Source organism: Flavobacterium sufflavum, assembly GCF_004016525.1.
Lineage (GTDB): Bacteria > Bacteroidota > Bacteroidia > Flavobacteriales > Flavobacteriaceae > Flavobacterium > Flavobacterium sufflavum.
In genome coordinates this window covers 230,686-288,356 of record NZ_SACJ01000004.1, presented here as the reverse complement: position 1 = coordinate 288,356, position 57,671 = coordinate 230,686, and the positions used below count along the sequence as shown (strand labels likewise).

General features: G+C 34.9%; 40 protein-coding genes (2 of these 40 only partly in view). 26 read left to right on the top strand and 14 right to left on the bottom strand.

Annotation, left to right across the window (positions count from 1 at the left end):
- From EOD40_RS09235 to rsfS, 12 genes are all read right to left on the bottom strand, one after another.
- On the bottom strand, positions 1-320 hold the start of the coding sequence (locus tag EOD40_RS09235; RefSeq protein WP_196781427.1) for a sialate O-acetylesterase. It extends 1,138 nt beyond the left edge of the window; the window shows 320 of its 1,458 coding nt (coding positions 1-320); the start codon lies at positions 318-320; its stop codon lies off the left edge, out of view.
- A gap of 145 nt (positions 321-465) precedes the next feature.
- The gene (locus tag EOD40_RS09230) at positions 466-1,215 is read right to left on the bottom strand and encodes a shikimate dehydrogenase family protein (RefSeq protein ID WP_128194838.1); all 750 of its coding nucleotides are present in this window, start codon (positions 1,213-1,215) and stop codon (positions 466-468) included.
- On the bottom strand, positions 1,215-2,612 hold the full coding sequence (locus EOD40_RS09225; protein ID WP_128195019.1) for a tetratricopeptide repeat protein: 1,398 nt from the start codon (positions 2,610-2,612) through the stop codon (positions 1,215-1,217). The genes EOD40_RS09230 and EOD40_RS09225 overlap by 1 nt, the downstream gene beginning before the upstream one ends.
- A gap of 120 nt (positions 2,613-2,732) precedes the next feature.
- On the bottom strand, positions 2,733-3,932 hold the full coding sequence (locus EOD40_RS09220) for an aspartate aminotransferase family protein (protein ID WP_128194836.1): 1,200 nt from the start codon (positions 3,930-3,932) through the stop codon (positions 2,733-2,735).
- A 127-nt stretch (positions 3,933-4,059) separates the two neighbouring features.
- Complete coding sequence (locus EOD40_RS09215) at positions 4,060-5,688, bottom strand: OstA-like protein (RefSeq protein ID WP_128194835.1); 1,629 nt, start codon at positions 5,686-5,688, stop codon at positions 4,060-4,062.
- Between the two features lie 176 nt (positions 5,689-5,864).
- Positions 5,865-6,641, bottom strand: coding sequence for a superoxide dismutase (locus EOD40_RS09210; RefSeq protein WP_128194833.1), 777 nt, complete (start codon positions 6,639-6,641; stop codon positions 5,865-5,867).
- Positions 6,642-6,657: 16 nt separating this feature from the next.
- Positions 6,658-6,918 carry an acyl-CoA-binding protein gene (locus EOD40_RS09205; protein ID WP_128194831.1) on the bottom strand — a complete coding sequence of 87 codons (261 nt, stop codon included), beginning with the start codon at positions 6,916-6,918 and terminating at the stop codon, positions 6,658-6,660.
- A 3-nt stretch (positions 6,919-6,921) separates the two neighbouring features.
- Positions 6,922-7,575 carry a phosphatidylserine decarboxylase family protein gene (locus EOD40_RS09200; protein ID WP_128194829.1) on the bottom strand — a complete coding sequence of 218 codons (654 nt, stop codon included), beginning with the start codon at positions 7,573-7,575 and terminating at the stop codon, positions 6,922-6,924.
- Positions 7,565-8,455: a phosphatidate cytidylyltransferase gene (locus tag EOD40_RS09195; protein ID WP_128194826.1), complete on the bottom strand. Its 891-nt coding sequence runs from the start codon at positions 8,453-8,455 to the stop codon at positions 7,565-7,567. The genes EOD40_RS09200 and EOD40_RS09195 overlap by 11 nt, the downstream gene beginning before the upstream one ends.
- 1 nt (position 8,456) lies before the next feature.
- Positions 8,457-9,059, bottom strand: a complete 603-nt coding sequence (locus EOD40_RS09190) for an LUD domain-containing protein (protein ID WP_128194825.1) — start codon at positions 9,057-9,059, stop codon at positions 8,457-8,459.
- Between the two features lie 111 nt (positions 9,060-9,170).
- On the bottom strand, positions 9,171-11,096 hold the full coding sequence (ftsH, locus tag EOD40_RS09185) for an ATP-dependent zinc metalloprotease FtsH (RefSeq protein ID WP_128194823.1): 1,926 nt from the start codon (positions 11,094-11,096) through the stop codon (positions 9,171-9,173).
- 16 nt (positions 11,097-11,112) lie between these two features.
- Entirely contained in the window at positions 11,113-11,484 is a 372-nt protein-coding gene (gene rsfS, locus EOD40_RS09180; protein WP_071185350.1) for a ribosome silencing factor, read from the bottom strand.
- 96 nt (positions 11,485-11,580) lie between these two features.
- Here rsfS and EOD40_RS09175 point away from each other — a divergent pair, with 96 nt between their 5' ends.
- The 26 genes from EOD40_RS09175 to EOD40_RS09050 all read left to right on the top strand — a co-directional run bounded on the left by EOD40_RS09175 (position 11,581) and on the right by EOD40_RS09050 (position 56,692).
- Positions 11,581-12,309 (top strand): biotin--[acetyl-CoA-carboxylase] ligase, encoded by a 729-nt coding sequence (locus EOD40_RS09175; RefSeq protein ID WP_128194821.1) that lies wholly within the window; start codon positions 11,581-11,583, stop codon positions 12,307-12,309.
- 393 nt (positions 12,310-12,702) lie between these two features.
- Positions 12,703-14,388 carry a sodium/sugar symporter gene (locus tag EOD40_RS09170; protein WP_128194819.1) on the top strand — a complete coding sequence of 562 codons (1,686 nt, stop codon included), beginning with the start codon at positions 12,703-12,705 and terminating at the stop codon, positions 14,386-14,388.
- A 161-nt stretch (positions 14,389-14,549) separates the two neighbouring features.
- Positions 14,550-18,611 carry a hybrid sensor histidine kinase/response regulator transcription factor gene (locus EOD40_RS09165; protein ID WP_128194817.1) on the top strand — a complete coding sequence of 1,354 codons (4,062 nt, stop codon included), beginning with the start codon at positions 14,550-14,552 and terminating at the stop codon, positions 18,609-18,611.
- Positions 18,612-19,096: 485 nt separating this feature from the next.
- Entirely contained in the window at positions 19,097-20,494 is a 1,398-nt protein-coding gene (locus EOD40_RS09160; RefSeq protein ID WP_128194815.1) for a hypothetical protein, read from the top strand.
- Positions 20,495-20,534: 40 nt separating this feature from the next.
- On the top strand, positions 20,535-23,546 hold the full coding sequence (locus tag EOD40_RS09155) for a SusC/RagA family TonB-linked outer membrane protein (RefSeq protein ID WP_128194813.1): 3,012 nt from the start codon (positions 20,535-20,537) through the stop codon (positions 23,544-23,546).
- Between the two features lie 12 nt (positions 23,547-23,558).
- Entirely contained in the window at positions 23,559-25,166 is a 1,608-nt protein-coding gene (locus EOD40_RS09150) for a RagB/SusD family nutrient uptake outer membrane protein (RefSeq protein WP_128194811.1), read from the top strand.
- A 1-nt stretch (position 25,167) separates the two neighbouring features.
- Entirely contained in the window at positions 25,168-26,811 is a 1,644-nt protein-coding gene (locus tag EOD40_RS09145) for a glycoside hydrolase (protein WP_128194809.1), read from the top strand.
- Between the two features lie 171 nt (positions 26,812-26,982).
- Positions 26,983-29,418, top strand: a complete 2,436-nt coding sequence (locus EOD40_RS09140) for a sugar-binding domain-containing protein (protein ID WP_128194807.1) — start codon at positions 26,983-26,985, stop codon at positions 29,416-29,418.
- A 148-nt stretch (positions 29,419-29,566) separates the two neighbouring features.
- Positions 29,567-30,934, top strand: coding sequence for a glycoside hydrolase family 27 protein (locus EOD40_RS09135; protein ID WP_128194805.1), 1,368 nt, complete (start codon positions 29,567-29,569; stop codon positions 30,932-30,934).
- Positions 30,934-32,871, top strand: a complete 1,938-nt coding sequence (locus EOD40_RS09130) for a family 43 glycosylhydrolase (protein WP_128194803.1) — start codon at positions 30,934-30,936, stop codon at positions 32,869-32,871. The genes EOD40_RS09135 and EOD40_RS09130 overlap by 1 nt, the downstream gene beginning before the upstream one ends.
- A 152-nt stretch (positions 32,872-33,023) precedes the next feature.
- Positions 33,024-35,060: a DUF2264 domain-containing protein gene (locus tag EOD40_RS09125; protein ID WP_128194801.1), complete on the top strand. Its 2,037-nt coding sequence runs from the start codon at positions 33,024-33,026 to the stop codon at positions 35,058-35,060.
- A 142-nt stretch (positions 35,061-35,202) separates the two neighbouring features.
- A complete protein-coding gene (locus tag EOD40_RS09120) occupies positions 35,203-36,768 on the top strand; it encodes a rhamnogalacturonidase (RefSeq protein ID WP_128194799.1) in 1,566 nt (521 codons plus the stop codon).
- Between the two features lie 11 nt (positions 36,769-36,779).
- The gene (locus EOD40_RS09115; RefSeq protein ID WP_128194798.1) at positions 36,780-38,150 is read left to right on the top strand and encodes a TolB-like translocation protein; all 1,371 of its coding nucleotides are present in this window, start codon (positions 36,780-36,782) and stop codon (positions 38,148-38,150) included.
- 184 nt (positions 38,151-38,334) lie between these two features.
- Positions 38,335-39,366 carry a GntR family transcriptional regulator gene (locus EOD40_RS09110; RefSeq protein WP_128194795.1) on the top strand — a complete coding sequence of 344 codons (1,032 nt, stop codon included), beginning with the start codon at positions 38,335-38,337 and terminating at the stop codon, positions 39,364-39,366.
- 15 nt (positions 39,367-39,381) lie between these two features.
- Entirely contained in the window at positions 39,382-40,272 is an 891-nt protein-coding gene (locus EOD40_RS09105) for a LysR family transcriptional regulator (RefSeq protein ID WP_128194793.1), read from the top strand.
- 353 nt (positions 40,273-40,625) lie between these two features.
- Positions 40,626-43,484, top strand: a complete 2,859-nt coding sequence (locus EOD40_RS09100; RefSeq protein ID WP_128194791.1) for a TonB-dependent receptor — start codon at positions 40,626-40,628, stop codon at positions 43,482-43,484.
- Positions 43,485-43,596: 112 nt separating this feature from the next.
- Complete coding sequence (locus EOD40_RS09095; protein ID WP_128194789.1) at positions 43,597-44,592, top strand: alpha/beta hydrolase; 996 nt, start codon at positions 43,597-43,599, stop codon at positions 44,590-44,592.
- 17 nt (positions 44,593-44,609) lie between these two features.
- Entirely contained in the window at positions 44,610-47,297 is a 2,688-nt protein-coding gene (locus EOD40_RS09090) for an alpha-L-rhamnosidase (protein WP_128194787.1), read from the top strand.
- Positions 47,298-47,510: 213 nt separating this feature from the next.
- Positions 47,511-48,584 (top strand): L-rhamnose/proton symporter RhaT, encoded by a 1,074-nt coding sequence (gene rhaT, locus EOD40_RS09085; RefSeq protein ID WP_128194785.1) that lies wholly within the window; start codon positions 47,511-47,513, stop codon positions 48,582-48,584.
- 31 nt (positions 48,585-48,615) lie between these two features.
- Positions 48,616-50,751, top strand: coding sequence for a bifunctional aldolase/short-chain dehydrogenase (locus EOD40_RS09080; RefSeq protein WP_128194783.1), 2,136 nt, complete (start codon positions 48,616-48,618; stop codon positions 50,749-50,751).
- Between the two features lie 176 nt (positions 50,752-50,927).
- Complete coding sequence (rhaM, locus tag EOD40_RS09075) at positions 50,928-51,242, top strand: L-rhamnose mutarotase (protein ID WP_071185369.1); 315 nt, start codon at positions 50,928-50,930, stop codon at positions 51,240-51,242.
- Positions 51,243-51,257: 15 nt separating this feature from the next.
- The gene (locus EOD40_RS09070) at positions 51,258-52,532 is read left to right on the top strand and encodes a TIM barrel protein (RefSeq protein WP_128194781.1); all 1,275 of its coding nucleotides are present in this window, start codon (positions 51,258-51,260) and stop codon (positions 52,530-52,532) included.
- A 13-nt stretch (positions 52,533-52,545) separates the two neighbouring features.
- On the top strand, positions 52,546-53,898 hold the full coding sequence (locus tag EOD40_RS09065; RefSeq protein ID WP_128194779.1) for an FGGY-family carbohydrate kinase: 1,353 nt from the start codon (positions 52,546-52,548) through the stop codon (positions 53,896-53,898).
- 84 nt (positions 53,899-53,982) lie between these two features.
- Complete coding sequence (locus EOD40_RS09060) at positions 53,983-54,717, top strand: (Fe-S)-binding protein (protein WP_128194777.1); 735 nt, start codon at positions 53,983-53,985, stop codon at positions 54,715-54,717.
- Complete coding sequence (locus EOD40_RS09055) at positions 54,714-56,105, top strand: lactate utilization protein B (protein WP_128194775.1); 1,392 nt, start codon at positions 54,714-54,716, stop codon at positions 56,103-56,105. Before EOD40_RS09060 ends, EOD40_RS09055 begins: the two co-directional genes overlap by 4 nt.
- On the top strand, positions 56,105-56,692 hold the full coding sequence (locus tag EOD40_RS09050) for a LutC/YkgG family protein (RefSeq protein WP_128194774.1): 588 nt from the start codon (positions 56,105-56,107) through the stop codon (positions 56,690-56,692). The genes EOD40_RS09055 and EOD40_RS09050 overlap by 1 nt, the downstream gene beginning before the upstream one ends.
- Before the next feature lie 195 nt (positions 56,693-56,887).
- On the opposite strand, the gene msrB is transcribed toward EOD40_RS09050, so the two are convergent.
- Together msrB and EOD40_RS09040 are read right to left on the bottom strand one after the other, a co-directional pair.
- Positions 56,888-57,334, bottom strand: coding sequence for a peptide-methionine (R)-S-oxide reductase MsrB (msrB, locus tag EOD40_RS09045; RefSeq protein WP_128194772.1), 447 nt, complete (start codon positions 57,332-57,334; stop codon positions 56,888-56,890).
- Between the two features lie 6 nt (positions 57,335-57,340).
- A protein-coding gene (locus tag EOD40_RS09040) for an META domain-containing protein (RefSeq protein ID WP_128194770.1) crosses the window boundary here: on the bottom strand, positions 57,341-57,671 show its 3' portion. 137 nt of this gene lie beyond the right edge of the window; only the last 331 of its 468 coding nucleotides appear in the window; its start codon lies off the right edge, out of view; the stop codon is at positions 57,341-57,343.

The window sequence follows — 57,671 nt, the reverse complement described above, 5'->3', positions numbered from 1 at the left end:
ACTTCACCAACTAAGATGTTTTTCAACACAATGGTATTGGTTCCTTTAATGGTCATTTCGCGTGGAGTAAATGAGGGCTGCATTGGATTGAGTTTCACAGACCAATTTCCGGATTTGTCAGCAACAGTGTTTTTATTTTGCCCTGCAAAAGTAACTGATATTTTTTCGGCAGGAGTTGCGGTTCCCCATATTGCGACTTTTTTATGGCGTTGTAAAACCATATTATGCCCAAGAATTTTAGGAAGTGTCACTTCGGCAAAAATGTTGGAAGTAAATAAGGCGAAAGCACTTAATAGGAATAGGCGTTTTTTGAAATTCATGAGTTATGTATTGTAAAAATGAGTTTTTTTACTGCTTTAACTCATAAATAGTGCCACAACGGGCACAGTCTGGATTTTTTTTAAAAATATTTAATTCCAGACTGCGCCCGAATTGACAGTTGTAAATAACTTATGATACGGTTTGTTATTTATTCCAAATCTCCCAGGCTTTTTCAGCCTGAAAAATCAACATATCCAAACCGTTTTTTGTTTGTGCGCCTTGTGCTGCAGCGTTTTTCAAGAATTGGGTTTCGGCAGGATTGTAAATTAAATCGTAAGCAATGTGATTTTCGGTAAATAATTCATACGGAATATCAGGGCAGGCCTCTATATTCGGACTCGTCCCAATAGGAGTTGAATTGATAATGATCTGGTATTGCTTGAAAGTATCGGTATTAATCTGGCTATAATCAATAGCTTTTTCAGAAGCATTTCGGGAAACAAAAGTATAGTCGATACCTAGTTCTTCCAATGCAAAAGCAACTCCTTTTGAAGCGCCTCCTGTTCCCAGGATTAATGCTTTTTTATGGTGCGGTTTTAGCAAAGGTTTTAAGGATTTTAAAAAGCCGAAATAATCGGTGTTGTAGCCTTTTAGTTTGCCTTTTTTGGTGATTTTAATGGTGTTTACTGCACCAATTTTTGTGGCTTTTTTAGATAATTTGTCCAAAAAAGGAATTACTTCTTCTTTGTATGGAATAGTAACATTTAGACCACTTAAATGCTCTGTGTTTTTAATGATTTCAGGAAATGCCGAGATTTCCTGAATATCAAAATTCTCGTAGGTGTAGCCTTGGTATTTTTCTTTTTCGAATTTAGTTGTAAAATGTCCTTTTGAAAAGGAATAACTGATATTGCGCCCCAGTAGCCCGAAGCGCTTTCTTGAATTTTGGGTCATTATTGTTTTTTATGTTTTTCGATATAATTTTGCACCATTTTTTTTGTCCAAACTACAGGGAATAAATCTTCAATCAAGATGTAGTTGTCAAAATTCAATCGAAGGGCATTGCTTAAATGAAATTTTGCTTTTCTATTGTCCTGAATCATAAAATAAAGACCAGCTAAACGGTATTCTATTTCGTTTTCTTCAGGGAAATAATCCGCTGCTTGTAATAAGGTGTGAATGGCACTTTCAAATTCGCCTAAAAATTGTAAAATGTCAACCCAGAACAACCAGGTGTCTAATTCTGTATCGCCAAATTCGACAGCTTTTCTATAACCAAATTCAGCTTCTTCAAAAAAGTTCATTTGTTTATTGATAGTTGCATATCTTTTCCAGTATAAACGATTTTGATTGTCTATCTCTAGGGCTTTTTTTACATAAAACAAGGCTTTTTGAAAGTTTTGTTCACGCAAATAGAAATCGGTAATGGCAATCCATCCTTTGTCTAAAAGAGGATCTTCGTGTACGGTTTCATTGTAAAATTTGAGTGCTAAAATTTTATTACCTAATTTTTCATGACATTTACCTATTCGAAGTAAGGCATAAGAAGTGGCATCGTCTAATTCGATGGTTCTGTTATAGCTTTCAATGGCTTCGTCATATTTGCCTAAACGTTCTAGGGCTTTGGCTTTTTCCATAAAGGCACCTAAGAATTCCTCGTCTATAAGTGTGGCGTATTCAAAAGCATGAATGGCTTTTTCATAATCTTTTAGTCCGTAATGCAATCTTCCTTTTTGATGCCAGGCAATTTCGCTGTATGGATTTTTTTCGATATAGTTATCCAGGTAAGTTATGGCTTCTTCGTTTTGGTCTAAAAACTCAAAGCAATACACTACATTGTACAAGGCCGATTGGTCTTCGATATCTTCTTCCAGGCATTTGATAAAACTTTCCTTGGCAGCTTCCAGATTATCCATGAATAAATATTCCATTCCTATTAAATTATACACATCGGCATAATCATCGGTATATTGTAAAGCAATTTTTAGTAATTCAACGGCTTTCCCATGTTGGTCTCTTTTAGAGTAGATATTTGCCTTTTGAATATAAATTTCTTCATTATTGGGTTCGATGGCATACAGCTCGTTGAGTAATTTCTCAGCTATATCCAATTTGTCATCATAAACGAGCATTTCAACTTGAACGAGTTTTAAGCCTGTAGACTTAGGGTGTTGGTCTAATGCTAGTTTAAGCGCTTTTTTTGCTAAAGCGGCCTTACCTGTATCGAGATAATGAAGTATAATTTCTTCAAATTCTTCAGAGTCAAAAAAGAGCACTTTGTTGGTTTTCAACATAGACTCAAATTTGGATAGAGATAAGTTATAATCTTCTTCTTCGTTGCTTAGTTGCATACTTTCTGTTTTTAGAATTTGGCCTACATTAAAGTTAGGCATCCTTTGTGTGTTTTAGAAGAAAAAAATGAATTATTGTGAACAATTTAATTAACAAAGGAAACTAAGCTAATTTCAGTTTTAATCTTGTTTTTTTAGTGAAGCCATTACTTCATCCATTACTGTTAGCATTATAGAACATCCTTCACGTATTTCTTCGTTAGAAATGGTTAAAGGAGGTGTGATTCTGATGGCGCATCCTTCAAAGAGTAGCCAGAATAATATGAGTCCTCTGTCTTGACATTTTAATATAACTTCATTCGTGATTGAGGCATCTGCCGTCATTGCGGCAAGCATCAATCCTTTTCCTCTAACTTCCTGTATCAAAGGGTGTACCAAAAGTGATCTGAATAGCTTTTCTTTTTCTAAAGCCTGCTGCATCAGGTTGGTTTCAGTTATTTCTTTCAAAGTAGCCAGGCAGGCTGCCGCAATGACAGGATGTCCGCCAAAGGTAGTGATATGGCCTAATTTAGGGTTTTCGGTTAATAAATCCATCATAGCTGATGAAGCTGTGAAAGCACCTACAGGCATTCCGCCTCCCATGCCTTTCCCCATAGCAACAATATCGGGAACAATATCATAATTTTGGAAACCAAATAAAGTTCCAGTTCTTCCGAATCCTGGTTGGATTTCGTCCAGAATCATCATGGCTCCAACTTCGGTACAACGAGCGCGTACTTTTTTTAAGAAATCGTTTTGTGGTTCGATAAATCCTGCGCCACCTTGTATGGTTTCGAGTAGAATTCCAGCAGTTTTGGAAGTTATTTTTTCTAAATCGGCTTCGTTATTAAAAGTGATGAATTCCACATCAGGAATAAGTGGGCGAAAAGCTTGTTTGCGTTCTTCAAAACCCATTACACTCATAGAGCCCATGGTATTTCCGTGGTAGGCATTATGGCAAGAAATCAATTGGCTTCTGCCGGTAACTCTACGAGCCAGTTTTAGAGAACCTTCAATAGCTTCGGTTCCTGAATTGACTAAATAAGTTTTATCCAAAGGAGCAGGTAGGAGCGAAGCCATTAGTTTGCAATATTCTACCGCAGGACTTTGCGAATATTCGCCATACACCATCACATGCGAATATTTGTCTAATTGGTCTTTTATGGCCTGATTTACTCGTGGGTGTTGATGTCCTAAGGTACAGGCCGAAACTCCTGCAACAAAATCCAGATATTTTTTATTATTAGTGTCGTAGATATAAGAACCTATGGCATGTGAAACTTCCATTCCTAGAGGATAAGGAGAAGTTTGTGCTTGGTATTTTATAAAATCGTTATTCATTTTTTGTTTTTTAGTCCCTAGTCCCTAGTTCTTAAGTCCTAATAGTTATAAAAATTATTAAATTCAAAAACTAAAAAGACTAAGGACTAGGGACTAAAAATAAACTAAGGACTCTAAGTCTTAATAGCTACTTCTTTTTCTTTTTATCGTAATCCAAAGTTTCTTTCCTTATTTTCATAGGAACATTTTCCTTGGCATCTTCTTTTTTGCCTTCGTCAACCATTTTATCATTGTACTCATTATCTTCTTTGGTGAAGATGTCGTCTTTTGATTTTATTCTTTCGTCTGCACGCCATTTGAATCCTCTAAACTTCCTGTCGTGTTCGTCCAGTTCTTCTTCGGGGAAAATGTCTCCATCCACTTGTTGGAAAAAGGTAATGGTTTCAATAGCATTTTTATCGAAAAGGATGCTAATTTTACTGCTTACATTTTTATTGATACCAATGAGTTCTTTGTCGTCATTGCGCATGTAATAAATCACTTCGGCATTTTTAATGACGTCAACATCATGGAGTTTTCCGTCCTGAAATTTGCCAAAAAGATTCAATCCCTTTATTTGGTTGTAGCCTGTTCCCAGAGTGTCTTTGGAAATAATAAAGGTGTTGTTGAGGACTTTGAGGGAGTCGAGTTTTTGGGTTTTACTGTTGCCGATGAGGTGCATGATATCACCTGTAATCTGGCTTTCTCCATTCCAAAGGATAGGATTTCCAATGAGTTTGGTTAAGGCTGTTTTGGTGCTGGAATGTATCGAATCGCATTTGCCGCTCATATCGGTTTTGTAAAAACGAACATTGTTAAAGGCTCTGATAATTCGATCGCCTTCTTTTCCGGTTACCATTAGTTTTTTTCCATGAATGTAAACGGAATCATTTTCGACAAAATTGATGGCAACCGCTCTTTTGGTTACAAACATCGAATCTTTCTTTTGGAAAATTTCGGCATAATGCCCTTTTACGATTCCTTTGTTGATTGAATCGGTGATTTTTACATTTCGGGTGGCCGAAGCAAATTCTTTATTTCGATCATAATACAAACTGTCTCCTTCTATGAGTCGGTTGTCGTATTTAATGTATGATTTTCGAAGGAAATGCGATAGGTTTTTCTTGGTATCATAGAAGCCTTTTTCGGTATAGATATAGTTGTTTTTACTGGTAATGGTAGATGGACCAAATAGATAAGAATGCCCTGAATTACTGTAATAATCCAAATGATTGGATTTGATAACGTATTTTGGGTTAGTAATAGTTACTTCGGTAAGGAACTGGAATTTTTTCTCGGCCACATAATATTTACCAGATTTACTCACTAAGGTGTTTTCGTTGTTAGTAATTGTTCCTTTGTTATTGTAAAATACTTCCTGGGTGTTTCGGTCAAAACTGATGGTGTCTGTTGCTAAAGTAGCAGTTGGCGAACTCATAACGGCATCTCCGGTGGCGAATGCTTTTTTTACATTCCCGTTGTATTCAGCATATTTACTGTTCAAATAAAGGGTGTCTCCTTGAACCAACTGGACATTTCCAAAAGCTTTGATGTAATTTTCTTTTTGGAAATAATAAGCTTTATTGCAGCTTAAAACCACTCCGTCATGATTTACAACCACATTTCCGGTTAGTAAAAAAGCATCGGGCATTTCGGCCTGGTTTACATCGGCGAAATCAGAATGTTCGACAATTATTTTTTTAGGTGTTTGTGCGTTTACTTTTATCGAAATAAGTAAAAACAGACTGAAACAGATGAAAAATAGCGATTTATTCAAGGGTGTATATTTTTGTCAAATTTATGAAAAAGGAAACAATCCCAATAAATATTACTATTTATTTATGATTTTGAAAAGGGATATTTTTTTGTTATCAGTTTTGGATTTTAAACAAAAAAAGCTGATGAATACTATGAAGTAGTGCATCAGCTTTTTGTTTGTTCGAAAAAAATGTGTTAGTATTTTTTTATGAATGTATTTTGATAGTTTTCGTTTACTTTTTCCCAGTTTATGATGTTAAAGAACGAATCGATGTAGGTTGCACGGCGGTATTGGTGTCCTAAATAATAAGCGTGTTCCCATAAATCTAAAGCTAAAATAGGTGTCCCTGGTACAGCGGCATTTCGCATCAAAGGATTATCCTGGTTTTGGGAACTGGTAATTTTTAAATTTCCTGCTTTGTCAACAATTAACCAAACCCAGGCTGAACCAAATTGTTTGTTTGCTTCTTCTTTAAATGCATTTTTAAAATCGGTAAAAGAACCAAAATCTTTGTCGATGGCTCCTGCAATGCTGTCTTTAGGAGTTCCGCCAGCATTAGGTCCCATAGATTTCCAATAAAGAGAATGGTTGTAATAACCTCCTGCATTGTTTCTAAGTTCAGTATCGTTAATGTCCAGCTTGGCTAAGATATCTTCGATTGACATATTCTCGTATTCAGTTCCGGCTATGGCTTTGTTTAAGTTATTTGTGTAAGTCAGGTAGTGTTTAGAATAGTGTGCTTCTAAGTTTAGAGCTGAAATAGCAGGTGCCAGAGCATCATAAGAATAAGGCAGTTTTTCTAATAAAAAAGAACCCGGCTCAGCCTTTACATCATCAGGGAATCCAAGGGTTACTTTTTCTTCAGCCGTAGGAAGAGGAACTTCGACTACTTCAGTTAGTTTTTTATTGTTGCATGAAGTTAAAAAACTCAATAAAAACAAACTTGTGATTGTATAAATAATCTTTTTCATTGGAATGCTATTTATTTCAAAGAGAATTGATGATTTCGATATAATTTTCTTTGGCTTCATCAGCTGAGATATGACTTATTTGCATCCAGGCATTTATTTTAAAGGCATCTCTTAAGTGGAAATTAGAAGTTTGTCTTATTTCCATAGTGCCAATAGTAGCCTGTTTATAATAGGCATAAAGCCGCAACTGGACATCTTGAGGTAAAGATGCCTGAGTCATTTTAGAAGCTTTTTTAACTGCTTCTTTGAACCTAGTATCTAAATCTTTTTGGGTCATTTATTATCCTTTTGTTGCAATAATAGTTTTTCCTCCAATAGCTTTTTGATTTAAAACCACATTTATTGGAGTTCCTAAAGGTAAAAATAAATCTACTCTGGAACCAAATTTAATAAATCCGGCATCGGTCCCTTGAACCACTTGCATTCCTTCTTGTGCGTAATTTACAATTCGGCGTGCTAATGCTCCGGCAATTTGACGGTATAAGATAGCACCAAAAGTATTATTTTCAAGCACAACAGTTGTTCTTTCGTTTTCTTCGCTTGCTTTTGGGTGCCAGGCAACTAAAAACTTTCCAGGGTGGTATTTGCTGAATTTTACAATTCCACTCATTGCATATCGCGTAACGTGTACATTTATAGGCGACATAAAGATAGAAACCTGTAAACGTTTGTCTTTAAAATATTCCCCTTCGTAAACTTCTTCGATAACTACGACTTTTCCGTCAACAGGAGCCAAAATATGATTTTCATTGATGATTGCTGTTCTTTTAGGATTTCTAAAGAATTGCAAAATGGTAACCAAAATCAAAAAGGCAAAGATTTGAACCAACATTCTTAACCAATTGATATCAATAAATTTGTCAGCAAGTAAAAGTACAGCAACAGTAAAAACTGTACCTAAAAAAATTGATGGGATTCCTTCTTTATGAAACATAATTTAAAATTTGATAAAATAAAAATATAATTGGTGCTACAAATATAACACTATCTAGTCTATCCAGTACACCTCCGTGTCCCGGCATGATATTTCCGCTGTCTTTTACACCGGCAATACGTTTGAATTTGGATTCAATTAAGTCGCCTATAGTTCCAAATATACCAACAATAGTTGCAATAGAGGTCCATATTAGTATTGATTGTTGGCTAAATTCAGGTTTGGCTTTGATGTAATATTTTGATATTAAATAACCCGCTAAAACTGCAAAAAGAATTCCACCTACAAAACCTTCAATGGTTTTTTTAGGAGATATGCGTTCGAATAGTTTGTTTTTTCCAATTGATTTTCCAACGATATAAGCAAAAGTATCGTTAGTCCAAATTAAGAGGAATAGTCCAATTATAATTTTAGGATTGTAGTCTTTTATTCCAAAGGAAATTTTGGTGATAAATACGAAAGGTAATATGATGTAGCCGAATAAGTAAAGGTATTTTGACGATGTACTTATCTTTTGAATATTGTCATAAAATAAAAACAGAATACATTTTATGGATACAACTAAGGTAGTTGCCAATAAAACGATGTTCATTTGCTGAATATTGACGGTAATTTCAATATTAGTATCAAAGATTTGATTGATAGTCTCAGTAGTAATTTTATTGTAATGACTAATTAATGTTATGGTGCAATACAATAGAGAGCCTGCAATTAAAGGCAGTGCTTTACTTACTTGGGTTAAATTGCAGAATTCATATATAGCAATGACTAAGAATACGCCAAAGAGTATAAAAAAACTTTCGGTTGAAAATAATATAGAAGCTAATAATAAAATAATATAAACAGCTCCAGATATTGATCTTTTTAGAGTTTCATTCATTTTAAAGATCTTCTAAAAGCAATAAATAAAGATTTTTAGCAGAGCTGCCGTATTGGGTAAAGTCTTCTTCTTTTGCTTTTTCAAAATATTTTATAGCTGTAATATTGGTAGGGTAATCTCTTTCGTATTTCTTTTTTATGGCACTAAGACCGTCGCTTTTCATAGCCAGAATTTGACTTGTGGTTGCTAAAATTACGATGTTAGTAGGTAATTCGTTAGGTTTGTGTTGTTTGATTTGTTTAGATGAAAATAGGATAGAGCCTTCTTCAGCAATCAAATTTTCACAACTGGATAATAAGAATTTAGGATTTGTAGGCTTGTTATAATTAAGTTTGTTTTCGTCTAATAATCCAAATAAATTAGAGTCATAGCACAATACTTCAGTCTCAAACCAGTCATTTTCTTCTAAGATATTTTCAAATTGATCTTTTACTTCCTGAGCATTTTCACAGTACAAAAATTTACCTCCATTTTTTTTGAAATTGTAGATAAATCGTTCGTCAACAGATATGTTGTTCTCAGGAAAGAAATTGTTGTTTTGACTTTCTTTTTCCTCATCTGATGCCGAAACACTGGATCCGAATATTTTTCTAAAGAGGCTCATACTTTGTAAGGGTACTTGATATATTATTTGTAACCGTCCAAAGATAAAAAAATCTTAATTCAAAACGCTGTTTTGAATTAAGATTTTAAATAATTTATGTCAACTGTCTAATTATGAGACTACCTCTTCGAGATTTTTGTCAAAACTTCTTTTTCCGAAAATAGCTTCCAAATCGTCTTTGAAAATCACCTCTTTTTCGATCAGAATATCAGCAAGCTGATTTAATTTGTCTTTGTTTTCTTCCAGGATTTTGATAGCTCTTTCGTATTGGCTTTCTATAAGTGCCGATATTTCAGTGTCTATCACTTTTGCTGTTTCGTCAGAATAAGGTTTTGAGAAACTGTATTCGCTTTGTCCTGATGAATCATAATAAGTAACATTTCCTATTTTGTCATTCAAACCATAGATAGTAACCATGGCGCGAGCTTGTTTAGTAACTTTTTCTAAATCACTTAAAGCACCTGTTGAAATTTTGTTGAAAGTCACTTTTTCAGCAGCTCTTCCTCCCATAGTGGCACACATTTCGTCCAGCATTTGGTCAGGGCGTACAATTTGACGTTCTTCAGGTAAGTACCATGCGGCACCTAAACTTTGTCCACGAGGAACAATTGTTACCTTGATTAGCGGGGCAGCGTGTTCAAGCATCCAGCTAACTGTGGCATGACCTGCTTCGTGAATTGCGATTGCTTTTTTCTCCTCAGGAGTGATGATTTTGTTTTTCTTTTCTAAACCACCTACAATTCTGTCAACTGCATCAAGGAAATCTTGTTTGTCAACAGCTGTTTTGTTGTTACGGGCAGCAATTAATGCAGCTTCGTTACATACATTGGCAATATCAGCACCAGAGAAACCAGGAGTTTGTTTGGCTAAAAAGTCTAAATCTAAACCTTCTACTTTTTTCAAAGGAGCAAGGTGTACTTTGAAAATTTCGGCTCGTTCGCGAATATCCGGTAAGTCTACAAATATTTGTCTGTCAAAACGCCCGGCACGCATTAAAGCTTTGTCTAAAACATCGGCTCTGTTTGTTGCTGCCAAAACGATTACGTTAGAGTTTGATCCAAAACCATCCATTTCAGTAAGTAGTTGGTTCAGAGTGTTTTCTCTTTCGTCATTTCCACCTGACATATTGTTTTTTCCTCTGGCTCTACCTACGGCATCAATCTCGTCAATGAAAATAATTGCCGGCGATTTTTCTTTGGCTTGTTTGAACAAATCACGTACTCTCGAAGCACCTACACCTACAAACATTTCGACAAAATCAGAACCTGATAAAGAGAAAAACGGAACTTGAGCTTCACCGGCTACTGCTTTTGCTAATAAGGTTTTTCCTGTTCCTGGAGGGCCGACAAGCAAAGCTCCTTTGGGGATTTTACCTCCCAAATTGGTGAATTTTTCAGGGTTTTTCAGGAATTCAACAATTTCCTGTATTTCTTCTTTAGCACCTTCAAGTCCTGCTACATCTTTAAAAGTTGTTTTAACATCTGTTTTTTCATCAAAAAGTCTTGCTTTTGATTTTCCGATGTTAAAGATTTGTCCGCCACCACCAGCGCCACCACCTGACATTTTGCGCATGATGAAAATCCACACTCCAATGATGATGATAACAGGAAGTAAGCTAATTAGAATGTCAGTCCAGTTGCTTGCTTCTTTAAAATCATAATCAACTAATTTTTTTTCAGCTTTAGCTTTGTCAAGTTTTTCCTGAAAAGATTTTAAGTCACCAAATTTTGTTGTGTAATGAGGACCTTTGTTAGGTCTGTCAAAGATGTCTTTAGCAACTGCTTTGTTTTTAGGGTCTTTCAGTCCTGCGTCAGAAAGATATATTTCAGCATCTTTATTGTTGAAAATAATAACATTTTTGATTTCCCCTTTGGTCAACATATTGTCTATGTTGGACGATTTTAATTGAGCAGGTTCTTGTAAGCTGGAGCTGCCGGTTACAAAGCTAATAAACAAGAAAATAAGTAATATGGTAGTGTACACTAACCATGGACTTATCCTAAATTTGTTAGGATTTTGATTGTTATCTTTTGCCATCGTTTTCTATCTTTCTTTAGTATTTGTTTGCAATTGTAGTAATTTTTGCATCTCCCCACAAACTTTCGATATTATAATATTCTCTAATTTGTTTTTGAAAAACGTGAACCACAATGTTAACATAGTCCATAAGAACCCATTCAGCATTGTCAGTTCCCTCAACATGCCAAGGTTTATCTTTGATTTCTTTAGAAACAATTTTTTGAATGGAGTTAACAATTGCGTTAACCTGGGTGTTTGAATTTCCGTTGCAGATAACAAAATAGTCGCAAACTGCGGTGTCAATTTCTCTAAGATCGAGAATATCTATGTCATTTCCTTTTACTTCTTCTATTCCTTTGATAATGTTTGCCAATAGGTCATCATTATTTACAGTCTTTTTTGCCATGAATTATTTTTATAATAAGTGTGTAAAGTTACCATTTTTTGTGATTATTTTTGAACCTTAACATAATATTAAATTATGTTACAAAAATAATTGCTAATGAAAGTAATCAAACTCGATGCCATAGATTCTACAAATGATTTTCTGAAAGGCTTGTCGGCAACAGAGGAACTTGAAAATTACACTGTGGTTACTGCTGAAAATCAAACTAAAGGGCGAGGTCAGATGGGGGCTGTTTGGAATTCTGAAAAGTCTAAGAATCTAATAATGAGTGTTTTTGTTAAAGGTTTATTAGTGGGTGTTGAGGAGATTTACAAGTTGAATATTGCAACGGCTTTGGCGTTGATTGAGGTGTTAAAAACTTTTAATATTCAGAATTTAAGTATTAAATGGCCTAACGACATTATGTCAGCTAATTATAAAATTGCTGGCATTCTTATTGAAAATAGTTTTAAAAGTGATGGCAGCATTTCTTCTGTCATCGGTATTGGTTTGAACGTGAATCAAACTAATTTTGAAAACTTACCTAAGGCTTCTTCTATGGCTGTTATCACTAATTCCAGTTTTGATAAAGATGAATTGGTTCCCCTGATTGTAGAACAATTTGAGGTTAATTTAGAACTTATTAATTTGAATCCTCAATATTTATGGGAGAAATACACTGAAGTCTTGTTTAAAAAAGGAGTTCCTATGCCTTTTAAACTAGAAAACCAAAAAGCTTTTATGGGAATTATCCAAGGGGTTTCTGCAACGGGAAAATTAATTGTTCTTTTGGAAAATGATAGCATCGTTGAGTATGGTCTTAAAGAAATTCAAATGTTATATTGATAGCTAAATTTTAGTTTTTTAAAGCCAATTTTAGCCTTTATTTTTATTGTTTTCAGCTTAATTGAAAAAAATAAGTAATAAATAAAAATGATTACTTTATTGTTTTTTAGGTAGTTATGTTGTTTTGTGGTTATAAATGTTTAATTTACATTTAAAAAAATGATGTAAATAAGTATTTTTATTTTACTTTTGGATTTCGTTTTTCGTAAAAAAAGTATTGAAATATAATTGATGTACTATTTTATAATAAGATTTTTAACGAAATTCTGAAGTGATAAATCCTAGATGTGTATTATTCTCAATTAATCAAAGAAGAATCGATTACATTGGTTTAGAAACAAAAAGTTGTATTTAAAAACAAAAATCTATAATTAACTAAAAAACAATTTTCTTATGAGCTCAAGTCTCGAATTTGCAGATTATGCAGTATTCATTATCTACTTTTTAATCGTATCTATCTACGGATATATTATTTATCGCAAGCGCGAAAAAAACGAACACGACGCCAAAGCGTATTTCTTGGCAGAAGGAACATTAACATGGTGGGCTATTGGAGCTTCGTTAATTGCTTCTAACATTTCAGCTGAGCAGTTTATTGGAATGAGTGGAGAAGGATTCTTTTTAGGAATTGCTGTTGCCGCTTACGAGTGGGTTGCTGCTATTGCCTTAATCATTATTGCGATTTGGTTTATTCCTGTTTATTTGAAAAACAAGATTTACACCATGCCTCAATTCTTAAAAACCAGATATAACGAAACTACGGCTTTGATTATGGCTGTTTTTTGGTTGTTTTTGTATGTTTTTGTAAACTTAACTTCTATTTTATATTTAGGAGCTGTTGCTATTAACGGATTAGCAGGAGGTGATTTTCTTCATGTTATCATGTTAGGATTGGCAGTTTTTGCTTTGATTATCTCATTAGGAGGTATGAAAGTTGTTGCTTATACTGATGTTATTCAGGTTGCGGTATTAATCATTGGAGGTTTAGTAACTTCTTATATTGCTTTAACAACAGTAGGGCAGTACTTTGGAGTGGGGCAGGATGCTATTGCAGGATTCAAGGTATTGATGAGAGAAGCACCGGAGCATTTCAAAATGATTATTCCTAGACCAACAGCTACTTCTACTCAGTTAGAAATTGATAAATACCTTACTTTCCCGGGGATATTGTCTTATTTAGCTGGTATTTGGATTATTAACCTGAACTATTGGGGATGTAACCAATATATCACACAAAGAGCTTTGGGTGCCGATTTACAAACAGCACGTACAGGTATTTTGTTTGCAGGTTTGTTGAAATTATTAATGCCTGTAATTGTTATGTTGCCTGGTATTGCTGCTTACGTTTTATACCAAGGAGGACATTTACCACAATTAGTTGGAGGAAAAGACGGAGCTTATTCAGCGATGTTGACTTTCTTGCCAACAGGATTAAAAGGATTGTCAGTTGCTGCTTTGACTGCAGCTATCGTAGCTTCGTTAGCAGGTAAGGTAAACAGTATTTCAACTATCTATACTTTAGACGTTCATAAAAAATACATTCAAAAAGGTGCTTCAGACAGAGCCCAGGTGAATATTGGTAGATATGCCGTTTTTGCTTCAATGGTTCTTGCGGTATTGTTTACCTGGAATGACTTACTTGGAATTGGAGGAGTAGGAGGTTTTACTTACATCCAAAAGTATACAGGATTTATTAGCCCAGGGGTATTTGCTATGTTCTTCCTAGGGATGTTCTGGAAAAGAACTACAGGAACAGCTGCTATTGTGGGTGTAATTACAGGTTTCTTATTATCGGTTTTATTCAACGAATACGCACCGGCAATGTTTGGAAACGAAACTTTATTGTACACAGCTTGGCCAAATGGTAAAGGTGGTTTTGAAATTCCATTCCATATCTGTATGGGATTATCATTCGCATTTACAATGTTGCTTATGATTGGAATCAGTTTTGCAGGACCAAAAGTTAATCCTAAAGCGTTTGAATTAGATACTGAAATGTTTAAGGTAAAACCACAAACTACAGTGTTAATCATCATTACTTTATTAATTATCGCTGCTTTATACGTGAAGTTCTGGTAATATATTTAAAAAATATACTTATAAAAAAGTGCGAATTAATTCTATTATTTCGCACTTTTTTTATGCTTGAAAAAAACGAAGAATTTATGAGATTAACTAATATTGTTATATCTTGTGCTGTTCAATAAAAATCAATCAACTTAATGTTTAAATAGTTAGTTTTGAAATATTTATATCTGTTTTTAACGCTGTTTTTCTCTTCTTTTATTAGCTTTTCTCAGGATTATTCGGTGAAGTTTCTGGATATTTCTGATGGATTGTCAAATAATTCGATTACTACGATTTATCAGGATAAGGATGGGTATATGTGGTTTGGAACTTATGATGGTTTAAACCGATACGATGGCTATTCATTTAAGGTTTTTCGAAACGAAATCAATAACGAAAATTCATTATCAAATAATACGGTTTATTCTTTAGAAGGAGATTCGAAAAGACAAATTTGGATAGGAGGAAACAAAGGAGCAAGTGTTTATGATAAGTCAAAAGCTTTGTTTCATACTGTTCAATATAAAGAAAAAGAGAATAGTGCTGCTGTAGTTTTGAAAAATGTTGTACATCAGATAAAAGCAGTTTCAAATGAATTGGTTTTATTAGCTACGCAAAATTCAGGATTGGTTGTATTTGAAGATGGTTCATTTACAGGGAAAACAGTTCCGATAACTAAATTGAAGAAAGCATTTAGTTATGATGCAGTAGCTATTCAAAAAGATAAAAAGGGAAGTTCTTGCTGGGTATATGTTAGGAATTTGGGGATTTGTAATTACAATTATTCTTCGAAGAAAATGAAATTGATAGCTCCTTTGCTTATGGAGCTAAAGTGTATGGAAAGTGATAGTGATGGAAATCTCTGGATGGGTACAGATGAAGGGCTTTTTATTTTTAATACTTCCACTTTCTCAATTTCAAAAAATTATTTTTCCACTAAATGTATTGTTTCAAATATTCTTAGAGATAAGAAAAACCAATTTTGGGTTGGTACTGATGGCTGGGGGATTTATAAATTAGATAGAATTAATAAAAAAGTAATTCCATACAGCAAAGGTAATGGGCAACAAATTATAAAAAGTAGCTCAGTTTGGAGTGTTTATGAAGATTATTTTGGAAATATTTGGTTTGGTACACTTCGCGGTGGGATTAGTATGATTAGTTCGACTCCCAAGTATTTTAAAAATATTAAATACAATATTAAAGATAATAATCTGGCTCAAAACTTTATTCTATCCGGTTGTGAGGATGAAAAACAAAATCTATGGATTGGAACTGATGGAGCCGGATTGCGTTATTGGAATAGAAAACAGGATACTTATACTGTTTATGACAATAATCCGAACTCGGCAAACTATATTACGAGTAATTTTATAACTAATGTCATTCGTGACAGCAATAACGAAATATGGTTGTCAACATGGGCTGGAGGAGTAAACAGAATTAATCCTAAGACCAATTTGATAAGTCATTATTCTTGTTATAATCCCTTTGCAAAACAAGTTGAAAAAAATATTTGGCTGGTTTTTGAGGATGCTCAAAAAAACCTTTGGGCAAGTGCCACTAATGAAGGTTGTTTGTACATTTTTGATCGTAGTAAAAATTCGTTTCGACTTTATGACAGAGCAATAAATAATTTGCAATGTTTAACTCAAACCAGTGATGGAAAGCTTTGGGGCGGAAATTATACTTCGATTGTATGGATAGATAAAGCGAATAGGAAACAAGGAAAAATCAATATTGGTTATCCGGTTCGATGCATACATGAAGATAAAAACAAGCAGCTTTGGGTAGCTACCCAAGAAGGAGGTTTATTATTGTTTAATAGAAAAACCAATACTTTTAAAAGGTTTACAACTGCCGATGGTTTGTCTTCCAATACCATTTTGAGGATATTAGAAGATAAAAAAGGTAATTTGTGGATGAGTACTTACAATGGTTTAAGCAGGCTGAATATCAAGACTAAAACCTTCAGGATTTTTTCTAAAAATGACGGCTTACAAAGTAATCAGTTTAGTTTTAATGCGGGTTTGAAATTATCAACGGGTGAGTTTTTATTTGGAGGTATTAATGGTTTCAATTTGTTTTATCCTGAATCAGTAAAAGAGGGGGCTTCTAATACTAAAATTTTGCTGTCTGATTTGAGTGTGAATAATGAGCCAATTGAAACTAAACCTGAATTAATTTCGGAATGGAATGAGGAAAATCAAATTAAAGAAATTCGATTGCCTTATGATCAAACTACTTTGTCTATTGAGTTTGTTGCTTTAGATTATTCGGGTGCCGATAAAATTAATTATGCTTATTTTTTAGAAGGTTGGGACGATCAATGGAGTAATGTTGGTCAAAACAGAAAAGTAAATTATCCCCATCTTTCCGAGGGAACTTATCTTTTTAAAGTAAAAACGTCCAATTTTCAAGATGAATCAGGTAAGGCGGAGAATTTAATTCGAATAGTAGTTTTACCGCCTTGGTATCGAAGCTGGTGGGCGTATCTTTTGTATCTGGTTATTGGAGGAGCCATTATTTACAATTATGTAAGATACAGTAAATACAAAGAGCGGTTAAAGTACAAAGTCAAAATAGCGGAGTTAGAAAGAGAAAAAGAGAAAGAAATTGCCGAAAAGCAATCTTCGATGTTTACTTATATTTCTCATGAATTCCGTACACCACTTTCGTTGATTATAAATCCTTTGAAAAAAGTAATTAAAAAAGAGGATGTTCAAAATGATGCTTCTAAGGGCGATTTACAGATTGCATATAGAAATGCAAGACGACTTTTAAGTCTTGTTGATCAATTGTTACTTTTCCGTAAGGCCGAAAATGATGCTGATGTACTGAGACTGTCAGAAATAAATATGAACGATTTGTGTCAGGAAGTGTATCAATGTTTTGTAAATCAGGCTAAAGACAGAAAGATAGACTATACTATTAAAATTCCTCAGCAAACAGTTTCTATAATTGGAGATTATGAAAAGATTGAAATTTCATTGTTTAATTTGGTTTCAAATGCTTTTAAGTACACCGCTATTGGAGGAAGTATTTCTGTAGAGCTAATCGAAGCTGAAAAAGAAGTGTCAGTTGTTATTTCTGATACCGGAACTGGAATTGCGCAGCAAAATATTGAAGCTATTTTTGAAAAATTCAAGCAATTAGATTCGAAGGTTTCGGTAAGTACCGGTTTTGGTATCGGACTTTATATTGTGAAGTATTTTGTGGATAAGCATAAAGGAGCTGTTTCTTGTGAAAGCGAAATTGGTAAAGGAAGTCGTTTTACGTTGACTTTTTTAAAAGGACAACAGCATTTTGATGATTTGCCAATTAGTCCAAATGTTCCTAAAATGACTGAATTAGTTGAAGAGCTTTTGGCTGATGATATGAATGAAGATGCGACAGTAAAAGTTGATATGATTGATCAGGAACTTAATAAAGAATTACTGACCGAAAAAAAATCAGTTTTGATAATTGATGATAATACTGAAATTCGAAATTATTTAATTCAGTTATTTTCCAAATCACATTTGGTGTACAGTGCTGTAAATGGTGATGAAGGATTAAAATTAACTAAGAAACACCTGCCTGATATTGTGATTTCGGATATTGCAATGGAAGTTATGGATGGTTTGGAGTTGTGTAAAAAAATAAAAGAAAGTGATGAATTGTCACATATACCGGTTGTATTATTAACAGCTACAAATAATCCGGAAACCCATTTGCAAGGGATTACAGATGGAGCGGATGATTATATTACTAAGCCCTTTGATGATGATTTACTTGTAGCAAGGGTTAATACTTTATTGAAAAACAGGGGGAACTTAAGAAAGTATTTCTTGGATAGTATTACCTTAAGAGAAAATGACCAAAAAGTACCGGCAGAATATCAGGATTTTCTAAAAAGATGTATTGATATTATCGAAGCCAATATCGGAAATCGAGATTTTACAATTAAAAATTTCGCTGCCGAAATGGGAATGAGTCATCGCACTTTGTATACCAAAATAAAGATCATTTCAGGAGAGACTTTGAATGCATTTATTAGGTCTATTCGCTTAAGAAGAGCTGCGATGTTATTGCTTACTGAAAATATGAATATTAATCAGGCTAGTGTAGAAGTTGGATTTGAGGATCAAAAATATTTCAGACAACAATTTGTGAAATTATTCGGTATGACTCCTTCCATGTACGTTAAGAAGTATAAAGATTCATTTAACAAAGATTTAAATATAATTAAATAGTTATTTTTTAATCAAAATCGGGTATTAGTATTGTAATCCTAATCGCATTAATAATGTGGTTAGGATTTTTTGTTGATTTAAAGAAATATCGCTTATAATTTTAGTGTAAAATAAATAAAGTAGTATTTTTTTGTTAATTACTATTTTTTGACGAATCTGTCCTTATTGTTTTCCAATTTACCCTGTTTTTTTTTCCATTTCACCCCCTAAGAACATTTGTATTTAGTTATTTCTTTGCTTTTCTGATAGCTTTCTTTTTAGGATTTAAAGTTTCTATTAAGTTAAATTATCATAAAAAAATCAAACTAATACATCCTGATTTATTAACCAAACAAACTCAAATCAAGCTTATGAAAAGTATAGGAACGCAATGAAAATTTGCCTTATTAATTCAAGAACAATGAAAACAAATTACCATTAAAACTAAAAACAAGTTGTTTGAAAAAAAATTACAACAGAAAAACAACTTTAAAAACTAAAGCTATATGAATAAACTCTCGTTTTTATTTTTGCTTACATTTTTCTCTATCCTTTTTACAGGATGTCAGAATGATGAAGCTGATTTTCCTTCTTCGGATAATCCTACGGTTGTCGTTTCAACAAATGAAATATATGGAGCTCCAAACAGAAAGTTTGAGATTAAAGCCACTTTGGCAGATGATTTAGGTTTAAAGAATGTAAGAATTCAAATTCCTGAATTAAATTTAGATAAAGTAATCAATTTTGCTACAGACCCTTTATTAACATCCTACAACTTAAGTTACTTTTTTGAAGTTCCTGCTAATAGAGGAACATCTGAGGCTTTTGTAATCAAATTAACTATTACAGATGTTTCAGGAAATGCTATTGATCAGAATATTAATTTACGTTTAGATGGGGAGTTTTCTGCTCCGGCTATTAGCATGATTACACCTAAAGAAGGAGCGGTAATCTTATTGTCTTCCAGTAATAAATTACCGGTAAATTTTATAGTTAACGACGATTCAGGAATTGATTATGTTCAGGTGAAATGTGCTGCCTTAGGAATTGATGAGATGGTTCAGTTAACAGGAGCACCTCAATCGTATACATTCAATAAAACATATACTTTACCTGTAACTGCAGCTGAATATGTTTTAACCATTACTGCAAAAGATAAATTTGCTATCCCAAATCTGGGAACTTTAAATATTAATTTGGTAGCAACCAATGAGTATCCGGCAATTTATTTATGTGACCAGCCAAAAGGAACTAATCTTACTACTGACGCAGTAGGAGTACCAATGTATTTCCACGAAAAAGTAGGACAGGATTTTGAGTTCAAATATTATGCTGATACAGATAATAAACAAATTTATTTCTTAGGTCAGGAAGCTGATTTCGCTCCGCATTGTTTTGGATTGAATGCTTCTGGAAATTTAGTTGACGATGTTACATCATCAGCGATTGTTTTGCCTACAAAAGGGTATTATAAAATTAAAGTAAATCCAAGTACATTAGTTTATACAGTGACAAAATATACACCAACATCTAAAGTTTGGGCAGATGTGGCAAACGGTTTATGGCATGATAATGAAGCTTTAAGAAGACCTTTTGTAAGTATTGCTGGTGGAGGAATTCAAGGAGCCAACTGGGATACCTGGAATGCCTGGGTTCAAACAAGTTTACATTTAGCTAATAATCCTAATAATCCATACCAATTAGTGGGAGAATATACTTTGACAGGTACTATGGAAGGAACTTTTACAGGTCAGTGGTGGAGCCCATCATGGAGATTAATTAAAAACGGAATTGCCACGATGTCACCAGGGGAAAATGGAAATGCAAAATATCCGGCAGCACCAGGGGTTTATAAAGTAATTCTGGATACCGAGTTAGAAAGAGCCTTTATAACAAAAAAATAGTTTGTTATAGTTTATAACATTAATTAAAAATTATCTACATATGAAATATAAATTTATAGGGTTGTTAATTGCTGTTTTATGTAGCGCGGCAACCTTTGCACAAATAACAGTTAAAGGAACTGTTAAAGACAAAGCAGCTGTGCCTATTCCTGGAGTAAATGTTTTTGTAAAAGGAACACAAACTTCGGTTTCAACTGATTTTGATGGAAAATATGCTATTGTAGTTCCAAGTAAAGAAGCTCAACTTGAATTTTCTTTTATGGGGTTTGTAACCCAAACAATCAAAGTAGATCAAAAAACAGTGGTTGATATAGTTTTATCTGATAACAATCAAACTCTGGATGAAGTAGTGGTGGTAGGTTATGCTACTGTGAAAAAGAAAGATGTTACCAGTTCGATTGCCTCTGTAAAAGGAAAAGAACTTCAAACGATGACCGTAGGTAATGTTACCGAATCATTGCAAGGAAAAGTGGCAGGGGTTCAAATTACCGGAGCAGGTGGGCCTGGAGCTCAACCAAGAGTACTTATCCGTGGAATTTCTACAGTTAACCTTAGTACTGATCCTCTTTATGTGGTAGATGGTATTCCAATGGGAACAAGCATCAATTTTTTGAGTAACAACGAAATTGAGTCTATGGATGTACTTAAAGATGCTTCCGCAAGTGCTATTTATGGTTCTCGTGCCTCTAATGGGGTTATCTTAATTACTACCAAAAAAGGTAAAGCCGGTAAAACAAAGTTTACTGTTGATATGAGTACAGGTTATCAAATTATGAATAAACCTTACGATATGGCCAATGCTGAGAATTATGCAAATATTTTAAACACTGCTTATACTAATTCAGGTTATTCAGAGTATTTGCCAAATGCTGCACAATACAGAGGAAAAACTACTGATTGGTGGGGAGCAGGAATTAATAGAAATTCTTCAGTAACTAATGCTTCTATTGGTGTTTCCGGTGGTTCTGAGAAAAACACTTATGCTATAAGTTTAAATTATTATGATTCAGATTCATTTTATGATATTGGAGGATGGAAAAGAGTCACAGCCAGAATAGCTAACGATTTTAAATTTACCGATAAATTTTCAGCAGGTATAACCTTAAATCCTCGTTATGAAACTTGGGGTTCACCTAGTAACTGGGCCGATTTTGTTAAGATTGATCCAATTACGCCAATTTATAAACCGGCTGACCAATTAAACGGAACAGAAAATGAATACAGTATTTATGCCCGTTCTCCTTCGTATGTATGGAATCCGGTAGCCGCTGTAAAAAGATATGATGATTATACTAATTTGTATAATTTGAATTCGAATGCTTATTTGCAATATGAGCCAATTAAAGGTTTGATTGTTAGAACACAAGGTTCTGTTGAATTTGGAAACAAAATTTGGAATAAATTCAGTCCGGATTTCGTAATTGATGCAGCACACGAAAAAGCGGAGATTAATAGTGTTGAAAGAAAAGCTACTACAAATGTGGATTGGACATGGCAATCTACGGCAACTTATTCTAAAACGTTTGCCGAAAAGCACAATGCAAGTTTCATGGCTGGTGTGACTATGGAGAATTATGATTCATCTGATGTTTGGGGTTATGGAGAAGGTGTACCTAATAACTCTGAATCAATGAGAGAAGTTAGTGCTGCCACTAAAAACCGTAACAGTAGCGGTACAAGTTGGTCTAGTTCTATATTGTCTTATATTTCACGTCTTTCGTATAATTTCGATAGTAAATATTATTTGACAGCTTCGTTTAGACGTGATGGTTCTTCTAAATTTATGGCTAATAATAAATGGGCAAATTTCCCTGCTGCATCAGCTTCCTGGAGAATTTCGAATGAAGATTTCATGGCAAATACCACTTCAACAATTAACAACTTAACTTTTAGAGCAGGTTGGGGTAGAGTAGGTAATCAAAATTTACCGGCTTCAGTTTATCAATCTAATATTGGACAAGGCTATTATGTTATTGATGGAAATGTTGTCGATACGTCTTATCCATCAACTATGGCTAACAAAGATATTCGTTGGGAGATTGTGGAAGATGTCAACTTTGGTCTTGATTTTGGACTTTGGAAAAACAAAATTTCAGGAACTTTAGAATACTATCAAAAAACAACAAAAGACATGTTGTTCGTAAAACAGTTCCCTACTTATAGTGGTTTCCCTTCTTATGCGACTATTTGGACTAACGTTGGTTCGATGCGTTCTAACGGAATCGATTTGCTTTTGTCTTATAAAGACAAGAAAGGTGATTTCTCTTATGGTGCCGATTTGACTTTTACAACTGTGAATGTTAAAATGGTTTCCTTATCTACTGATGGAGAAAAATTATACGGATCAAGTAACCGAACTTTAACTGTTCAGGGTGAAGAGCCGGGCTATTTCTACGGATATGTAGCTGATGGTTTGTTCCAAAATCAAACGGAATTAAATTCTCATACTGATGAGCACGGAACTAAAATGCAACCTTATGCACAAGTAGGTGATGTTCGTTTTAAAGATGTAAACGGTGATGGAAAATTAGATGACAAAGACCGAACTAAAATTGGTTCACCTTGGGCTGATTACAATGTAGGTTTGAACTTGAATTTTGCTTACAAAAATTTTGATTTAGTGGCTAATTTCTATTCTAGTATAGGAAATGATTTGGTAAACCAAAATATTTCTGATTTATACAATGGAGCAAGTTTAACAAACAAAGTAAGCGGATTAGATCAAATGGCCTGGCATGGTGAAGGAACGTCTAACTATATTCCTAGACTTTCTAAAGATGACAACAATGAGAATTTCACTAAATTTTCTTCTTTATATGTAGAAGACGGTTCTTTTGTACGCATGAAAAACCTTCAATTAGGATATTCTCTTTATAACAAATTTGGATTTGATAAATTGAGAATTTCATTATCAGGTCAAAATTTATGGACATGGACAAAATACTCAGGGGTAGATCCTGAAGTAGGTGGAGGTGTTTTAGGTTCTGGTTTCGGAGGATGGAATTACCCTGTTCAACCTACAATTTTGATGGGGCTTAATGTAGCATTTTAATAATAAACGAAAATGAAAAAAATAATAGTATCAATATTAACTTTTGCTGCCGTTGCAGTTTCCTGTAGCGATTTTATAGAAAAAGATGCAAGAGGAACACAAACCTTAGAGAATTATTTTCAAACAGCGCAAGAATGTGAAAATTATGTAAATGAGTTAACACATCGATTGTTGTTGCCTAATGACTGGTGGACTTTGATTGCTCCAAGAGTAACAAACGAAATGGCTACTGATGATGCCTGGATGGGAAATACTGGTCAGGACAGTGGAGCTCACAGACCAGCATCTCAATACATCATTACTCCTGATAATATGGGAGATATGAACAGTATGTATACTGCACATTTTTACACAATTCAATCTTGTAATATTGGTTTAGCTAAAATGGCTTTAGCACCAATTAGCGAGTCTCAAAAAAATCAATATGTGGGTGAATCATTATTTGTTCGCGCTTATTGCTATTATGAGTTAGTAAACAATTACGGTGGAGTTCCATTGTACACTTCGGTTCTTGGGACTAGTGATTTGAAATTAGCACGTAGTACAGTTGCAGAAGTATATGCTCAAATTGAGTCTGACCTTAAAGAATCGGCTACTAAATTAGAGAATGTTGAAGTAGCTAGAAACGGAAGAATTAATAAATGGGCTGCTTATGCTTTACTGGCACGTGTGTCTTTATTCCAGGGAAAATGGGCTGAAGCTAAGTTATATGCTAACAAAGTGATTACCGAAGGACCTTATTCATTAGAACCAAATTTTTTAAATATTTGGGATGTTAATAATCATAATGGAGTTGAGTCTATTTTAGAAGCACAATCTTCAAGTGTTCAGGATAAGAATTTAGGATGTGCATTGCCTACTTTATCTGGTGCAAGAGGGGAAGATAAAAAGAATTTCCCAAGTAACAGTGCTGCCGATGTACTTGATGGTTGGGGATGGTGTATGCCTACAAGTGATTTAGAAAACGCCTATATTTCAGAAGGTGATGTAATTCGTCGTAGAAGTACTATTACAAAATGGGGTGAAGCAGCTTATGGAGACGAAGTTTTGAATCCAACTCATAAATTTAGTTTGAACGATAATAAGTCAGGACGTATTTGCCGTAAGTATTATATTCCAATAGCAACACGTCGTGCCTTAGACAAGAAAGACGGACACTTACCATTGAATGTGCCATTGATTCGTTTGGCTGAAATGTATCTTACAAGAGCTGAAGCAAATTATCATTTAAATAATGCCGAAGGTGCAATGGCTGATATTAACGTGGTAAGAGCACGTGTCGATTTAGATCCGGTAGAAGGAATGGCTGGTCCTAATCTTTTGAGAAAAATTTATAAAGAGCGTCGTTTAGAATTGGCTTTCGAAGGATTGCGTTTGTTTGATATCCGAAGAGAAAAAGATCCTAGCACAGGGAAACCGGTTATCGAATCTTTGATGGGAGCTAACGGAACATTTGTAAAATACAATTTGAGTTCGACTGATCCTTACGAAACAACTAATACAAGAGAATCTCAGGATAAAGGAATCAATTTTGATGCTACTAAGCATTTAGTTTGGCCAATACCTCAGTTGGAAATCGATTTAAGTGGAGGAGTAATTAAACAAAACCCAAATTATTAATATGAATTTGATCAAAAAATATAAAGTGAGCCTGCTGTTTGCAGGCTTACTTTCAATTAATTCTGCATTAATTAGTTGTTCGTCTGATAATAGTACTGAAAATTCAGAACCAGTTGTTGAAACGACAAGAGAACTGAAAATTAATCTTGATGCCAATCTTCAGACAATGGAGAGTTTTGGTGCATCAGATGCCTGGCAATGTAATAATATCGGGAAAAATTGGCCTACAGATAAAAAAAATGCAATTGCCGATTTGTTATTCAGCAGAGAAGTGGATAACGAAGGGAATCCTAAAGGAATTGGTTTGTCATTATGGCGTTTTAATCTTGGTGCTGGCAGTACAGAGCAAGGTGATGCAAGTGATATAACTGATGAGTGGAGACGTACAGAATGTTTCACCACTGATGGAGTGAGTTATGACATGAGTAAACAGGCAGGTCAGGTTTGGTTTATGAAAGCAGCTAAACAGCGCGGAGTAGATAAATTATTGGCTTTTACTAACAGTGCGCCTGTTTATTTAACTCAAAACGGAAAAGCACATGCCAGCATTAGCACTTTTTACAATCTAAAAGAAGGCAAAATGCCTGAATTGGCTGATTTTTGGGTGAATGCGATTGATAAATTAAAATCAGTTCATAATTTAACAATTGATTATCTAAGTCCGTTTAATGAACCACAATACGAATGGGATGGTTCAGGACAGGAAGGTTCTCCGGCTTCAAATGCTAATATCTACAGTTTTGTAAATACATTAGCTCCAAAATTACAGGCAAAGGGATTGAGTTCACAAATTGTTGTTGGAGAAGCAGGTGCTTTTGAACCTTTGTATAAAACAGTAAGTGGAAAAGAAAATCGTTCGAATCAGATTGATTATTTCTTTGGGGTTAATTCGACTAAAAATATTGCAGGATTAACAAATGTTAAGAAAACAATTTCAGGACATAGTTACTGGCAAGCCTGGCCAATAAGCGAATTAATTTCATCCAGACAAGCCGTTGCTGCCAGAGCAAATACGGTTCCGGGATTGAGTGTTTGGGCTTCTGAATATTCTATTCTTGAAAGCCCGGGTACTGCTGAATTGCCGGGAGGAGCTGGTCCGGGAAGGGATTTAGGAATGCAAACCGCACTTTGGGTAGCTCGTATTATCAGTACTGATATATCCATTGGAGGTGTTACTTCCTGGCAATGGTGGACGGCTGTAAGTCGTGGCGATTATAAAGATGGATTAGTTCATGTTGACAACGGAATAACAAAAGGTGCCGGCGATTCTAACTATTGTAAATATGATGGTTATGTAAGGGATTCTAAAATTCTATGGGCTTTTGGAAATTTTTCTTTCTTCGTAAAACCAGGAATGCAAAGGGTGCAAATACCTAATTTAGATAACGCAGCAGCTACTACTGATGTGATGTTGACAGCTTACAAAGATGAAGTATCTAAAAAACTGGTTATTGTGGCAGTTAATTTTAGTAGTTCGGCTAGAACCTACAATTTAAATCTTGCAGGAGGCTCATTAGTAAACAATGCATTGACTCCATATGTTACATCTGAAACGATGAGTTTGAAAAAAGGAACTAATGTTGCTTCTACAGGCTTTGAAATACCAGCAAGAGCAGTAGTTACTTATGTGGGAACTTATAAGTAAAATTTGGAGTAACAAATCAGTATAATGTTTAAAAAAAAGTAAATTTATACTGCTTAAAATACCATTTTACCCCTCATTATTATAGTTATTTAATCATTTCTTTGCTTCTATAAGCTGTATTTATAGAAAACCAGAATTATATAGCGCACTTATTTTATTAAAAATATAATTATGTTAACAACAAAAAGAACTTTTCTAGCAATTCTCGCTTTTTCTTATGTGTCTGCTTTTAGTCAAATAGGATTTGGGGATTCTCAAAAAATTAATGAACAATGGAAATTTATTCTGCAAGACAATAAAGACTTTCAGAATGCGAGTTTTGATGATGGAAAATGGCAAAATATTGCACTTCCTCATGATTGGAGTATCAAAGGACAGTTGAGTCCTACTTTAGCGAGTGCTACAGGATTTTTACCTGGAGGAATTGCATGGTACAGAAAATCAATGGATGTGCCTTCAGCTAAGAAAGGTCAAAAAGTATATTTATATTTTGAAGGGGTTTATAACAGAAGCGAAGTTTTTGTTAATGGAAAGTCTTTAGGGAAACGTCCTAATGGGTATCTTTCTTTTGCTTATGATGCTACTCCGTATATTAAATATGGTGAAAAAAATACGATTGCTGTTCGCGTGGATCACAGTAAAAGTGCCGATTCTCGTTGGTATACAGGTTCAGGAATTTACCGTAATGTTTGGGTAGTGTATGCTAATCCAGTGCATATTGCACAATGGGGTGTTTATGCTTATCCGGAAGTAAGTAAAAATACAGGAACTTTGAATGTTGAAGTTGATGTAGAAAATGCTTCTGCTGGAAATACCAGTTTAACTGTTGTTAACGAATTGATTTCCAATGATGGAAAAACAGTTGCAAAGAGTATTAATAATGTAACCATTGCGGCTAATCAATCAGGTAAAATTGCTACAAAAATAAAAGTGAATAATCCTCAATTATGGGATTTAGCGCATCCAAATTTGTACCAACTAAAAACAACCGTATTAAAAGACGGACAAGTAGTGGATCATTCTGTGACTCAAACAGGTTTCCGCAATTTTACTTTCGATGCTAATAAAGGATTTGCTTTAAACGGCAAATGGATGAAAATAAAAGGGGTTTGTTTGCACCATGATGCGGGAGTATTAGGTTCGGCGGTTCCTCGTGAAGTGTTAGAAGGAAGATTGAAAACCTTAAAGGAAATTGGAGTAAATGCAATACGTACGAGTCATAATCCACAGGCACCTGATTTTTATGAACTTTGTGATCAATTAGGTTTATTGGTTCTAAACGAAGCTTATGACGAATGGGAATTTCCAAAACGCAAATGGTTAGAAGGATGGAATCAGGGAACACCTGGATTTGAAGGTTCTTTTGATATTTTTGCTGATTGGGCCGAAAAAGATTTAGAAGATTTTGTACGTCGAGATAGAAATCATTTGTCTGTTTTTGGATGGAGTATTGGTAACGAAGTAGATTATCCTAATGATCCGTATTCTCACCCGGTATTAGCCGGAGGAGGTGATACAGGATTTTCTCAAGCCGCTTATGGAGGTTATAAAAAAGATGCTCCGGATGCGATGCGTTTGGGAGCTATTGCAAAACGTCTGGTTGCTGCAGTTAAAAAATACGACAAATCTCGTCCTACAACTGCTGGTTTAGCCGGAGTAGCGATGTCTAATGAAACGGAATACCCGGGAGCTTTGGATATTACAGGATACAATTATACCGAAAGTAAATACCAATCAGATCATAAAAAATACCCTAAACGAGTAATTTTTGGTAGCGAAAACCGTCATGATTATGATGCCTGGTTAGCGGTAAAAAATAACGAGCATATTTTTGGACAATTCTTATGGACAGGAATTGATTATTTAGGAGAATCAGGAAGATGGCCGTCAAGAGGATTTTATTCAGGATTAGTTGATTTTGCAGGACAAATTAAGCCTAGAGGTTATTTCCGTCAATCACTTTGGTCAGATACTCCAATGATTTACATTGGAACTTATCTTTCGAATAATCCAAACAAAAAAGACTTGTCAATGGATGCTTGGCCGTTATGGAATTACAATGATGGTCAGAAAGTAAAAGTGGTTTGTTATACCAATGCAGCCAAAGCGCGTCTTGAATTAGACGGAAAAGTTGTGGGAGAAGTAAAAGATTACGATCAGGAAACAGGAATTATTTCTTGGGATATTCCGTTCCAATCAGGGAAATTAGAGGCAGTAGGATTGGATAAGAATAATAAAGAAGTGAGTCGTTATGCTATTACTTCTTCAAAACAACCACAGGCTATTGTTGTAAAAAGTGCTGATGCAGTTATCAATAAAGACAAAGGTGTAGCCGAAATCATGTTACAAATAGTTGATGAAAACGGAGTTCCGGTAATGGTTTCTGATAACGAAATTACTTGTAAAATAGTTAGTGGTTCTGCAACTTTATTAGGATTAGAAGCAGGAAATAATTCTGATATGACCGATTATACCGATAATGTACAACGTGCGTTCAACGGACATATTTTAGCTTACATTCAGGCAAATGGTGATAAAGCACCTATCAAAGTTCAGTTTTCCAGCCCTTGGTTAAAAGCAGTAGAAGTTACTATTAATGTTAAATAAGCTGTTTTTCTAGAAAAAGAGAAATAATTAAAATAATGCTATTTTTATAAATTGACCTGTTTGCTTTTTTTAGCAGGCAGGTTAATTTTTATAATAAAAAAGTTCATTATATTTGAAGTGTAATATTAACACATATAAAAACCAAAAAATGAGAATAAAGAATAAAATTGCTCTGGCACTAGGAGTTGTATTGGTATCGGTTGCTACCAATGCCCAGAAAACAGTTTTTAAAAAAGATGAATTTAAGCAATGGGCCCAAACCCCTCCAATGGGATGGAACAGTTGGGATTGTTATGGCTCGACAGTGGAGGAGCATGAGGTAAAAGCCAATGCTGATTATATGGTTAAAAATTTAAAAAAATCAGGTTGGGAATATATTGTAGTGGATATCAGATGGTTTGTCGAAAATGATAAGGCCGGAGGTTACAACCAGAAAGACCCACGTTATGTAACGGATCAATACGGAAGATATTTGCCAGCATTAAATAGGTTTCCATCGGCAAAAGACGGACAGGGATTTAAGCCTTTAGCCGATTATATACATAGTAAAGGATTGAAATTTGGAATTCACATCATGCGTGGAATTCCTAAAAAAGCAGTGGAAGAGAAGTTGCCAATTAAAGGCGCAAACGGAATTACAGCTGACCAAATTTATACTACAGCCTTACAATGTGAATGGTTGAAAGACAATTATACTATTCTTGCTGATAAACCGGGAGCTCAGGAATATTATGATTCTTTATTCGAATTGTACGCTCAATGGGGAGTAGATTTTATCAAAATTGACGATTTGTCAAGACCATATCATGAAGGAGAAATCAACCTGATTAGAAAAGCCATTGACAAATGTGGTCGTAAAATTGTTTTAAGTACTTCGCCAGGAGAAACGCCAATTACTGCTGCTGCTCACGTGGGTTCTCATGCTAATATGTGGCGTATGGTGGATGATGTTTGGGATACCTGGCCACACATTACACATTTAATGGATGTTGCCCAAAAATGGTATCCACACATTGCAGCGGGAACCTGGCCTGATTGCGATATGATTCCTTTAGGAAGAATTTCGTTAAGAGGAGAACGCGGACAAGACAGAATGTCCCGATTAACCAAAGACGAACAATATACATTAATGACATTCTTCAATATCTTTAAATCTCCATTATTTTTTGGAGGAGATATGCCAAGTAACGATGCTTTTACATTATCGTTATTGACGAATGCTGAAGTTTTAAAAATGCACCGTGAAGGGACAAATGTGAAACAACTTTTTCAAAAAGATGGTAAAGTAGCTGTGACTTCAAAGAATCCAAAAGACGGAAGTATTTACTTAGCATTGTTTAATATTTCAGATAAAAACTCTGAAAAAGTATCAGTTCGTTTAGCTGATTTAGGCATTAAAAATGCTGAGATTACCAATATGTGGACTGGAAAAAAAGTAGGTGCTGCTAAAGATGAAGTTGCTGTTTCGCTAAATGCACACGCTTCAGTTTTGTATAAATTAAAAGCGAAAAAATAATGAGAAAAATACAATTCAGTTTAGTTTTATTTTTAACACTCATTAGTTTTTCAAAAGCACAAAATAAAAGCGGTGTTCCGCCTATTATTGCCGAAAAAGACTTAACATCTTACTTATTTGTTTATTTCACAGGGAATAGTGTTGAAGAGGAAGCGGTGCGTTATGCTATTAGTGCCGATGGTTATCATTATTACCATTTAAATAACAACAAACCTGTTCTAGACAGTAAAATTATCAGTTCTACTAGTGGTGTTCGTGATCCACATATTTTAAGAGGTGATGATGGTAAAACATTTTACATGGTTTTGACTGATATGACATCTTCTAAAGGTTGGGATAGCAATCGCGCGATGGTATTATTAAAAAGTACCGATTTGGTTAACTGGAAAAGCAATGTAGTCAATATTCAAAAGACTTTTCCCGGAAACGAAAACTTAAAAAGAGTTTGGGCACCACAAACCATCTATGATGCAAAAGCAGGTAAATACATGATTTATTTTAGCATGCAACATACCGGAGGTCCTGACAAAATTTATTATGCTTACGCCAATAAAGATTTTACGGCTTTAGAAAGTGAACCAAAATTATTGTTTGTTCCAAAAGCAGGAAATGCTTGTATTGATGGAGATATTATCGAAAAAGACGGAGTTTATCATCTTTTTTATAAAACAGAAACCAATACGCCTGGAATTAAAGTGGCTACAACTACTGATTTGACTTCAGGAAACTGGACAGAAAATGACAATTATTTGCAACAAACTAAAGAAGGAGTTGAAGGTTCCAGTGTATTCAAATTAAATCATTCTGACGAATATATCCTGATGTATGATGTGTACATGAAAGGAAAATATCAGTTTACTAAAACGAAAGATTTAGAACATTTCACTGTAATTGATAATGAAATTTCAATGGATTTTCATCCACGTCACGGAACGATTTTGCCTATTACACGTTCTGAGTTGAAAGGGCTTATTGCCAAATGGGGAAAACCGGTAGCTTATCCTCAAATTAATAATAATCCTGCTCTTGAAGGCTATCATGCCGATCCTGAAGTTTTGTATGCTGAGAAAACGGGTAAATATTATATCTACCCAACCAGTGATGGATTTGACGGTTGGTCAGGGAATTATTTTAAAGCTTTTTCTTCGGACAATTTAGTAGATTGGAAACCAGAAGGAATTATTTTAGACCTTAGAAAAGATGTAAGTTGGGCAAATAGAAATGCCTGGGCACCTTGTATTGTGGAGAAAAAGATAAAAGGAAAATATCAATATTTCTATTATTATACGGGAGCACAAAAAGTAGGAGTTGCGGTTTCGGACAATCCTACAGGTCCTTTTAAAGACAGCGGAAAACCAATTGTAGCTACCAGACCTGAAGGCATAAAAGACGGTCAGGAAATTGACCCGGATGTTTTTACGGATCCGGTAAGTGGAAAAAGCTATTTGTATTGGGGAAATATGTATATGGGAGTTGCTGAGTTAAATCCTGACATGGTTTCAATTAAAGCCGGAAGCACTAAAGTAATTAAGGTGGATAACACTTTTAGAGAAGGTACTTATGTGATTTACCGAAATGGTAAATATTACTTCATGTGGAGTGAAGACGATACCAGAAGTCCAAATTATAAAGTGAGATATGGTATTTCAAAATCACCTTTGGGGCCAATTGAGATTCCAAAAGACAATATTGTTATCCAAGGAAATAAAGAAGAAGGAATCTATGCAACAGGACACAATTCGGTTGTGAAAGTTCCTAAAAAAGACGAATGGTATATTGTGTATCACCGTTTTTCATATCCTACAGGAATTAGCATGGGCGGAGCAGCCGGTTTTCATCGCGAAGTTGCTATCGATAAACTCGAATTTAATACTGATGGAACCATCAAACAGGTTGTTCCTACTCACGCAGGAATTAATCCTGTTAAGAAGAATTAGGCTCATGATATATTGTTGTCTAAAAACAGAAAGCACTTTTAATAGTGCTTTTTGTTTTTAATGTTATTAACAAACTGGTAGGAAGCAGCCTAGTTTTTAGAGTTGAGCTGTTATCTTTGAAACAACTATAACCAAAATTTCGTTTAAATTTTATGAAAAACCACCAACTTTTAGTTTTATTATTTTTATTGGGTTTGCCAATATGGGCACAACAATCAGAAAGTCAAAAAGAACTTGAGAAATCGGGGAATACTGTTTTCGAAATTAAGAATCCCGATTTTCAATTAAGTCCTCAAACAGGAATGACCAAACAACATTGGAAAGATGCCGCAATGTATCTTTTGCAAGGTGCTTTTGGCTATATCCATTCGTTAGACGATCCAATGAAATTTCCAAAACAGGAAGGGAAAAGTTATCCGCAAGATGAAGGGAAAGTACCAACTGAAAAACTGGAAGGTTTGTGTAGAACCTTGTTTGTGGCAGCTCCACTTTTAAAAGAGAATCCTTCATTAGTTATCAATAACATAAAAGTTGCCGATTATTACCGTTACCAAATTACCAAATTAACCGATCCTCAAAGTGCATCTTATATTGTTCCCCGTTCTAAAAATGGCGGGCCTAGTCAAAATTTGGTTGAATTTGGAGCCTTATCTATTTCATTATTGGTTAATCCTGAAGTGCTTTGGGATCCATTAACACAGGAGCAAAAAGACGCTTTGGCTAAAACTATGTTGAGTTATGGCGATGGACCAACGGTGAATTCGAACTGGAAATTCTTTAACATTTTTGTACTGAGTTTTTTCAAAGAAAAAGGATACGCAGTAAACGAAAAATTATTGGTCGAATATTTAGATAAATCCTTATTGGATTATAGAGGAAACGGTTGGTACAACGACAGTCCGGCTTATGATTATTACAGCATGTGGGCTTTCCAGATGTATGGTATGATTTGGTCGGAATATTTTGGGAAAGCAAACTATCCCGAATATACAGCCAAGTTCATAAAAAACTTTAAAGATTTAAAAGACAATTATCCTTATTTATTTAGTCAAAATGGCGAGATGATTATGTGGGGTAGAAGTATCAGTTATAGAACGGGAGCTGTTGTTCCGTTTCCATTAATGGGATTTGAAGGCGATGCTACGACTAATTATGGTTGGATGCGAAGAATAGCTTCGGGAGTAATCAAGCAATTTTTTACACATCCTGATTTTATGAAAGACAATGTTCCTACACTTGGATTTTATGGCGCTTTTGAACCTGCGGTACAGGTTTACAGCTGTCGTGGAAGTGTGTATTGGATGGGAAAAATCTTTTTAGGATTATTGGTACCTGATGATAATCCGTTTTGGACAGCCAAGGAAAATGAAGGAGCCTGGAAAACGGAATTTGAGAAAAATAAAGTGTACAATAAATTCCAAGGCAAGTCTGAAATTCTAATTACTGATTATCCAAATATTGGTGCTTCGGAAGTAAGAGCCTGGTGTAATGCAAAAGTAAAAGACGATTGGCAAAAATTCAGATCGACTGAAAACTACAACCGATTATCTTATAACAGTGCTTTTCTTTGGCAGGCTGATGGCGAAAATGGTGAAGTAGCGATGAATTATGTCATAAAAAACAAAGCGAATCAATGGGAAGCTTTTCGATTATATACTTTCAAAAAATTTGAAGACGGAATTTATTACAGAGATGTAGTTTTAGAAACGGACGAAAATATCAAATTCAACCTGGCTGATATTCCATTGGCAAACGGAATTTTAAGAGTGGATAAGAATAATAGTGCTGTGTCATTTGCGATGCGTTTAGGGCATCATGCTTTGCCAAAATTGGATGGCGAAATTAAAACGACTGTTCGAAAAATTAAAAACCATGAAGTAACCATTATTGATAACGGAAAATATCAGTTGGCAATGATTCCGCTTTTGGGTTGGGATAAATCAGAAGTGGTTACGGCTAAAGGCTTGCATCCTGAAGCAAATGAAAGTTCGGTTATTAATCTTTCGAATAATTATGTTCCTCAAAAAGAACAATCCACTGTTTATGCCACATTAATGTTGTGGAAAAAATCAGGTGAAAAATGGAGTAACAAAGAATTATTAGCCGTGAAAAAAATTGGTTTTTCTTCGAAAGAAAATACAGTCAATGTGACTTTGTCCAATGGAGAAAAGAAGTTGGTAAAGTATTAAATATTTATTTCAATTTTTATTTTAGAACCAGTAAACATTAGTTGTTTACTGGTTTTTTTATTTAATAACATTTTTTATACAGGATAAAGCAGGATGAGTATTTATTTTGAATTTGTAAATTGCATAGAATTATCATCAAATTATGAAAAAAAATATTGGCTTTGTCAAACCATTTTTATTTAAGTACCAACTTTGTTTGTGTTTTTTATTGTTGAGTTTAAGTACTGTTCAGGCGCAACAAACAATTTTCAACGTAAAGACTTTTGGTGCCAAAGGTGATAATAGTACATTAGACACACAAGCCATCAATAATACTATCGAAGCAGCTGCTAAGGCAGGTGGCGGTACTGTTTATTTTCCGGCGGGAACTTATCTGAGTTTTTCTATCAGGCTTCAAAGTCATATTTCACTTTATTTAGATCAGGGAGCTACTATCGAGGCAGCGACACCTTCGGGTGATTTAGGTTATGATGCACCAGAGACAGCAATGAATGATACTTTTCAGGATTTTGGACACAGTCACTGGCATAATAGTTTAATATGGGGTGAGAATTTGGAAGATATCTCCATTCTTGGCCCAGGAATAATTCATGGAAAGGGATTATCCAGAAATGGTCCTTTTAAAGCACCAATTGGAAATAAAGCCATTGCCTTGAAGCTTTGTCGTAATGTAACGCTAAAAGATTTTACAATATTATACGGCGGACATTTTGGGATATTAGCAACGGGAGTAGATAATTTAACGATTGATAATCTAAAGATTGATACCAATCGGGATGGTATGGATATCGATTGTTGTAAAAATGTTCGCATTTCTAATTGTAGTGTGAATTCTCCATGGGATGATGGTATTTGTCTAAAAAGTTCATTTGCTCTTGGTTTTGCCCGACCAACGGAAAATGTAACTATTACCAATTGTAGTGTAAGTGGTTTTGATCGTGGTACTTTTTATAATGGAACTTACCTGCGAAACGAAGCCAATCTGGTACCTGATAAAGAAGGACCAACTGGGCGTATCAAGTTTGGAACAGAATCGAATGGTGGTTTTAAAAACATAACCATTAGTAATTGTGTTTTTGAATATTGTCGCGGATTAGCACTCGAAACCGTTGATGGTGGTTTATTGGAAGATGTAACTATTACTAATATTACCATGCGTGATATTATAAATTCACCTATTTTTTTACGTCTTGGAGGTAGAATGCGTGCACCTGAAGGAACGCCAGTAGGAGCTTTGCGGCGTATTAATATCAGTAATATAAATGTATATAATGCCGATTCGCGTTTTGCAACTCTAATTAGTGGAATTCCTGGTCATGATATTGAAGATATCCGCTTAAGTAATATTAGTATTTGGTATCGTCCGCTTGATTCTTTATCAAAAGAGAGTATTCAACAAGAAGTTCCGGAATTTGAAAAAGGATATCCGGAGCCGCAGAAATTTGGTGTTATACCAGCTTATGGATTTTTTATTCGACATGTTAAAAATATGGAGTTGAATAATATTAACCTTTATTTGATGGGTAATGAATCCCGACCAGCCATGCTATTGACTGATGTAAATGGTATAAAGCTTCGGAATGTGACGGTAGACAAAGGAGAAAATTCCGCATCGCTTGTAATGAAAAATGTTAGTAATCTGTCTGTGAAAGATAGCGCACCATTAAAAGATGTGGAAGTAAAACAAGTAAAAGATAAAAGTTATTAATAATTTCAGTTATGAAACAGTTTATTATTATTTCCGTTTTAAGTAGTTTTTTGTTTTTAATACCAGATGCAAATGCGCAGATAGGTAAACGATTTCCTTCGGAACGAAAAGTGGTAAAGGATCCGGTTACGGGTACTATGTTAACTTTTTTGACATCTAAGCCAATGGGAGATTCTAAAATTTATCAAACTCATAATCAGTGGACATCCGACGGAGAGTGGCTTATCTTTCGTTCCGATAGAGTAAAAGGCGAAGCCATGGCTGTAAATGAAAAAAACGGAGAAATGGTTCAGGTAACCGAAGGGGGCTATGTTGGGATGTTAAATGTGGCACGCAACAGTATGAAACTTTTTTTTATGCGAAAACCGCTCGATAGTATCGCGAAGCAAAATAATAACAATTTGAAAACCCAGTCGACACCAATGCAGGTTGTAGAGGTAGATTTGGCAAAATTATTTGCTGATAGTAAGATTGGAAAACTTAAAAAAGCCGATTATTATCAGCGTGTTTGTGGTTCCACTAAACCAGAAATGGGAGCTGGTGGAGATTTAGCTCTGGATGGTGATGAAAACTGGGCTTATTTTAGAGTAGGAAAAGAAGAGGCTGCAAGGCATTTAGCTTCCGGTACAAAACTGGAAGAAAATTATGGTCCCAGAAAAATGGGAGCAGGACCTTCCGGAATTGCTGCCATGAATGTACATACTGGAGAAATTAAATATGTAATATCAGTTCCTTTTCAAATTGGACACATCCAAACTAATCCTTGGGTAGCGGGTGAGATTATTTTTTGCTGGGAAACAGGAGGGAAATCTCCACAACGTACCTGGACAGTATTGGGTGACGGAACAGGGCTTCGACCTTTATATCCAGAATCAGAATACGAATGGGTAACACATGAGGCTGTGATTAGTAAAGACGAAGTGGCAATGGCTATTATGGGGCATCGAAAAATTCAGGGTTTAGATACTACGGGAACTGCAGTCAGTGGAGCGAATCCTGGTCAGGAAGCTGCCTGGGGAGTTTCGGGAACCAGAGAAAAACCAACAGGATTGGCTATTGTTAATTTAAGAACCAGAGAGATGAAAATAGCTGGACAAACCGATTCAGGTAGTGGTTTATGGCATGTAAGCGGTTCTTCGGATGGTCGCTGGGCGGTAGGTGATGATTTTTCCCGCGGCATTTACCTGATTGATCGACATACTAGTGAAATGATTTTGCTTTCTACTGGTCATAAACAAACGGCTTCTGATCATCCGCATCCAACAATGAGTCCTGATGGAACTAAAATTGAGATACAGTCTGCTATGCTGAGCGAAGATAATCGTAGTATGAATATTTGTATTATTCCGGTTCCGGAAGAATGGCTGAAAAGAAAGTATTGATAATGGAAAACACCAATTGGTAATCATTCCAGTTTTAGGTTGGGATAAATCAGAATTGGTTCAGGCTAAAGGTTTACATTCTGAAGTTAAAGAGGCTGTTTCAAGAATTTTGAAATAGCCTCTTTACTTTTTTTTAAAATCACTATATTTGAGTCTATTTTTTAATTCCAGTATTTATAAATTAATGAAAAAAACATCGAAAATTGATTATCTCAGCATTGATGAATTTTCAGTTACCCCAAAGTACCAACAGCTTGTTAATGCCGTACTCAATGCGGTAAAACAAGGTCAGCTTAAAAAAGGTGATGCCATGCCTTCAATCAATGAATTGAGTTTTCAGTATGAAATTTCCAGAGTTACCATTGAAAAAGGATATAATAAACTCCGTAAAATGGGCATATTGGAAGCTTTTCACGGCAAAGGATATTTTATTGCCAATACCGATGTTTCTCAGGATTTAAAAATATTCCTGATGTTCAATAAACTCAGTGCCCATAAGAAAATTATTTATGATGCTTTTGTTGATGCTCTGGGTGAAAAGGCAGCGATTGATTTTTATATTTATGACAATGATTATGGCTTGTTTAAAAAATTATTAAGCCAACAAAAAGGGGATTATTCCCATTATGTAATTATTCCCCATTTTATTGAAAAATCAGAAGGTTATCAATTGCTGATTGATGAAATACCAAAAGATAAACTGATTTTAGTTGGGAAAAAAATTGAAGGAATCACAGGGAATTATGGAGCGGTTTATGAAAACTTTGAAGACGATATCTATAATGCTTTGAGCAAGGCAATTGAACCTTTGAGTAAGTACCATACTTTGAAATTATTGTTTCCCGAAAACAGTTACTTCCCTAATGAAATAGCCAAAGGATTCGAGAATTTTTGTTCTAACTTTGCTTTTAATTATAAGATTGTACATGACTTAGATCAGGAACAAGTCAACGAAGGTGAGGTTTATATCAATTTAATGGAAGCCGATTTGGTTAAAATACTAGACAAAATTATATCACTGGATTTAATTATTGGAGAGCAGGTGGGTGTAATTTCTTATAATGAAACACCACTCAAAAAATTCATTATGAATGGCTTGACAACTATCTCAACCGATTTTGCAAAAATGGGAAAAACAGCTGCCGAATTGGTGTTGAATGGTTCAAAAGAACATATCGAAAATCCGTTTGAACTGGTTCTTAGAGGATCTTTATAAAATACAATAATTTAAATGGAATTACGTAAACTGAAATCATTTCTGGTTGTGGCAAAAGAATTGCACTTTGGGAAAGCAGCTGAAAAACTAAATATTACCCAACCTGCCTTAACCCATCAAATCAATCAATTGGAAATAGAATTAGGTTTTGAACTTTTCGATAAAGATAAAAGAATCAATCACCGAAAGGTCGAACTTACCGAATCGGGCTCTTACCTGATGAAAGAGATGGGGCGTGTGGTAGAACTTTTGGATCGGACGATAAAAAAAGCGCAAACCTACAGTGAGAAAAGCAAACAGTTACGTTTTGGAATTCCTAAGATCAGCCGTTCAAGTGAGGTTCTTAGCGTGGTACAGAAATTACAAAATATCTTACCCAATACTACTTTTAAAATAATAGAATTTTCTTCGGGAGTTTCCATTCAAGAAGCTGTTTTTAAAGGAGAAATCGATTTTGGAATCACCATTCTTCCTTTGGTTTACAAGACAATCAATTACCATGTTGTCAATCAGGAATTTCTTAATGTCATCATGTCGGTCAAACATCCTTTGGCAAAATATAAAAGTGTTAAGATTGAGCAGCTTAGGAATGATAAATGGGTAGAATTAAATAAAGAGCTACTTCCTTCTTTTACAGAGGATTTAGAAATGAGTTGCCGAAATGTTGGTTTTTCCAGAGAGGCTAATATTGTTCAGGAAGTAACTAATCTTGATTTGCTGTTAGGATTAGTCAATGCTCAGGTGGGTGTTGCTATTTTTCCTGCTGAATTTCCTTTAAATTCAGACGAAATAGTTTCTAAAGAGTTGTTCATTTCTGATAATTCTAAATTAGGAATGACAAAAATTTTGGTTTTTAAGGATAATTTTAACGGAGAATACCATCAATTGTTGAAGGATAATTGGTGATATTTCTTGAGGAATTAGTTATTTCGATAACAGTCCTAAATATTCATAAAAAAAGGTGTAGCCCAAACGATTAAAGTGGGTTGCACCTTTTTTGTTTTAGATGATATTAATCTGAATTATTTTGTAAAAAAATATTAGATATAAAACCAGAAACGCTTTGGATTTTTCTTTCTATTAATAAATAAAATTAATTAATAACATAAAATAATTTCATACAAGTAACCGATTACACCTGTAAAACCATAGTACAGTTCTAAATGTTAGTTGTGATAAATTTGTAAAATGAGACATAAAAAAGTGTTTTGTTTAAAAAAAATCAATAATAAATTAATACTAACTAAAAAAACCAAAAAATGAAGAAGTTTTTACAAGAAAAACGAGTTACTCTGTTTTTGATTAAAGCATTAGTGTTGTATTTGGGATTCTGTTCCCAGGCTATAGCACAACAAATGATTCAAGGAAAAGTTACAGATGCAACTAATCAACCCGTTATTGGGGCAAGTGTTGTTGTAAAAGGATCCCATAATGGGACAATTACTGATATTGATGGAAAATACAATGTGAATGTTAAAGTAAATGCTACGTTGGTGTTTAGTTACGTAGGATTCAAAACGAAAGAAGTTGTAATTGCTAATCAAAAAATGTTGAATGTCATTTTACAAGATGATACACAATCATTAGAAGAAGTAGTAGTAACCGGAGTATTTGATAAAAGAACCAGAATGCAATCTTCTGTTTCGATTTCATCACTTACTGCAAAACAAATAGATAGAGTAGCGGTAAACAGTTCGGCTGATTTGTTGAAAAACATTCCGGGAGTATTTGTGAATTCCTCTTTGGGAGAAATACGAAATACAGTTTATTCCCGTGGAGTTTCTGTAGGTTCAAACGATGGTGCTTCTGGTTATTATTATGTTTCTATGCAGGAAGATGGTTTGCCGGTTACTAATGCAACTTTTGGGAATTATGGCCCGGATTATTTCTTGCGTAGCGATGCCACTTTAGGACGATTGGAGGCAGTAAGAGGAGGAACAGCTTCTATCTTGGGAAACAATGCACCCGGAGGAATTTATAATTATATTTCTAAAACGGGAGGTAAAACATTTGAAGGGGAGATTCGAACTAAATATGGTTTAGAAGGCAACGGTAAAAATCCGTATTACCGTGCCGATTTTGATTTTGGGGGACCACTTAGTAATGATAAATCCATTACTTATAATATTGGTGGATTTTATCGTCAGTCTGATGGTGCTAGATATTCAGGATACCCAATGAATAAAGGAGGGCAATTGAAAGCTAATGTGGTTAAAACCTACAAAACGGGTAACGTAAAGCTTTTTGTTAAAATTTTGGATGATCATAACGGATGGAACGAATTTACACCTACTATCGGTTTTACGAATCCTAGTTTCCCTTCAGGGGTTACTAATACCACTTCAGTTTTAATTCCTTCCATACAAGAAGATTTTACTATCAATGAAACAGGGAAAAAAGTTCATTATGATTCTAGGGATTTAGTACATTCCACTGATTATTCTACCGGTTTAAATTGGGATCAAAATTTAGGAAATGGGTGGAAATTAGAGAATAAAGCACGCTACTCAACTAAACGTTCGCTTTGGAACACAACTGGTATTGTATATCCATTTGCTACAGATGGTGTTGTTTTTTATGCTGTTACCAATACATTATTCAGTCCGGGAGTGTATTCTTTTAATGATCACAAAACAGGAACTCAAATCGGTTCTGTGACGAATAATTTCTTCAATTATACCGTAAATTACAGCAACTTCCCGGGAGCTAACATACAGCCTAATTCATTGTATTTTAATCCATTATTTTATACAGATAATAAAATGAAGGAATTGATCAATCAATTTACTATTAATAAAAAAATTGATAAAATGACTTTTACAGCCGGGATGTTTTATGCTCATTCGAATTTAAACAGAATGAACTCTACCGGTGTTGGAGAAGTGTTTTCACAAATGACAACTCCACGTCCTACTTTAACTGATATTTCGTATGTTGGATTATTTGATGGTCAAACTTATAATCTGACTAATCCAAATGGAGTTGTAGGAGGGGCAGGAAAAAGTGCACCAGTAAATATTATTGATGTGGCTCAGGATCAAATGGCTTTTTTCTTTGGTCATACTTGGGAAATAAGTCCAAAATTAAATTTTGACTGGGGAGTTCGTTCAGAAAGAGTTTCATTCAAAGGAAACAATCAAATTGCTGTGGCAACTGATTTAACTTCAACAGGTGGAACCGATGGGAATCCATTGACTGTATATGATAATCGTGGGGGAAAAATCGATGCAACTTATACTTATTCCGATAAAAAAGTGAGTACGTTTTCATTCTCCAGCGGATTGAATTATAAGTTTGCAGACAATCAGGCTATTTACGGACGTTATTCACTTGGAAATAAGGCTCCGGATATGGATATGTTTGTAACTGCAAATACGGCTTTTGGAGTGGCTAACTTGGATCCAATTGCTCAAAAAATTCAACAATTTGAAGCTGGATATAAATTAAAAACTGGAGGAATGAATTTGTTTGTGACTCCTTTTTACTCTATAGTGAGTAATGTACCGCAGCAAACTGTAGGTCAGGAGACGGATGATATCACTACGACATATAATACACCTGCTTTGTATAATAAATTTAGAACCATGGGGGTTGAATTGGAAGTAAATCAGGAATTTACAGAGAAATTTAGTGTAAGAGCAGTGGCTACTTTCCAAAAGTCTAAAGCAGTAGAGTACAGAACTTGGGATTTAGGTGCTAACGGGGTAGCAGATGATGTTATTGCTGATTATTCCGGAAACGAAACCGATAATAATGCGAAAGTAATTTTCAGAGTTTCACCTACCTACACCTCTGGTAAGTTTTATTCGTCATTAGATTTCTCTTATATGGGAAAACGTGCTGCTAACGTTCCGAATGCTTTTGAATTACCGGCTTACAACCAAACCAACTTGAATTTAGGATATAATTTAACTTCAAAATTACAATTGCAAGCCAATATCAATAACCTTTTTAATCAATTAGGGGTTATGGGATGGTCAGCTCCAGGAGGATTTCCTGCAGCTTTAGACCGACAAGGTTTTACAAAAGAACAATTGAATGCCAATCCTAATGTAGTTTATTCTACATTGAGTTTACCGGCAAGAGCTTATTTTATTACTGCTACCTATAAGTTTTAATGTTTTAAAATATGTTAACATTAACCAGATAAGAAGTTTTGTCTTATCTGGTTTTTTTTAGCTAACTTTCAATTCCTAAATTGTCAAACAAATACTCTTAAATCTTTCAAAAATGATAAAGCGATATTTATTTTTCATATTGTTATTGGGTTTTACAATTAGTTATGCGCAACAAGTAATTCCGCTTTACGATGGGAAAGTTCCTAATTCTAAAGTAATAGCTGGATTAACAGATACTACAGCAGTTTTTCCATCAGGAAATAAAAAGATTCATTTTATTCTAAGAGTGGCCAGTCCGGATTTGACTGTTTTTTTACCAGAGAAAAGTAAAGCTACAGGTATAGCGGTTATTATTTGTCCCGGTGGTGGTTATACGGGTTTGGCAATTGATCATGAAGGATATGATATTGCGAAAAAATTAAATGAAAAAGGAATTGCGGGCTTTGTTCTAAAATACCGTTTGCCTAATGCACAATATGTCGAAAACAAGCAAATTGTTCCTTTGCAGGATGCACAACGTGCCATTCAATTGATTCGTGAAAATGCTGAGAAATGGGGAATCAATCCTGACAAAATTGGGATTCAGGGGAATTCGGCAGGAGGTCATTTAGCTTCGACTTTAGGGACACATTATCAAAAAGCACTAATAGACAATCCTCGTAACACCAGTTTGCGTCCGGATTTTATGGTTTTAAATTATCCCGTAATCAGTATGGTCGATAGTTTGACACACATGGGATCAAGATATAATTTGATAGGCGAAGGATTATCTCCTGTAGCATTGAAAGCAATTATGAGTGACTGGAAAACATCGGAACAAAAATTAATCAAGCTATCAGTAGATGGGGAGAAAATTAAGGAATATTCGAATGAATTACAGGTGACTTCCGATACACCTCCTACGTTTATAACCCATGCTGTTGATGATAATGTGGTTAAAGTGCAAAATTCATTGCTGTTTATTGCCGCTTTGCAAAAAAACAAAGTAGCAGTTGAGTCTTTCTTTTATGCCAAAGGCGGACACGGTTTTGCAATAGATAATCCAACTACTGATGTAGAATGGATAGACAATTGCATGACATGGATTTTAAAGATCAACAAAGATTAATCTAATAGATTTAAAAAATGAAAAAAAATATTCTGATTTTGATTTTTGTCAGTTTCAGTTCGATTGCTTTTGGGCAGCTAACACTTAACAACCTTACAGTTGAAAATGTTTCCAATCCCATTGGTATTGGAGTAAAAACACCGCGGTTTAGTTGGAAATTAGTTTCCAGCAAAAGAAATGTAAAGCAATCAGCTTACGAAATTCAGGTTAAAGAAGGTGAAAATACCGTTTGGGAATCTGGAAAAGTAACTTCGGAAGCATCCATCTTCAACAAATATGCAGGATCGGCATTAGCATCTGATTCCAAATATATCTGGCAGCTACGGGTTTGGGACAATCAGGGGAATGTTTCTAAATGGGCAGCCGCTTCCTTCGGAACGGCTTTATTGGATTCTAAGGATTGGAAAGCCACCTGGATTTCATCAGGATTAAAAACCGATACGGTCAATGGAATTGTTCCAATACTTAGAAAATCATTTTTGACTTCAAAAAAAATCGCTTCCGCAAAAGTCTATGTGACTTCAAAAGGCTTGTACGACTTACAAATTAACGGAAAGCGAATGGGGGATTCCTATTTGTCTCCGGGTTGGACCAGTTATAATAAGCATTTGCAATACCAAACTTACGATGTGGCCGATTTACTGACCCAAGGGAAAAATGCCATTGGGGTTTTATTGGGAAGCGGTTGGTACCGTACACGTTTGACTTGGACTAATAAACAAAATATTTATGGCAAAGAAACGGCTTTGCTTTTTCAAATGGTCATCAAGTACACTGACGGAACTACAGAAACAGTTGTTTCTGATGGAAGCTGGAAAGCGGCTAACAGTCATATTATGTATTCTGAAATCTATAATGGAGAGATTCAGGATGCAAATTTGGAACAAAAAAATTACAGTATGGCCAATTTTGATGATAGCAAATGGGCAAGCGTACTGACTAAAGATTTTCCAAAGGATTATATTACGGCTGCTGTCAATGAACCAATCCGAAAGCATGAAAATTTTAAACCGATTCAGGTTTTGACTTCTCCAAAAGGGGAAACCATATTGGATTTTGGACAAAACTTAGTAGGTTGGGTAAAAGTTGCAATTCAAGGAAAATCAGGAGATCAAATCAAACTTTCCCATGTGGAAATGTTAGACAAAAAAGGAGTGCCTTATTTTGAAAATCTTCGTTCTGCCAAAGCCCAGACTACATATACGCTTAGCGGAAACGGAGTAGAAACTTTGGAACCTCATTTTACATTCTTCGGTTTTCGTTATGTGAAAGTGGAAGGCCTTTCAGGAAAAATAAATCCAAATGATTTTACGGCCATTGCGTTGTATTCGGATATGAAACAAACCGGGACTTTTGAATGCTCAAATCCATTGGTGAATCAATTACAAAGCAATATTCAATGGGGGCAGAAAGGGAACTTTTTAGATGTGCCTACCGATTGCCCACAACGTGATGAACGTTTGGGGTGGACAGGTGATGCCGAAGTGTTTTCAAGAACAGCGGCTTATAATTTTAATGTCAATCAGTTTTTTGCCAAATGGTTAATAGATGTCGCTGCTGATCAAAATGAAAACGGATCGGTGCCTTTTGTTATTCCGAATGCTTTAAGAGGAACCGGTTTTGATATGCCTGTGGGAGCTGCGGGATGGTCAGATGCGAGTATTATTATTCCTTATAATATGTATGTGAGTTTTGGGGATAGGGAAATTGTAGAACGACAATACCCAAGCATGAAAGCCTATTTGAATTATGTACGCGGTGCTGCCAAAAATGATTTGTGGAATACCGGTTTTCAGTTTGCCGATTGGTTGAGTTACAGGGTAGATGATTCAAAAGGAATGATTGGAATGAAATCGGCTATCACAGATAATTATTTGGTAGCCCAATGTTTTTATGCCTATAATACTGAAATCATGATAAAAGTAGCTACTTTATTGGGTAAAACCGATGAAGTACAAGAATATCAGGCACTTTTGGAACGCATTAAAAAAGCATTTCAAGCAGAATATATGACGGCATCAGGTAAGTTAATTTCAGAAACACAGACCGCTTATATTCTGGCTTTACAATTTGACATGTTTCCCGAAAACTTAAGAACGCAGGCGGTGGAGCGTTTGGTAAAAAATATTGAAAGTTATGAATATCATTTGACAACCGGATTCTTGGGGACTCCATTTTTAAACCCTGTTTTAAGTCGTTTTGGCAGAAATGATGTGGCATACAAACTCTTGCTTCAGGATACGTATCCGTCTTGGTTGTATCCAATAAAAGCGCATGGGGCAACGACCATCTGGGAACGTTGGGACTCTATGAAACCGGATGGAACATTTCAGGACCCTAGTATGACTTCGTTCAATCACTACGCTTATGGTGCAGTAGGGGATTGGATGTATAGAACCATTGCAGGTATAGATACCAAAGAAGCAGAAGGGGCAGGGTACAAAGACATTATCATTAAACCGGAACTGGGCGGGAACCTGACCTATGCCAAAGGAAGTTTAGAAACCAATTACGGTTTGTTATCTTCTTCCTGGAAAATAGAAAATAACAAATTTATTCTGGATGTGGAGATTCCTGCAAACACTAATGCTACGATTGTATTTCCAACAGATAAGTTGGAAACAATAAAAGAAAACGGTCTTATCGTAAATGCAAAGAACAAAACAGTTGGTTCTGGAAAGTATCATTTTGAAATGCAGTTGTAATTTATTTAAAGAAATCAATGCAATCTGTTATAATTATAAGAGGTTTCGTTTTAAATGACAATGAATCAGTTAAATAATATGCAAAAAAAACATATTTATTCTGGAATAATTGCATAAAATCCAATGATATCATGACTGTGCAGGACAGTTATGTTTCAGATATTCTATTATTTTACATCATCTATTAATTAACCTTTAACTCAAATTTATTTTATGGAATCAATTCTCGGTCTTCTTTTTCACTCAATTGGAGGTTTCTCTTCAGGTAGTTTTTACATGCCTTTTAAAAAGGTTAAAGGTTGGGCTTGGGAAAGCTATTGGATCGTAGGAGGTTTTTTCTCATGGTTGATTGTACCGCCTTTAGCGGCTTATTTAACAATTCCAAATTTTACTGAGATTATTGCTGCAGCTGCGCCATCAATTAAAACGGTTACTTATTCAATGGGATTGATTTGGGGTATTGGAGGATTAACTTATGGTCTTGGTGTTCGTTATTTAGGAATGTCATTAGGTAATTCTATTACATTAGGTTTCTGTTCTGCTTTTGGAGCTTTGGTACCACCTATTTATTATACTTTTAATCCTGTAGACGGAAAAGTATCTTTTACAGATATGTTAAACAGTTCAGGGGGACAATTGGTTTTGTTGGGAGTGTTAGTGTGTATATTAGGAATCGTATTATTAGGTAAAGCAGGTACACTTAAAGAGAAGGATTTTTCGGTAGGTCATGAGGACAAGGATAAAGATTTTAACTTGGTAAAAGGTATTATTATTGCGGTTATTTCCGGAGTTTTAAGCTCTTTCTTTAACTTTGGTATTGAAGCGGGAAAACCAATGGCTGATACAGCTAATGAGGCTTGGAAAGTATTAAATCCGGGGCAGGGAGAATTCTTGTTTCAAAACAACGTTACTTATGTAGTATTGCTTTGGGGAGGTTTGACAACCAATTTCCTTTGGTGTATGTATCTTAACTTTAAAAATAAAACTTTTGGGGATTATACCAATAAAAATACTCCAATATCTAGAAATGTTTTGTTTTCTGGTATTGCTGGAACAATGTGGTTTCTACAATTCTTTTTCTACGGGATGGGGGAAAGTAAATTAGGAAATGGAGCGAGCTCATGGATTTTACATATGTCTACAATTATTTTGACAGCTAATTTTTGGGGATTTTACTTGAAAGAATGGAAAGGGGTGTCTGACAAGACCTATAAGATATTCTTTTTCGGTATCTCTTTAATGTTTTTGTCAATCGTTTTGGTAGGTTTTGGAAATTCAATGGAATAAAATAGAATAACAATTTAAAATTAATATAACAATGTCAAATACAAATACAATGACTTTTAAGCACGTAAGTTACCTTTGGGATGATGCAAAAGCTGCTGAATTAGCAGGAGATGAAGTGGCACTTTTTATCTATCGCTCTAATTTATTAGGCGCAGATTTAAGATTAACGAACTATGGAGGTGGAAATACTTCTGTGAAAATTACTGATAAAGATCCATTAACTGGAGCTGATTCTGAGGTAATGTGGATTAAAGGTTCTGGTGGAGATATTGGAACATTAACAAAATCAGGTTGTGCTGCTCTTTACTTAGAAAGACTTCGCAACTTAGAAAACGTATATAGAGGAATCGAGCATGAAGACGAAATGGTGGAATTATTCAACCACTGTATTTTTGATTTAGCTTCAAAAGCGCCTTCTATTGATACTCCATTACACGGATTCTTACCATTTGCTCACATCGATCACTTACACCCGGATGCTGCTATTGCTATTGCTGCTGCAAAAGACGGTGCAAAAATCACTGAAGAATTATTCAACGGAGAGATTGGATGGGTTGGATGGCAACGTCCAGGTTTCGATTTAGGTTTGCAAATGCGTGCTTGCCTTGAAGAAGCTGCTGCTAAAGGGAAAAAATTAAAAGGAGTAATGTTAGGATCTCACGGTTTATTTACCTGGGGAGATACTGCTTACGAAAGTTATGTAAACACTCTTGAAGTAATCGAGAAATGTGCTGAGTTTTTAGAGTCTAACTACGGAAAAACTCGTCCGGTTTTTGGAGGTCAAAAAATTGAAAGCCTTTCTGAAGAAGCTCGTAAAGTACAGGCTGCTAAAGTAGCTCCAATCTTGAGAGGTTTCTGTTCTTCAGAGCGTAAAATGATTGGTCACTATACTGATGATGCAAGAGTATTGGAATTCATCAATTCTAATGATTTAGAAAAATTAGCTCCTCTTGGAACTTCTTGTCCGGATCACTTCTTGAGAACTAAAATCAGTCCTTTAGTGATTGAATTGGCTCCAAACGAAGATTTATCTGATGTTGATGCTATCAAAGCTAAATTAGCTCCATCTTTTGAAGCTTACCGTCAAATGTACTCTGAGTACTATAACACTTGCAAAAAATCTAACTCACCAGCAATGCGTGATCCAAATCCGGTTGTAATTTTATATCCAGGTGTAGGTATGTTTACTTTTGCAAAAGATAAAACAATGGCTCGTTTGGCATCTGAATATTATATCAATGCAGTAAACGTAATGAAAGGTGCTGAAGCAGTTTCTGAATATACTTCATTGCCACGTCAGGAAGCTTTTGACATCGAGTACTGGTTGTTAGAAGAAGCTAAATTACAACGTATGCCAAAACCAAAAGCTTTATCTGGAAGAATCGCTTTAATTACCGGTTCTGCAGGAGGTATTGGTAAGGCTATCGCTAAGAAATTTGCTGAAGAAGGTGCTTGTGTAGTTATCAATGACATCAACGAAGAGCGTTTACAAGGAGCTACAGCTGATTTCGTTAAAACTTTTGGTAAAGATGCTGTTTCTAGTACTTTATTAAATGTTACTGATGCTGATAGTACAGCTAAAGCTTTAGATGCTGCTTGTTTAGCATTTGGTGGAGCTGATATTATTGTAAATAATGCAGGAATCAGTATTTCTAAATCTATCGCAGAGCATTCATTAGAAGAGTGGGATAGATTATACGATATCTTGGTAAAAGGACAATTCATTGTTTCTAAAGCAGGAATCGAAGTAATGCGTAAACAAGGTTTTGGTGGAGATATCGTTAATATCGTATCTAAAAATGCAGTTGTTGCAGGACCAAACAACCCTGGATACGGTTCAGCTAAAGCGGCTCAGGCTCACTTGACTCGTTTGATGGCTGCTGAATTAGGAGCTGATAAAATCCGTGTGAACACAGTTAACCCTGATGCTGTAATCTCTGATTCAAACATTTGGTCAGGTGGATGGGCTGAAGGACGTGCTAAAGCTTACGGTATTACTGTAGCTGAATTGCCTGCTTACTACGCTAAGCGTACTTTATTAAACGAAATTATATTACCAGACGATATCGCTAACGCTTGTTATGCTTTTGTTGGAGGTTTGTTAGGCAAATCAACAGGAAATGCATTAAATGTTGATGGTGGTGTTGCTATGGGATTCTATAGATAATTTTAGATGTTAGTTTTTAGATTGATTTATCTAACGTCCGATTCTTTTCGGGCGTTAGATTTTTCTTAATCTGATAACTGCATTTTTAATTTTTTCCCCTTTTAAAAAAAAAATATTCATAACAATTTAGGGTTTCGAAATTGTTTTGTGTCTACCGCTTATAATCCCCATAAATTATGAAAAAAGTAGCATTTAAAATGCAGTTGCATCAAGGTCAGGTTCAAGAGTACCAAAAAAGGCATGATGAATTGTGGCCTGAATTAGCCGATTTGTTAAAAAGTGTAGGAGTCGAAGATTACTCTATTTTTTTTGATGAAGATACACATGCCCTTTTTGGTGTTTTAAAAATCGAAGATCCAAGTCGTTTAGACGAACTTCCTAAACACCCGGTTATGCAAAAATGGTGGAAATATATGGGAGACATTATGGATGCAAATCCGGACAATTCGCCAGTGAGTGTTTCACTCAAAGAAGTTTTTTATTTACCTTAAAAATTTATAATTATCATGATATTAGATTCTAATAAAATTGCTGCTCATAATGATGGGCTTTATACAGCACATAAAAATAAATTAGTTTTCACAGCTTCTGAAATAGCTGAATCTGAAGCTATCATTAAAAAATTAGTCGATTTCCAAATCGCTATCCCTTCTTGGGCTTTAGGTACAGGAGGAACTCGTTTTGGACGTTTTCCAGGTGGTGGAGAGCCTCGTTCAATAGAAGAAAAAATCGAAGATGTAGGTTTGTTACACGCTTTGAACAAAGCTTCTGGAGCAATTTCTTTACATATTCCATGGGATACTGTATCTGATTATAGATCTATTAAAGCTTTAGCAGCACAACATGATTTGAAATTTGATGCAGTTAACTCTAACACATTTCAAGACCAGGCTAACAGCGAGTACTCTTATAAATTTGGTTCATTGCAAAATGTAAACAAAGCAATCCGTAAACAAGCTGTTCAACACAATATCGACGTAATTCAACAAGGTGTTGAGTTAGGTTCTAAATCATTAACTGTTTGGTTAGCTGATGGTTCTTGTTTTCCTGGACAATTAAATTTCCGTAAAGCTTATCAAAATACATTAGAAAGTTTAGAAGAAATTTATGCTGCATTGCCTGCTGACTGGAAATTATTCTTAGAATACAAATGTGCTGAGCCTAATTTCTATTCTACTACAGTTGCTGATTGGGGACAATCTTATTCTTATGTAAAAAAATTAGGAGATAAAGCTAAAACTTTAGTTGATTTAGGTCACCACCTTCCAAATGCTAATATTGAGCAAATTGTTTCTATATTATTAATGGAAGATAAATTAGGAGGTTTCCACTTCAATGATTCTAAATACGGAGATGACGATTTAACTGCCGGTGCATTAAAACCTTACCAATTATTCTTAATCTTCAACGAATTAGTAGAAGGAATGGATGCAAGAGGAATGAACCACGCAACTGACTTAGGTTGGATGATCGATGCTTCTCATAACGTAAAAGATCCAATGGAAGATTTATTACAATCTGTTGAAGCTATCATGATTGCTTATGCTCAGGCACTTTCTGTTGACAGAAAAGCGTTAGAAATTGCTCAAAATGAAAATGATGTTGTTAAAGCTCAGGAAATTTTACAAAATGCTTTCCGTACTGATGTTCGTGCATTAGTAGCTGAAGCTCGTTTGCGTTCTGGTGCTGCGCTTAATCCGGTTGGATTATACCGTCAGTTAGCTGTACGTGATGCTTTAATTGGAGAAAGAGGATTGAAAACTGTAGCAACAGGATTATAAAAAACAACATTAAATGAATGCAGTAGCCATTTTCGATATTGGAAAAACAAATAAAAAAGCCTTTCTATTTAATGAAAGCTATCAAATTGTTTGGGAAAATTCAGTAAATCTTCCTGAAACAGTTGATGAAGATGGATTTCCATGCGAAGATATTGTAGCGCTAAAAGACTGGTTTTTGGGATGTTGGGAAGAGATGAAATCTCAAACTCAATTCAACTTAAAAGCAGTTAATTTTAGTACTTATGGTGCTAGTTTTGTATATGTTGACGAAAAAGGAAATCCTTTAACGCCATTGTACAATTATCTTAGACCATATCCTGAAAACCTTAAAAATGAGTTTTATTCTAAATACAAAGGAGAAGAAGTTTTCACAGTGAAAACTGCTTCTCCGGTTTTAGGAAGTTTAAATTCCGGAATGCAAATTTACCGTTTGAAAGAAGAGAACCCAGAGGTTTTCAACAAGGTAAAACACTGTTTGCATTTGCCTCAATACATGAGTTTTCTTTTGACCAAAGAAGGATTTACTGATATCACCAGCATTGGTTGTCATACCAATCTTTGGAATTTCAATAGAATGAAATACCACAAATGGATTAAAAAGGAAGGGATAACTGAAAAATTGCCTCCAATTCACGATTCTGAAGATGCTATTACCGTAGAGAATGATATAGCAGTAGGGATTGGGTTGCACGATAGTTCTTCGGCTTTGATTCCTTATATTATTAATTTTGAAGATCCGTTTGTATTGTTGTCAACAGGAACCTGGGTAATTACAATGAATCCATTTAATTCTAAAAAGCTTACCTTTGACGAATTGCAAAACGATTGCTTGTGTTTTCTACATTATAAAGGAAAACCGGTTAAGGCTTCCCGTTTGTTTGCAGGAAATGAGCATGAAATTCAATCGGTAAAATTGGCAAAGCATTTTAATGCTCCAATTGATTCTTACAAACACGTTCTTTATGATAAAGACATCATTACTAAGTTAAGAGCTAAATTCAAACAATATACTAAGGGAGATAGTGATATTCTAAAAGATTGTCCTTTCAATGAGAGAGCCTTATCTGATTTTGAAAATTACGATGAAGGGTATCACCAGTTAATGTTGGATTTAATTGCTCAACAAATTGTTTCGACTAAATTAGTAATTCATAATAGTCCGGTAAAGAAAGTTTTTGTTGATGGAGGTTTCAGTAAAAATTCGATTTATATGAACTTGTTAGCGGAAGCTTTCCCCGAAATGGAAGTGTACGCAGCGTCAATGGCACAAGCAAGTTCGTTAGGAGCTGCCTTAGCTATTCATAAAAATTGGAATACAAAACCAATTCAAAATGATTTAATTGATTTAAAATTTTACAAACATTAATATCTAAATTTGCCTATCATAATTCAATCTTAAAACGAATATTGATAGGCATTTTTTTTTTGACATAAATATAAATAACAACCTATGAAAGTTGGACTTTTTATACCTTGCTATGTGGATCAGTTTTATCCACAGATAGGTATTGCAAGCTTGGAATTATTACAAAAATTTGGATGCGAAGTGAGTTTTCCAATGGATCAAACCTGCTGTGGTCAGCCTATGGCTAATAGCGGTTATTCTCATTTAACAGGCGGATGTGATACTAATTTTGTGAATAATTTTTCTGAATTTGATTACATCGTTTGCCCATCAGGAAGTTGTACGCTACATGTGAAGGATCACCTTCATTCTAAGGAGAATGAAGCTGCTGCTACACATATTAGAAATAATGTGTACGAACTTACAGAATTTCTAACCGATGTATTGAAGGTAGAATCTATCGAAGGAAATTTTCCTTATCGAGTAGGAATGCACCAAAGTTGTCACGGTCAACGCGGATTGAAATTGTCTCAAATGACAGAGTTAAATGCGGCTCCTTTTTCTAAACCGGAACAATTACTGAGTAAAATTAAAGGTTTAGACTTAGTATCCTTAAGCAGAAAAGACGAATGTTGTGGTTTTGGAGGTACTTTTTGCGTTACTGAAGAAGCCGTTTCTGTAAAAATGGGATTAGACCGTATAGAAGATCACAAAGATCACCAAGTAGATTACATTACTGGTGGAGATATGTCGTGCTTAATGCACTTAGAAGGAATTCTAAAAAGACAAAAAAGCAATATTAAAGTAATTCACATTGCAGAAATTTTAAACTCAATATGAAAGAAAATACAATAGATCACAGTCACGCAGCGGCTATTTTTAATAAAGATGTGGAACGTGTAAACTGGCATGATGATACGCTTTGGTTTGTTCGTTCAAAAAGAGATAAATCAGCTCATGCTATCCCGGAATGGGAAACGCTTCGTGAGACAGCCTCAAATATTAAAAACAATGTGCTTTCAAACATGCATCACTATTTGCAGGAGTTTGAAGCTAAAGCCAAAGAAAACGGAATTATTGTGCATTGGGCTGCTGATGGAGCAGAACACAATAAAATAGTGCATTCGATTATTGCTAAGCATGGAGTTACCCAAATGGTAAAATCAAAATCAATGCTTACAGAAGAATGTCATTTGAATGAATATTTAGCAGATAATGGAGTTGAAGTAATTGATTCCGATTTAGGGGAATTTATTGTTCAATTAAGAAAAGAACCACCAAGTCATATCGTATTGCCTGCTATTCACCTTAAAAAAGAAGATGTAAGTGATACTTTTAATGAGCATCTTGGAACAGAAAAAGGAAATAACGATCCACAATATTTAACCGAAGCCGCTCGAAAAGAATTAAGAGATACTTTCTTAACTAGAAAAGTAGCACTTACAGGAGTGAACTTTGCAGTTGCCGAAACAGGTGAATTTGTGGTGTGTACCAATGAAGGTAATGCCGATATGGGTGCGCATCTTGCAGATGTTCACATTGCCTGTATGGGATTTGAAAAATTAATTCCAGAGCGCAAACACCTTGGTGTATTTTTAAGACTTTTGGCCCGAAGTGCAACAGGTCAGCCAATTACAACCTTTTCAAGTCATTTTAAAAAACCAAGAGTAGGTCAGGAAATGCACATTGTGATTGTTGATAATGGCAGAAGTACGCAATTAGGACGTGAAGAGTTTAGAAACTCTCTAAAATGTATCCGTTGTGGGGCTTGTATGAATACTTGTCCGGTTTACAGAAGAAGTGGAGGGCACAGTTACCACAATGCGGTTGCAGGTCCTATTGGTTCTATTTTGGCTCCAAACTTAGACATGAAAAAGAATGCCGATTTGCCTTTCGCAAGTACCTTATGTGGTTCTTGTACTAATGTTTGTCCGGTAAAAATTGATATTCACGATCAGTTGTATAAATGGCGTCAGGTTTTAGTTAAGGAAGGTTATACACCATCTTCTAAAACAATGGCCATGAAAGGAATGTCGGCTGTTTTAGCAAATCCAACAGTATTTAAAATTGCAGGAAAAGCAGGTCGATTTGTAATGAAGAATTTGCCTTTTATGGTAAACAACAATCTTAATGCCTGGTACAAGCAAAGAGAAATGCCAGCACCGCCAGAAGAATCATTTAGAGAGTGGTATGCTAAAAAAGCAAAAGAATCTAAAGACAAGAAATAATGAGCAGCAGAGATAGTATTTTAAGTAAAATCAAAAACAATCAGCCTACATCAGTGAACGAATTACCTAGTCTTAGTTTTTTAGGATTAGACAAAATTGATGTAATTGAAACCTATAAAACAGTACTAAAAGGTATTGGTGGATTTTGTGAAGAAGTGAGTAGTTTAGACGAAGTCAAAGCCTACATTGCTACGCATTACCCAGCAGATAAAAGAAAGATTACTACCATTCAGGAATTTGCTGATATTGCTGAAACCGAATGGACAAATGATGATCCACATAGTTTACAAAATGTAGAATTAGCTATTGTAAAGGCTCATTTTGGTGTTGCTGAAAATTCAGGGCTTTGGGTAACCGATGCTATTTTAGGGCAAAGAGTTTCTCCTTTTATTCCTCAATATTTATCTATCATTGTCAATAAAAAAGATATTTTGGCTACGATGCATCAGGCTTATGAGCGTATTGGAGATTTAGATTATGGTTTTGGTACTTTTATAGCCGGACCTTCTAAAACTGCCGATATTGAGCAATCATTAGTTCTTGGAGCTCATGGAGCAAGGGGATTGACCGTTTTTTTGATGGAATAGTTTATTCTCTTTGATTCATATAAAAAAATCGCTTCGTGTTTATAGAAGCGATTTTTTTGTTTTAGTTATAACGCAAAGATTCGCAAAGTGAACCGCAAAGGAACTCAAAGAAATATTTACAAAAGAGAGAGAAAAGAGAATTTTTTAAATCTTTTAAAAAAAAAAGCTCTGCGAATCTTTGTGTAATAATTTTCACTATTCTTTTATTTTTTCTAAAGAAACAGCGTTGATGCAATAGCGTAAACCACTTGGTTCCGGTCCATCAGGAAAGACATGACCTAAATGCGCATCGCAAATATTACATACACATTCTATACGAATCATTCCGTAACTCACATCTTTGTTATAAGCTACATTTTCAATAGCTATGGGCTCTGTAAAGGATGGCCAGCCTGTTCCACTTTGAAATTTAGTTGTAGAATCAAAAAGAGGTGTTTTGCAACATTTACAGGCATATTTTCCCGCTTCGAAAAGATTGCACATTTCAGAACTATGCGCTCTTTCGGTTCCTTTTTGACGCGTCACATAATATTCTTCATCGCTCAATTCTGATTTCCATTCTTGTTCTGTTTTCTCTACTCTTTTTGGCGGAGTAGGATTGCCATGTGCGACAAATTTTATAAGGTCGTTCCAGTTTAACATAGTTTTTTATTTAAGATATACAGCTACAAATTTGGCCAATGGAGCCATTCGGGCTTTGTTCAATTGTAAGGTATCGTTTTTAACCGTGTAATTATCTACAGTTTCCAATACGTTTAAAAAGTCGTTTTCAACGGTAGCTTTCATACAAGCCATTTTTGTAGAACCTATTTTCGAAAAAGAAATTCGGTTAACATCAGTCTGAAGTTCATAAGTTCCAAAAAAAGAATTGCAGCCACCATTTCCAGAAACTCTATTATCGGTTGATTTTAAGATTAAGTGAGGTTCTTTGGAAGCAAAATCGTCGGCAGTTACTTTTTGACCTTTGATTTCAATTAGT

Excerpts from the sequence above, each read along its gene's own strand:
- EOD40_RS09230 (WP_128194838.1), bottom strand. The coding sequence starts at position 1,215 with ATGACCCAAAATTCAAGAAAGCGCTTCGGGCTACTGGGGCGCAATATC.
- EOD40_RS09225 (WP_128195019.1), bottom strand. The coding sequence starts at position 2,612 with ATGCAACTAAGCAACGAAGAAGAAGATTATAACTTATCTCTATCCAAA.
- EOD40_RS09220 (WP_128194836.1), bottom strand. The coding sequence starts at position 3,932 with ATGAATAACGATTTTATAAAATACCAAGCACAAACTTCTCCTTATCCT.
- EOD40_RS09210 (WP_128194833.1), bottom strand. The coding sequence starts at position 6,641 with ATGAAAAAGATTATTTATACAATCACAAGTTTGTTTTTATTGAGTTTT.
- EOD40_RS09205 (WP_128194831.1), bottom strand. The coding sequence starts at position 6,918 with ATGACCCAAAAAGATTTAGATACTAGGTTCAAAGAAGCAGTTAAAAAA.
- EOD40_RS09200 (WP_128194829.1), bottom strand. The coding sequence starts at position 7,575 with ATGTTTCATAAAGAAGGAATCCCATCAATTTTTTTAGGTACAGTTTTT.
- EOD40_RS09195 (WP_128194826.1), bottom strand. The coding sequence starts at position 8,455 with ATGAATGAAACTCTAAAAAGATCAATATCTGGAGCTGTTTATATTATT.
- EOD40_RS09190 (WP_128194825.1), bottom strand. The coding sequence starts at position 9,059 with ATGAGCCTCTTTAGAAAAATATTCGGATCCAGTGTTTCGGCATCAGAT.
- ftsH (WP_128194823.1), bottom strand. The coding sequence starts at position 11,096 with ATGGCAAAAGATAACAATCAAAATCCTAACAAATTTAGGATAAGTCCA.
- rsfS (WP_071185350.1), bottom strand. The coding sequence starts at position 11,484 with ATGGCAAAAAAGACTGTAAATAATGATGACCTATTGGCAAACATTATC.
- EOD40_RS09175 (WP_128194821.1), top strand. The coding sequence starts at position 11,581 with ATGAAAGTAATCAAACTCGATGCCATAGATTCTACAAATGATTTTCTG.
- EOD40_RS09170 (WP_128194819.1), top strand. The coding sequence starts at position 12,703 with ATGAGCTCAAGTCTCGAATTTGCAGATTATGCAGTATTCATTATCTAC.
- EOD40_RS09160 (WP_128194815.1), top strand. The coding sequence starts at position 19,097 with ATGAATAAACTCTCGTTTTTATTTTTGCTTACATTTTTCTCTATCCTT.
- EOD40_RS09155 (WP_128194813.1), top strand. The coding sequence starts at position 20,535 with ATGAAATATAAATTTATAGGGTTGTTAATTGCTGTTTTATGTAGCGCG.
- EOD40_RS09150 (WP_128194811.1), top strand. The coding sequence starts at position 23,559 with ATGAAAAAAATAATAGTATCAATATTAACTTTTGCTGCCGTTGCAGTT.
- EOD40_RS09145 (WP_128194809.1), top strand. The coding sequence starts at position 25,168 with ATGAATTTGATCAAAAAATATAAAGTGAGCCTGCTGTTTGCAGGCTTA.
- EOD40_RS09140 (WP_128194807.1), top strand. The coding sequence starts at position 26,983 with ATGTTAACAACAAAAAGAACTTTTCTAGCAATTCTCGCTTTTTCTTAT.
- EOD40_RS09135 (WP_128194805.1), top strand. The coding sequence starts at position 29,567 with ATGAGAATAAAGAATAAAATTGCTCTGGCACTAGGAGTTGTATTGGTA.
- EOD40_RS09130 (WP_128194803.1), top strand. The coding sequence starts at position 30,934 with ATGAGAAAAATACAATTCAGTTTAGTTTTATTTTTAACACTCATTAGT.
- EOD40_RS09125 (WP_128194801.1), top strand. The coding sequence starts at position 33,024 with ATGAAAAACCACCAACTTTTAGTTTTATTATTTTTATTGGGTTTGCCA.
- EOD40_RS09120 (WP_128194799.1), top strand. The coding sequence starts at position 35,203 with ATGAAAAAAAATATTGGCTTTGTCAAACCATTTTTATTTAAGTACCAA.
- EOD40_RS09115 (WP_128194798.1), top strand. The coding sequence starts at position 36,780 with ATGAAACAGTTTATTATTATTTCCGTTTTAAGTAGTTTTTTGTTTTTA.
- EOD40_RS09110 (WP_128194795.1), top strand. The coding sequence starts at position 38,335 with ATGAAAAAAACATCGAAAATTGATTATCTCAGCATTGATGAATTTTCA.
- EOD40_RS09105 (WP_128194793.1), top strand. The coding sequence starts at position 39,382 with ATGGAATTACGTAAACTGAAATCATTTCTGGTTGTGGCAAAAGAATTG.
- EOD40_RS09100 (WP_128194791.1), top strand. The coding sequence starts at position 40,626 with ATGAAGAAGTTTTTACAAGAAAAACGAGTTACTCTGTTTTTGATTAAA.
- EOD40_RS09095 (WP_128194789.1), top strand. The coding sequence starts at position 43,597 with ATGATAAAGCGATATTTATTTTTCATATTGTTATTGGGTTTTACAATT.
- EOD40_RS09090 (WP_128194787.1), top strand. The coding sequence starts at position 44,610 with ATGAAAAAAAATATTCTGATTTTGATTTTTGTCAGTTTCAGTTCGATT.
- rhaT (WP_128194785.1), top strand. The coding sequence starts at position 47,511 with ATGGAATCAATTCTCGGTCTTCTTTTTCACTCAATTGGAGGTTTCTCT.
- EOD40_RS09080 (WP_128194783.1), top strand. The coding sequence starts at position 48,616 with ATGTCAAATACAAATACAATGACTTTTAAGCACGTAAGTTACCTTTGG.
- rhaM (WP_071185369.1), top strand. The coding sequence starts at position 50,928 with ATGAAAAAAGTAGCATTTAAAATGCAGTTGCATCAAGGTCAGGTTCAA.
- EOD40_RS09070 (WP_128194781.1), top strand. The coding sequence starts at position 51,258 with ATGATATTAGATTCTAATAAAATTGCTGCTCATAATGATGGGCTTTAT.
- EOD40_RS09065 (WP_128194779.1), top strand. The coding sequence starts at position 52,546 with ATGAATGCAGTAGCCATTTTCGATATTGGAAAAACAAATAAAAAAGCC.
- EOD40_RS09060 (WP_128194777.1), top strand. The coding sequence starts at position 53,983 with ATGAAAGTTGGACTTTTTATACCTTGCTATGTGGATCAGTTTTATCCA.
- EOD40_RS09055 (WP_128194775.1), top strand. The coding sequence starts at position 54,714 with ATGAAAGAAAATACAATAGATCACAGTCACGCAGCGGCTATTTTTAAT.
- EOD40_RS09050 (WP_128194774.1), top strand. The coding sequence starts at position 56,105 with ATGAGCAGCAGAGATAGTATTTTAAGTAAAATCAAAAACAATCAGCCT.
- msrB (WP_128194772.1), bottom strand. The coding sequence starts at position 57,334 with ATGTTAAACTGGAACGACCTTATAAAATTTGTCGCACATGGCAATCCT.